The sequence below is a fragment of the Amycolatopsis mongoliensis genome, assembly GCF_030285665.1.
Lineage (GTDB): Bacteria > Actinomycetota > Actinomycetes > Mycobacteriales > Pseudonocardiaceae > Amycolatopsis > Amycolatopsis mongoliensis.
Map to the genome: position 1 here is coordinate 10083628 of NZ_CP127295.1, position 57050 is coordinate 10140677.

The 57050-nt window shown below is 71.6% G+C and carries 52 protein-coding genes and 1 pseudogene (2 of these 53 only partly in view); 20 read left to right on the top strand and 33 right to left on the bottom strand.

Translation table 11 applies throughout. The features are described 5' to 3' along the window. Positions 1-293, bottom strand: partial view of a hypothetical protein gene (locus QRX60_RS48300; protein WP_285998180.1) — the 5' portion only. It extends 58 nt beyond the left edge of the window; only the first 293 of its 351 coding nucleotides appear in the window; its start codon is at positions 291-293; its stop codon lies beyond the left edge, outside the window. A 306-nt stretch (positions 294-599) separates the two neighbouring features. Between QRX60_RS48300 and QRX60_RS48305 the strand changes: the two genes are divergently transcribed. The 3 genes from QRX60_RS48305 to QRX60_RS48315 all read left to right on the top strand — a co-directional run bounded on the left by QRX60_RS48305 (position 600) and on the right by QRX60_RS48315 (position 5588). Beyond that, positions 600-1670 carry an AAA family ATPase gene (locus QRX60_RS48305; RefSeq protein ID WP_285998181.1) on the top strand — a complete coding sequence of 357 codons (1071 nt, stop codon included), beginning with the start codon at positions 600-602 and terminating at the stop codon, positions 1668-1670. A gap of 26 nt (positions 1671-1696) precedes the next feature. Then, positions 1697-2971, top strand: a complete 1275-nt coding sequence (locus QRX60_RS48310) for a DUF58 domain-containing protein (protein WP_285998182.1) — start codon at positions 1697-1699, stop codon at positions 2969-2971. A 133-nt stretch (positions 2972-3104) separates the two neighbouring features. After that, on the top strand, positions 3105-5588 hold the full coding sequence (locus tag QRX60_RS48315; RefSeq protein WP_285998183.1) for a transglutaminase family protein: 2484 nt from the start codon (positions 3105-3107) through the stop codon (positions 5586-5588). A gap of 305 nt (positions 5589-5893) precedes the next feature. Here the strand turns inward: QRX60_RS48315 and QRX60_RS48320 are convergent, their stop codons facing one another. From QRX60_RS48320 to QRX60_RS48330, 3 genes are all read right to left on the bottom strand, one after another. Beyond that, entirely contained in the window at positions 5894-6298 is a 405-nt protein-coding gene (locus QRX60_RS48320; RefSeq protein ID WP_284744000.1) for a DUF3040 domain-containing protein, read from the bottom strand. 439 nt (positions 6299-6737) lie between these two features. Then, the gene (gene dinB, locus QRX60_RS48325; RefSeq protein ID WP_286003853.1) at positions 6738-7952 is read right to left on the bottom strand and encodes a DNA polymerase IV; all 1215 of its coding nucleotides are present in this window, start codon (positions 7950-7952) and stop codon (positions 6738-6740) included. A gap of 106 nt (positions 7953-8058) precedes the next feature. Then, positions 8059-8784, bottom strand: coding sequence for a methyltransferase domain-containing protein (locus tag QRX60_RS48330; protein WP_285998184.1), 726 nt, complete (start codon positions 8782-8784; stop codon positions 8059-8061). A gap of 106 nt (positions 8785-8890) precedes the next feature. Between QRX60_RS48330 and QRX60_RS48335 the strand changes: the two genes are divergently transcribed. The 4 genes from QRX60_RS48335 to QRX60_RS48350 all read left to right on the top strand — a co-directional run bounded on the left by QRX60_RS48335 (position 8891) and on the right by QRX60_RS48350 (position 12839). Continuing rightward, complete coding sequence (locus QRX60_RS48335) at positions 8891-9784, top strand: ParA family protein (protein ID WP_285998185.1); 894 nt, start codon at positions 8891-8893, stop codon at positions 9782-9784. A 3-nt stretch (positions 9785-9787) separates the two neighbouring features. Beyond that, positions 9788-10597, top strand: coding sequence for a DNA-formamidopyrimidine glycosylase family protein (locus QRX60_RS48340; protein WP_285998186.1), 810 nt, complete (start codon positions 9788-9790; stop codon positions 10595-10597). A 568-nt stretch (positions 10598-11165) separates the two neighbouring features. Beyond that, entirely contained in the window at positions 11166-11735 is a 570-nt protein-coding gene (locus QRX60_RS48345; protein ID WP_285998187.1) for a GNAT family N-acetyltransferase, read from the top strand. Positions 11736-11801: 66 nt separating this feature from the next. Then, the gene (locus QRX60_RS48350) at positions 11802-12839 is read left to right on the top strand and encodes a quinone-dependent dihydroorotate dehydrogenase (protein ID WP_285998188.1); all 1038 of its coding nucleotides are present in this window, start codon (positions 11802-11804) and stop codon (positions 12837-12839) included. Here the strand turns inward: QRX60_RS48350 and QRX60_RS48355 are convergent. The 7 genes from QRX60_RS48355 to rimO form a co-directional block, all read right to left on the bottom strand. After that, positions 12811-14250 carry an allophanate hydrolase-related protein gene (locus tag QRX60_RS48355; RefSeq protein ID WP_285998189.1) on the bottom strand — a complete coding sequence of 480 codons (1440 nt, stop codon included), beginning with the start codon at positions 14248-14250 and terminating at the stop codon, positions 12811-12813. The two genes, QRX60_RS48350 and QRX60_RS48355, sit on opposite strands and share 29 nt — an antisense overlap. Before the next feature lie 466 nt (positions 14251-14716). After that, positions 14717-15709, bottom strand: coding sequence for a phage shock envelope stress response protein PspM (gene pspM / locus QRX60_RS48360; protein ID WP_285998190.1), 993 nt, complete (start codon positions 15707-15709; stop codon positions 14717-14719). Positions 15710-15738: 29 nt separating this feature from the next. Further along, positions 15739-16581, bottom strand: a complete 843-nt coding sequence (locus QRX60_RS48365) for a PspA/IM30 family protein (protein WP_285998191.1) — start codon at positions 16579-16581, stop codon at positions 15739-15741. Between the two features lie 424 nt (positions 16582-17005). Further along, the gene (locus QRX60_RS48370) at positions 17006-17473 is read right to left on the bottom strand and encodes a helix-turn-helix domain-containing protein (protein ID WP_285998192.1); all 468 of its coding nucleotides are present in this window, start codon (positions 17471-17473) and stop codon (positions 17006-17008) included. 99 nt (positions 17474-17572) lie between these two features. Further along, a complete protein-coding gene (locus tag QRX60_RS48375; protein WP_408630297.1) occupies positions 17573-18049 on the bottom strand; it encodes a CinA family protein in 477 nt (158 codons plus the stop codon). Further along, positions 18046-18687, bottom strand: coding sequence for a CDP-diacylglycerol--glycerol-3-phosphate 3-phosphatidyltransferase (gene pgsA / locus QRX60_RS48380; protein WP_285998194.1), 642 nt, complete (start codon positions 18685-18687; stop codon positions 18046-18048). Before pgsA ends, QRX60_RS48375 begins: the two co-directional genes overlap by 4 nt. Continuing rightward, a complete protein-coding gene (gene rimO / locus QRX60_RS48385) occupies positions 18684-20120 on the bottom strand; it encodes a 30S ribosomal protein S12 methylthiotransferase RimO (protein ID WP_285998195.1) in 1437 nt (478 codons plus the stop codon). Before rimO ends, pgsA begins: the two co-directional genes overlap by 4 nt. 96 nt (positions 20121-20216) lie before the next feature. Here rimO and QRX60_RS48390 point away from each other — a divergent pair, with 96 nt between their 5' ends. Together QRX60_RS48390 and QRX60_RS48395 are read left to right on the top strand one after the other, a co-directional pair. Further along, positions 20217-20720 (top strand): amino-acid N-acetyltransferase, encoded by a 504-nt coding sequence (locus tag QRX60_RS48390; protein ID WP_286003854.1) that lies wholly within the window; start codon positions 20217-20219, stop codon positions 20718-20720. A gap of 102 nt (positions 20721-20822) precedes the next feature. Further along, positions 20823-21254, top strand: coding sequence for a phospholipase (locus QRX60_RS48395; RefSeq protein ID WP_285998196.1), 432 nt, complete (start codon positions 20823-20825; stop codon positions 21252-21254). Between the two features lie 10 nt (positions 21255-21264). On the opposite strand, the gene QRX60_RS48400 is transcribed toward QRX60_RS48395, so the two are convergent. After that, a complete protein-coding gene (locus QRX60_RS48400; protein ID WP_285998197.1) occupies positions 21265-21693 on the bottom strand; it encodes a hypothetical protein in 429 nt (142 codons plus the stop codon). Between the two features lie 36 nt (positions 21694-21729). Continuing rightward, positions 21730-24213 (bottom strand): DNA translocase FtsK, encoded by a 2484-nt coding sequence (locus tag QRX60_RS48405; protein WP_285998198.1) that lies wholly within the window; start codon positions 24211-24213, stop codon positions 21730-21732. A 239-nt stretch (positions 24214-24452) separates the two neighbouring features. On the opposite strand from QRX60_RS48405, the gene QRX60_RS48410 reads away from it, so the two are divergent. The 5 genes from QRX60_RS48410 (at position 24453) to QRX60_RS48430 (ending at position 29867) form a co-directional block, all read left to right on the top strand. After that, the gene (locus QRX60_RS48410) at positions 24453-25268 is read left to right on the top strand and encodes a lysophospholipid acyltransferase family protein (RefSeq protein WP_285998199.1); all 816 of its coding nucleotides are present in this window, start codon (positions 24453-24455) and stop codon (positions 25266-25268) included. A gap of 33 nt (positions 25269-25301) precedes the next feature. Continuing rightward, the gene (gene wrbA / locus QRX60_RS48415) at positions 25302-25916 is read left to right on the top strand and encodes an NAD(P)H:quinone oxidoreductase (RefSeq protein ID WP_285998200.1); all 615 of its coding nucleotides are present in this window, start codon (positions 25302-25304) and stop codon (positions 25914-25916) included. A 49-nt stretch (positions 25917-25965) separates the two neighbouring features. Further along, positions 25966-26913 carry an EamA family transporter gene (locus QRX60_RS48420; protein WP_285998201.1) on the top strand — a complete coding sequence of 316 codons (948 nt, stop codon included), beginning with the start codon at positions 25966-25968 and terminating at the stop codon, positions 26911-26913. Between the two features lie 134 nt (positions 26914-27047). Then, on the top strand, positions 27048-28373 hold the full coding sequence (locus QRX60_RS48425) for an amino acid permease (RefSeq protein ID WP_286003855.1): 1326 nt from the start codon (positions 27048-27050) through the stop codon (positions 28371-28373). 132 nt (positions 28374-28505) lie between these two features. Further along, complete coding sequence (locus QRX60_RS48430) at positions 28506-29867, top strand: deoxyguanosinetriphosphate triphosphohydrolase family protein (RefSeq protein WP_285998202.1); 1362 nt, start codon at positions 28506-28508, stop codon at positions 29865-29867. Here the strand turns inward: QRX60_RS48430 and QRX60_RS48435 are convergent. Further along, positions 29864-31507 carry a VWA domain-containing protein gene (locus QRX60_RS48435; RefSeq protein WP_286003856.1) on the bottom strand — a complete coding sequence of 548 codons (1644 nt, stop codon included), beginning with the start codon at positions 31505-31507 and terminating at the stop codon, positions 29864-29866. The genes QRX60_RS48430 and QRX60_RS48435 overlap by 4 nt on opposite strands. 512 nt (positions 31508-32019) lie before the next feature. Between QRX60_RS48435 and QRX60_RS48440 the strand changes: the two genes are divergently transcribed. After that, entirely contained in the window at positions 32020-33894 is a 1875-nt protein-coding gene (locus QRX60_RS48440; protein WP_285998203.1) for an LPXTG cell wall anchor domain-containing protein, read from the top strand. Positions 33895-34022: 128 nt separating this feature from the next. Here QRX60_RS48440 and QRX60_RS48445 read toward each other — a convergent pair whose 3' ends face one another. The 7 genes from QRX60_RS48445 to thyX all read right to left on the bottom strand — a co-directional run bounded on the left by QRX60_RS48445 (position 34023) and on the right by thyX (position 41431). After that, the gene (locus tag QRX60_RS48445) at positions 34023-35720 is read right to left on the bottom strand and encodes a ribonuclease J (RefSeq protein WP_285998204.1); all 1698 of its coding nucleotides are present in this window, start codon (positions 35718-35720) and stop codon (positions 34023-34025) included. Further along, a complete protein-coding gene (dapA, locus tag QRX60_RS48450) occupies positions 35717-36730 on the bottom strand; it encodes a 4-hydroxy-tetrahydrodipicolinate synthase (RefSeq protein ID WP_285998205.1) in 1014 nt (337 codons plus the stop codon). The genes QRX60_RS48445 and dapA overlap by 4 nt, the downstream gene beginning before the upstream one ends. Before the next feature lie 102 nt (positions 36731-36832). After that, a complete protein-coding gene (locus QRX60_RS48455) occupies positions 36833-38317 on the bottom strand; it encodes a serine/threonine-protein kinase (RefSeq protein WP_285998206.1) in 1485 nt (494 codons plus the stop codon). Between the two features lie 88 nt (positions 38318-38405). Further along, positions 38406-38852, bottom strand: coding sequence for a hypothetical protein (locus tag QRX60_RS48460; RefSeq protein ID WP_285998207.1), 447 nt, complete (start codon positions 38850-38852; stop codon positions 38406-38408). A gap of 25 nt (positions 38853-38877) precedes the next feature. After that, positions 38878-40119 carry an Nramp family divalent metal transporter gene (locus QRX60_RS48465; RefSeq protein ID WP_285998208.1) on the bottom strand — a complete coding sequence of 414 codons (1242 nt, stop codon included), beginning with the start codon at positions 40117-40119 and terminating at the stop codon, positions 38878-38880. 164 nt (positions 40120-40283) lie between these two features. After that, entirely contained in the window at positions 40284-40679 is a 396-nt protein-coding gene (locus QRX60_RS48470) for an ACT domain-containing protein (protein ID WP_285998209.1), read from the bottom strand. Further along, complete coding sequence (thyX, locus tag QRX60_RS48475; RefSeq protein ID WP_285998210.1) at positions 40679-41431, bottom strand: FAD-dependent thymidylate synthase; 753 nt, start codon at positions 41429-41431, stop codon at positions 40679-40681. The genes QRX60_RS48470 and thyX overlap by 1 nt, the downstream gene beginning before the upstream one ends. Positions 41432-41552: 121 nt before the next feature. Between thyX and QRX60_RS48480 the strand changes: the two genes are divergently transcribed. Further along, on the top strand, positions 41553-42065 hold the full coding sequence (locus tag QRX60_RS48480; RefSeq protein WP_285998211.1) for a toxin-antitoxin system HicB family antitoxin: 513 nt from the start codon (positions 41553-41555) through the stop codon (positions 42063-42065). Between the two features lie 11 nt (positions 42066-42076). Then, positions 42077-43045 (top strand): DUF4097 family beta strand repeat-containing protein, encoded by a 969-nt coding sequence (locus QRX60_RS48485; protein WP_285998212.1) that lies wholly within the window; start codon positions 42077-42079, stop codon positions 43043-43045. Positions 43046-43244: 199 nt separating this feature from the next. Here QRX60_RS48485 and QRX60_RS48490 read toward each other — a convergent pair whose 3' ends face one another. After that, entirely contained in the window at positions 43245-44459 is a 1215-nt protein-coding gene (locus QRX60_RS48490; RefSeq protein ID WP_285998213.1) for a winged helix-turn-helix domain-containing protein, read from the bottom strand. A gap of 59 nt (positions 44460-44518) precedes the next feature. On the opposite strand from QRX60_RS48490, the gene QRX60_RS48495 reads away from it, so the two are divergent. Further along, positions 44519-45076: a GNAT family N-acetyltransferase gene (locus tag QRX60_RS48495; RefSeq protein ID WP_285998214.1), complete on the top strand. Its 558-nt coding sequence runs from the start codon at positions 44519-44521 to the stop codon at positions 45074-45076. 18 nt (positions 45077-45094) lie between these two features. On the opposite strand, the pseudogene QRX60_RS48500 reads toward QRX60_RS48495, so the two are convergent. Beyond that, a pseudogene (locus tag QRX60_RS48500) lies at positions 45095-45613 on the bottom strand (GtrA family protein); the annotation flags it as partial. A gap of 77 nt (positions 45614-45690) precedes the next feature. On the opposite strand from QRX60_RS48500, the gene QRX60_RS48505 reads away from it, so the two are divergent. Next, the gene (locus QRX60_RS48505; protein WP_285998215.1) at positions 45691-46209 is read left to right on the top strand and encodes a YqaA family protein; all 519 of its coding nucleotides are present in this window, start codon (positions 45691-45693) and stop codon (positions 46207-46209) included. A 246-nt stretch (positions 46210-46455) separates the two neighbouring features. Here the strand turns inward: QRX60_RS48505 and QRX60_RS48510 are convergent, their stop codons facing one another. The 10 genes from QRX60_RS48510 to QRX60_RS48555 all read right to left on the bottom strand — a co-directional run bounded on the left by QRX60_RS48510 (position 46456) and on the right by QRX60_RS48555 (position 56358). Continuing rightward, positions 46456-46902: a tetratricopeptide repeat protein gene (locus tag QRX60_RS48510; RefSeq protein ID WP_285998216.1), complete on the bottom strand. Its 447-nt coding sequence runs from the start codon at positions 46900-46902 to the stop codon at positions 46456-46458. Next, a complete protein-coding gene (gene dapB, locus QRX60_RS48515; RefSeq protein WP_285998217.1) occupies positions 46899-47648 on the bottom strand; it encodes a 4-hydroxy-tetrahydrodipicolinate reductase in 750 nt (249 codons plus the stop codon). Before dapB ends, QRX60_RS48510 begins: the two co-directional genes overlap by 4 nt. Next, on the bottom strand, positions 47645-49009 hold the full coding sequence (locus QRX60_RS48520; protein ID WP_285998218.1) for a M16 family metallopeptidase: 1365 nt from the start codon (positions 49007-49009) through the stop codon (positions 47645-47647). The genes dapB and QRX60_RS48520 overlap by 4 nt, the downstream gene beginning before the upstream one ends. Before the next feature lie 85 nt (positions 49010-49094). Further along, a complete protein-coding gene (locus tag QRX60_RS48525; protein ID WP_285998219.1) occupies positions 49095-51347 on the bottom strand; it encodes a polyribonucleotide nucleotidyltransferase in 2253 nt (750 codons plus the stop codon). 227 nt (positions 51348-51574) lie between these two features. Next, positions 51575-51844, bottom strand: coding sequence for a 30S ribosomal protein S15 (gene rpsO / locus QRX60_RS48530; protein ID WP_003084034.1), 270 nt, complete (start codon positions 51842-51844; stop codon positions 51575-51577). 144 nt (positions 51845-51988) lie between these two features. Continuing rightward, complete coding sequence (thpR, locus tag QRX60_RS48535) at positions 51989-52501, bottom strand: RNA 2',3'-cyclic phosphodiesterase (RefSeq protein ID WP_285998220.1); 513 nt, start codon at positions 52499-52501, stop codon at positions 51989-51991. Next, positions 52501-52974 carry a helix-turn-helix domain-containing protein gene (locus QRX60_RS48540; RefSeq protein WP_284749483.1) on the bottom strand — a complete coding sequence of 158 codons (474 nt, stop codon included), beginning with the start codon at positions 52972-52974 and terminating at the stop codon, positions 52501-52503. The genes thpR and QRX60_RS48540 overlap by 1 nt, the downstream gene beginning before the upstream one ends. Positions 52975-53070: 96 nt before the next feature. Then, entirely contained in the window at positions 53071-54054 is a 984-nt protein-coding gene (locus tag QRX60_RS48545) for a bifunctional riboflavin kinase/FAD synthetase (RefSeq protein WP_285998221.1), read from the bottom strand. Positions 54055-54082: 28 nt separating this feature from the next. Then, complete coding sequence (gene truB, locus QRX60_RS48550; protein ID WP_285998222.1) at positions 54083-54988, bottom strand: tRNA pseudouridine(55) synthase TruB; 906 nt, start codon at positions 54986-54988, stop codon at positions 54083-54085. 44 nt (positions 54989-55032) lie between these two features. Further along, positions 55033-56358, bottom strand: coding sequence for an MFS transporter (locus QRX60_RS48555; protein ID WP_285998223.1), 1326 nt, complete (start codon positions 56356-56358; stop codon positions 55033-55035). Positions 56359-56515: 157 nt separating this feature from the next. Between QRX60_RS48555 and QRX60_RS48560 the strand changes: the two genes are divergently transcribed. Continuing rightward, positions 56516-57050, top strand: the 5' portion of a protein-coding gene (locus QRX60_RS48560) for an SDR family oxidoreductase (protein WP_285998224.1). 278 nt of this gene lie beyond the right edge of the window; 535 of the gene's 813 nt are visible here — the first part of the coding sequence; it begins with the start codon at positions 56516-56518; the stop codon falls past the right edge of the window.

Genomic DNA, 57050 nt, shown 5'->3' on the forward strand with positions numbered 1-57050 from the left:
GCCAGCGCCTGGCCGATCCGGTGCTTCAACGTCTCGAGCTCCTTGCCGAACGCCGTCAGCTGCTGGACGGCCGAGCCCCGCCCGCCGATGCCGTACTCGGCCATGAACTTGCCGATCTCCCCGGCGTACCCGCCGCCGAGCGGCACCGACCGGCCGAGCACCTTGGCCTCGCGCACCATCTCGCCGACGACGTCCTGCAGCTGGCCGAGCTTCGTGTAGGCGTCCGTGGCCAGCTCGGGCGCGACCGCGAACCCACGCAGGTCGAACGGTGGCTGCGTCCGCACCTCGCTCATGAGCGATCACGCCTCTCCGTAGCCGGGCGACCTCGAACCGCAGCATACGACAGTGCGGGGCGTCAGCGGGAGCACCCAGAATCGGGTGACAACACACCCGTTCGGGGTATCGTCCCTGCTTGCGCAGTGTCATCAACCGACGTGCCGGGCGTGATCCCCCGGGCTTCGCGGGGTTCCGCCCCCAGGTTCGCCCGGGTTTGACACACTGGATGGAAGGCTGGTCGCTGCGCGCGGACAGCAGCGAGGGGGCCGATCGGGCCCGGCGGTGCGCACAGTGCGCGCGGCCATGCGCCACCAGGAGGTCGAGTGACGTCGAGAATCCAGTCTGCGACGCCCGGATCGGGCGAGCAGGCATCCGGGCGACCGCCTTATCCGGCGGAGCCCTCGGGCAACGGCCGGGCCAACGGCCGCCCCGCCAGAGTGTCGCTGGACGAACTCCACGAGGCCGCGCGGCGGATCGCCGCGAACGTGGAGCGGGTGCTGGTCGGCAAGCCCGAAGTCATCCGGATCGCGCTGGTCACCCTGCTCGCCGAAGGCCACCTCCTGGTGGAGGACGTGCCCGGCGTCGGGAAGACGTCGCTGGCCAAGGCCCTCGCGAGGTCCATCGACTGCACGGTCAGCCGCATCCAGTTCACCCCGGACCTGCTGCCGAGCGACGTCACCGGCGTGTCCATCTACAACCGCCAGTCCGGCGAGTTCGAGTTCCGGCCCGGCCCGGTCTTCGCGAACATCGTGGTCGGCGACGAGATCAACCGCGCCTCGCCGAAGACGCAGTCGGCGCTGCTGGAGTGCATGGAAGAGCACCAGGTCACCGTCGACACCTCCACCTACCACCTCGACGAGCCGTTCATGGTGATCGCCACCCAGAACCCGATCGAGATGGAAGGCACGTACGCGCTGCCCGAAGCCCAGCGCGACCGGTTCACCGCGCGCGTCTCCATCGGCTACCCCGACCAGCAGGCCGAACTGGCCATGGTCGACGAGCACGCCGGCCACAACCCGATGGACGACCTGCAGCCGGTGTCCGACGGCGAGACCGTGCACCGCCTGATCGAGACGGTCCGCGGCGTGCACATCGCGCCGGAGGTCCGCCGGTACGCCGTCGAGCTCGTCGCCGCCACCCGCCAGGTCCCGGAGATCCGGCTCGGCGCGTCCCCGCGCGCGACGCTGCACCTCGTCCGCGCGGCGCGGGCGCAGGCGGCGCTGTCGGGCCGCGACTACGTCGTGCCCGACGACCTGCACACGGTCGCGGTGCCGGTGCTGGCGCACCGCCTGGTGCTGACCACCGAGGCCCACGCGGCACGCCGGTCGGCGACCGACGTCGTGCGGGCGGTGCTGCACCGGGTGCCGGTGCCGCAGGGCTCCCGGCCCCAGTAACGCACCGGCGAAGGGGAGAAAACGGCATGCTGCGTGCCCTGTCCGGCCTGACCACCCGCGGCCGCTGCCTGCTGGCCGCGGGGCTGGCGGCCGCGGTGTGCTCGTTCGTGCTCAACGAACGCGACCTGCTGCGGGTCGCCGTCTTCGTCGTGGCGCTGCCGCTGCTGGTCGCCGCCTTCATCTCGGCGACCCGGCTGCGCATCGGCGCCACCCGCGCGCTGCACCCCCAGCGGGTCGCAGTGGGCGGCAACGGCGAAGTGCAGCTGGAGCTGTGGCGCAGCGGGCGGCTGCCGGCCGGCGAGATCCTGCTCGAAGACGGCGTGCCGTACGCGCTGGGCTCGCGGCCGCGGTTCGTCGTCGAACGCCTCCCCCACGACCGGCGGGTCGCGCTGCGTTACCCCCTGCAGCCGGTGCTGCGCGGCATCCAGCAGGTCGGGCCGCTGCGCGCGACCATCACCGACCCGTTCGGGCTGTGCGAGTTCGAGCGCGAGCTGATCGGGCACTCGCGGCTGGTCGTCGTGCCCCGCGTGGTCCCGTTGTGGGGCCTGCCGAGCGGCGCGGGCATCGGCGTCGGCGACGACGGCACGGTCCGGCTGCACGCCGGGCAGGGCGAGGCCGACGTCATCGTCCGCCAGTACCGCCAGGGCGACGACCTGCGGAAGGTGCACTGGCGCTCGACCGCCCGCCGCGACGAGATCATGGTGCGCGTCGAGGAACGGCCGTGGCGCGGCGGCACCACGGTGCTGCTCGACCACCGCGCCGCCGCCCACCACGGCAGCGGCCCGGCCGCCAGCCTGGAGTGGGCGGTGTCCTTCGCCGCCTCGGCCGCGCTGCACCTGCGCCGGTCCGGGCACCGCGTCCGGCTGGTCAGCGAACACGGCGTCACGCTCGCCGACACCCCCGGCGACGGCGGCGACCACTACGACCACATCGTGCTCGACGCCCTGGCCGCGCTGCAGCCCGCGCACCAGCGGGACATCACGCTGGCCAGCGACCCGGCCGACGGCCAGGAGCTGATCGCCGTGCTCGGCACGGTCAGCACCGAGGCCGTCCACGAGCTGGCCCAGTTCCGCCCGCGCGGCATCCGCAGCCTCGCCGTCCTGCTCGACACGCCCACGTGGTCGGCCGGGGTGAGCGCGCCCGAGCAGCGGGCCGCCGCCACGGAGGACTCGGCCGCGCTGCTGCGCGCGTCCGGCTGGGGCGTGGTGATCGCCGGGCCCGGCTCGCCGATGCCGCAGGTGTGGGCCGAGCTGTGCCGCAGCGGCGCCCGCCGCGGCACGCTGATCGGCGGCCCGCGATGAGCACGCACGCCTGGCGCCGCCACCCCGCGAAGCAGGCGGCGATGAACACGACGGCGCCCGCCCGGCACCGCCACCCCGCATCCCGGCTCGCGCCGAGCCCGTCCGCCACCCCGGCCCCGATCGGCGGTTCCCGATGAGCACCGCCGCCCCGCCGCGCCCGGCGAAGCGCCCCTCCTCGCAGCACCCGCTTTCCGCCTGGCGCGGCAGCCTGCTCGCGCCGTCCGCCGCCGGGATCGCGACGCTCTGCGCGGCGACCTCGGTGACGAGCGTCGTGTCGGGCCTGGCCTGGTTCGGCTACCTGTTCGTCGCCGTGCTGCTGATCGCCGCGACCGGCCTGGCGCTGCGCTCGCTGCAGGTGCCCACCGTGCTGGTCGGCCTCGGCCAGCTCCTGGTGCTGCTCTTCCTGATCACCGGTGCGTTCACCACGCACGGGATCCTGCAGGTCATCCCCGGTCCGGAGGCGTTCGGCGAAATCGGGAGCACGCTCTCGGCGGCCGCCGAGCAGATCCGCGTCGGGCTGCCGCCGGTCGAGGGCACCCAGCCGATCCTGTGCCTGGTGACGATCCTGGTCGGCCTGGTCGCCGTCCTCGTCGACACGCTGACGGTGGCCGCCGCGGCCCCCGCCGCGACCGGGCTCGTGCTGCTCTGCGTCTACGCGGTGCCGGCCGCGTTGAGCGAGGAACTGCTGCCGTGGTGGACGTTCCTGCTCGGCGCGGCCGCGTTCGCCGGTCTGCTGGCGGTCGACGGCAACCACCGGCACCGGCGCTGGCGGACCCGCGAAGCGCCCGGGCGCAGCGGCAAGCCGGGCGTGCTGTCCGCGCCGGTCGCGGTCGTCTGCGCGGCGATCGTGCTCGGCCTGTTCGGCGGCGCGATCACCTGGGTCGGCACGGTCGGGCGGATCCCGTTCGGCAACGGCGGCGACGGCCCCGGCGCGGGCTCCGGAGGGTTCGGCATCCAGCCGTTCACCGAGCTGCGCGGCATGCTCGACCAGGGGGCCAACCGCGAGCTGTTCAAGGTGCGCGGCCTCGGCACCGACCGGCGGCTGCTGCGCGCGATGACGCTGGACACCTACTACCCCAACAAGGGCTGGGGCCTGCACGACGAAGGCCGTTCGCAGCAGGGCGTCCCGGTCGGGCCGCCGCTGCCGCCCGCGCCGGGTGACGACGGCCGCGGTGCCGCGCGCCGGATCGACGTCGAGCCGACGAGCTGGCGCGACAACTGGCTGCCGGTGTACGGCGCGCCGCGGGTGATCGACGGCGCGGCCAACGGCTACCTCTACGACCAGGTCAGCGGCACGGTGTTCACCACGCGCAGCGAAGTTCCGCCGTCCTACACCGAATACGCGTCGCTGAAGGAACCCACGGCCCAGGAGCTGCGCGTGACCCCGCGGGTCGACGACCTGCCGCCGCGCTACACCCAGATCGACCGCGTCGACGACCGCGTCCGCGCGAAGACTCAGCAGCTGACCGCCGGCGAGTCCAACGACTTCGACCGCGCGTCGGCCATCTGGCGGTACTTCACCGCGCAGAACGGGTTCGTCTACGACACGAAGACCGCGCCGGCGAACGACGCCGACGCGCTCGCGGACTTCATCCTCAACGGCAAGCGCGGCTTCTGCGAGCAGTTCGCTTCGGCGATGGCCGTGATGCTGCGGGTGGCGGGCATCCCGTCGCGGGTGGCCATCGGGTTCACGCCCGGTGTGCCGGTCAACGACTACCTTTCGATCAGCACGCAGGACGCGCACGCGTGGGTCGAGGCGTATTTCGGCGACAAGGGCTGGGTGACGTTCGATCCGACGCCGCTGTCCGACGGCCGCGGCATCACCCCTTCGTACCTGCAGGCCGGCACGCAGGACGGCAACCAGCCCGACGACACCCAGGTGGCGCCGAGCACGGTCCAGTCGAGCGCGGCGCCGACCGGCGCGCCCCGCGACACCGAGCAGAACCAGCAGGCGCAGGGTCCGCAGTCCACCGACGAGGGCACGGCGGCCTGGATCTGGGTGCTCGTGGCGGTGCTGGTCGCGCTCGCGGTGCTGGCGACGGTCCTGGTGGTCGCCGGTGGGTTCCGCAACCGGAGACGGCCGGACCGCGAACCCGCGTCCAGCGGGCTCGGGGCGACGCTCAAGAACTGGCTGCCGCTGATCGCCGCCGCGCTGTGGGTGGCGGTGCTGGGCGTGCTGACGTGGCTGGTGGCCTGGTGGTTCAGCCTGATCGTGGTGCTGCTGCTGGCCGGGCTGCTGGGCCCGTCGGCGGCGCGTGACGTCGGCCGTCGCCGGCGGCTGCAGGAGATCGTCGCGCAGCGGCCGGGCGCGGCGGACGCGGCGTGGTCCGAGCTGCGCGCCGAGTGCGCCGACCGCGGGCTGCCGATCCCGCCGAGCGACACGGTCCGCGTGGCCGGCCAGAAGCTCGCGGCGAAGCACCACTTGGACGACGAGGGCCGGGACGGCCTGCGCACGGTGATCGGCGTGGTGGAGAAGTCGTGGTACGGCGAGGACGGCCAGGCCGACCCGACACTCCCTCCGGCGTTCGACCACCTGCGGCGGAGCCTGAACCGGAACGCCCCGCTGTCCTGGAAGGGCCGCCTGTTCCCGAAGTCCCTCTTCCGCAACCGCGACTGAAGGGGCATCACGCGTGATCAGGAGGGCATCACGCGTGTCCGGAAGGGCATCACGCCGATGCCCCTCGGATCACGCGTGATGCCCCTTCAATCACGCGTGATGCCGTTCCGAGCACGCGAGATCCGTCTCTGATCACGCGAGATCCCGGTTCAGTCACCTGAGATCCGGGTTCGATCACGTGGGTTGCGGGGCTGGTCACGCGGGGCGCCACCCAGTGTCACCGCGGCCGCCGCGGACCGACTGAGCACACAAGAAGATCCGCGTCCACCGGGGTGGCGGACGCGGATCTCTGTGGTCTTGCGGCGCTACTGCTCCTCGAAGCGCTGGCGGAAGCGCTCTTCCATGCGCTGGGTGAAGGAGCTCCGGCGGCCCGACTGCTTGGCCCCGCGAGATCCCGATCCACCGCCCTTGCCGTCCGATTCGGCGCCGTGCCGGATCGATGTGACGGCCAACATGACCCCGAAGAACATCACGAGGAACCCGAGCACGCTGATCAGCGGGATGTCGGCCACCCTGAACTGCGGCACCACCACGCCCAGCACCAGCAGGGCCACGCCCACTACGAACAGGGCGATGCCCTGAATACGCCGTCGGCGAGCGGGGCGACGCAACCGGGTGCCGCGCACCGTGGATGCGAACTTGGGGTCCTCGGCATAGAGCTCGCGCTCGATCTGATCGAGCAGCCGCTGCTCATGCTCGGAGAGTGGCATCTTTCCTCCTCCGGCACAGCTGTCGCGGGCGCCGGGCCGCGCAACGTCCTGGACCCAACAGCCAACCCCAGGCGGGGTGGCACTGTCCAGGATACGAGGCCCGCGCCCGGACGACTACCCGATCCCGCATCCAGAAGGGATCGAATTGGGCTAAATCCCGCCCGAGCAGGGTTGCGGACGGTCACCGTCGCCTACGGTGACCGATTTACGGCTTCGACGGCCATGTGGGGAACGTCGGCCGGGCCGAAGATCACCGCCCGTGCACAGCGCTCGCGGCGCGGGAGCGGGGCATCGGTGGCCGCAGCTCGCGGTGGGGCTCGGACCGGCGCTTGCCCCGCCTGAGCGGGAGGCTGCGAGACGTCCATACAGCTCGGCTCGCTCGAGGTTCACGGGCGCGGTCCGAGGGCTGCGAAAGCACCGATCGGGGTCAGCCCGGCACTCACCCCTCCCGTGGCCCCAGCAACGACGCCGGCCGCACCGCCGCGGACCCGAACTTCGACCGCGCCACGTCGGCCGCCACCTCCGCGTCGCGCCAGCGGGGTGCCGGTGAGTCGAACACCAGCTGCTCCCCCGCCTCCCCCGTGTCGAGCCCCTCCACCCGGACCCCGATCAGCCGGACCGCTCCCGTCGGCGCGTGCTCCGTGAGCAACGCCACCGCCACCGCGTGGATCTCCCGCGCCACGTCGGTCGCCGAGACCAGCGTGCGGGCGCGGGTGATGGTCCGGAAGTCCGCGAAGCGCACCTTGATCGAGACCGTCCGGCCGCGCACCCCGCGCTCCCGCAGCGTGGCCCCCACGCGCGAGGCCAGGCGCAGCAGCTCCAGGCCCAGCTCGGCGCGATCGTGCCGGTCGACGTCGAACGTGTGCTCCGCGCCGATCGACTTCTCCGGTGAGTCGACGACCACCGACCGCTCGTCGACGCCGTGCGCGAGCCGGTACAGGTGCTCCCCCACCGCGACGCCCAGCGACTTCTTCAGCCGCTCCGGCGGGAACGCCGCGACGTCGGCGATCGTGCCCAGCCCCAGCCGCCGCAGGTGGTCCTCCGTGCGCGCGCCGACGCCCCACAGCGCCGACACCGGCAGCGGGTGCAGGAACGCCAGGGTCTCCGCCGCGGGCACCACGACCATGCCGTCCGGCTTCGCCATCCCCGATGCCAGTTTCGCGACGAACTTGACCTTCGCGACGCCGACCGAGCAGGTGATCCCGTGTTCGGCCTCGACCCGCGAGCGGATCTGCGCGCCCAGCGACGCCGGCGTCGCGCCCAGGCGCCGCAAAGCCCCGCTGACGTCCAGGAACGCCTCGTCCAGGCTCAGCGGTTCGACCAGCGGCGTCAGCTCGCGGAAGATCCCCATCACCCCGCGGGAGACCTCGCTGTAGAGCCCGCCGGTCGGCGGGATGTTGATCAGGTGCGGGCACAGCCGTTTCGCCGTCGAGAACGGCATCGCCGAGCGCACACCGAACTTCCTCGCCGGGTAGTTCGCCGCGGCGACGACGGCCCGCGGCCCGCCACCGGACACGACGACCGGCTTGTCCGCCAGCTCGGGCCGGGTGCGCAGCTCGACCGACACGAAGAAGGCGTCCATGTCGACGTGCAGCATCCCGCACCCGGTGTCGTCCGGCAACGGTTCCCCCGGCCGGACCCGGAACCGGCTCATCCCGCCCGGCAGCTCAGCATTTCGCCCCACGTCCGGGACGCTACCGGCCGCCACCGACAGTTTCGGGCCGGGCGCGAGCCCGACGGCCGAAACCCGCCGGAAGGAGTCAGGCGAGCCGGGCGACCGCGTGCAGCCGGCCCGCGATGTCCCGCAGGGCAGGCGACCCCGCCGCGACCCGCTCGAACTCCGCCAGCTCGTCGTCGCGGACGTCGCCGCCGACGAGGTCCGAAATCACCCGGTCGCCCTGCAGCAGCGTCACGTCCAGGCCCGCGGCCACGAGCTGGGCGCGCAGCCCCTCGGAGTCGAACCGGCGCAGCACCGTGTCGCCCGAGATGACCCCTTCCGCGCTTTCGAGCAGCTGCTGGGCCTCGCTGACGCGGCCCGAAAGCGCGCGGTGCAGCACCGCCGCGTGCCGGTTCGCGACCAGCACCGACACCGCTCCGCCCGGCGCGACCGCGGTCGCCAGCGCGGTGAGCACCGCGGCCGGGTCGTCGACGATCTCCAGCAGCCCGTGCGCCAGCACCAGGTCGGCCGAGCCGGTCTCGACGTAGCGGCCCAGCGCGTCCGAGTCGTCCGCGACGACCGTGATCAGCTCGGAGACGCCCTCTTCCTCGGCCCGCCGCTGCAGCGTCGCCAGGGCGTTCGGGCTGGGCTCGACGACGGTCACCCGGCAGCCCGCCGCCGCGAACGGCACCGCCCAGCCGCCGCTGCCGCCACCCACGTCGACGACGCGGGGGCGCTCGGCGCCCCGGGCGCGGGCAGCCTTCAGCTCGGCCTCGAGCACCCGGCGGACGGCGCCCGAACCCCGGGCGGCCACGGTCTCCGTCTTCATGCCGCACAGGGTAGTGCCCGCCCCGGCCTGCCTCCCCGGCTCCTCCCTTCGAGTGAACGCCCCTTGCCCGGCGGCACCTCTCGCGCACACCCGTAGGCTGGTCTTCGTGCACACGGTCGCCGTACTCAGCCTCAAGGGAGGCGTCGGCAAGACGACGGTCGCTCTCGGTATCGCGTCCGCCGCCCTGCGTAGGGGCACGCGGACGCTGGTGGTGGACCTCGACCCGCAGGGCAACGCCACGACCTCGCTCGACCCGCCGTACACCGACGCGACCCTCGCCGACGTGCTCGAGACCCCGACGCGGGAGATGCTGGAACGGGCCATCGCGCCGAGCGTCTGGAGCGAAGACGTCGACGTCCTCGTCGGCACCGAAGAGCTCGAGCTGCTCAACGACCCCGACGCCGACAGCGAGCGGCTCGCCAACTTCTCCCGTGCGCTGGACGAGCTGCACCGCACGCCGCTGCGCGAGACCCCGTACGAGCTGGTGATCCTCGACTGCCCGCCGTCGCTGGGCCGGCTGACGAAGTCGGCGCTGGTCGGCGCGGACAGCGCGCTGATCGTCACCGAGCCGACGATCTACGCCGTCGCCGGCGCGAACCGGGCCCTGGAAGCGATCGAGAAGATCCGCAAGGAGCTCAACCCGGACCTGCGCCCGATCGGTGTCCTGGTGAACAAGCTGCGGGTGCGTTCCTACGAGCACCAGTTCCGGATCGCCGAGCTGCGCGACAACTTCGGCTCGCTCGTGATGCCCACGGCGATCACCGACCGGCTGGCCGTGCAGCAGGCCCAGGGCGCGTGCAGCCCGATCCACGAGTGGCACTCGCCGGGCGCCCAGGAGATCGCACTGACGTTCAACATGGTGCTGGCGAAGATCCTGCGCTCCAACCGGGCGGGCCGCCACCGCATCGCCGGCGAAGAGCCCGAAGGCCCGGATTGGCCCGAGGGCCCGGCGCCGGAGACACCCGAGGCCCCGGCCGAGGTGTCCGAGTCCACGGGGTGAGCCGTGCCCGAAGGTGACACCGTGTACCTCGTCGGAAAGCGCTTCGACAAGGCGCTCGCGGGAAAGACGTTGCTGCGCGGCCAGTTCCGGGTGCCGCAACTGGCCACTGTGGACCTCGCCGGCCGCGAGGTGCTCGGTGTCGGCACGGTCGGCAAGCACCTGTTCACCCGCTTCTCCGGCGAGCTGACCCTGCATTCGCACCTGATGATGGACGGCATGTGGGACGTCTACCCGGCCGGCGCGAAGTGGCGCCGCCCCGGTCACCAAGCCCGGGTGGTCCTGACCGCGGCCGACGTCCAGGTGATCGGCTTCCGCGTCCACGACCTCAAGCTCGTGGCCACGCCGAAGGAGCACGACCTCGTCGCACACCTCGGCCCGGACCTGCTGGATCCACAGTGGACGGACGAGCACGCGGCGCACGCGACCGCCGCCCTGGCCGCCGATCCCGGGCGCGAGCTGGGGCTCGCCCTGCTCGACCAGCGCGTGATGGCGGGCGTCGGGAACCTCTACAAGTGCGAGATCTGCTTCCTGCTCGGCGTCACCCCGTGGACGCCGGTGTCCGAAGTGGACGCCGGGCGCACGGTCGCGCTCGCCCGCAAGCTGTTGCTGGCAAACGCCTCCGCCGGGCGCTTCGACCAGAGCACCACCGGCCACCTCGACCGCAACCGCAAGAACTGGGTCTACGAGCGCACCCGCCAGGGCTGCTTCCGCTGCGGCGGCCAGGTCCAGGTCCGCACGCAGGGTCACGACGTCCAGCGGCGGCCGACGTGGTTCTGCCCGAAGGACCAGCACGGCCCGGCACCCGCGAGCTGAGCCGAACCCGTGACGTCGCCGCCGTTCCCGGCGAAAGAGCACGGAAGCCGGGCAGGAAGACGCTCGTGTTCGCGCTCCGCGAACGCCCGGACGGCTTGGTGCCCTTCGGGCTCGGCACGCCGGCGAAACCACCGGCCGGTCCCGCGAAAATGACGTTGCCGGATCCCGGGATCTTCGCCTAGCGTGGCAGTACACGAGAAAGGAGGTGGTCCTAAGTTGTATTCCAACAGGACTCGTGAGGTGGCTGTCCGCTAGCGGATGGCACGTGGAGGACTTTGAGCAGCGTTACAACTGAGCCACCTTCGGCTCATCGCCTGCTTCACGTGATGCCTGATAGCGAATACCAGGCAGTCACCGTGCCCCCGGGGTTCCCGAGCACCAGTCCGGCTCGGGCTCGAACGTTTGACGGCGTTCGAGAGGCACCCCGGGGGTTCCTTCATGCGCTCATTTGTGCAGGTCACGCCGCCTGTCGGCGCCGAACGACCGCCCGGCGATCCGACCCCGTGGTTCGCCGAACGCGTTACGCCGTTCCGTCCCCCGGACGGCTGAAGGTCGCTAGCCTGGAAGCATGCTCAGGCCCGATTACCCGATCACCACGGCCCGGCTGCTCCTGCGCCCGTTCACGCCCGACGACCTCGACGCGCTGAACTCGTTCCAGTCCCGCGCCGACGTCGCCCGCTACCTGTACTGGGGCCCCCGCAGCCGCGCCGAATCGGCCGCGGCACTGGCGAAACGGGTGCACAGCTCGACCCTGACGAAGGAAGGGCAGTTCCTGGCGGTGGCGGTCGAGCTCGCCGCTACCGGGCAGCTGATCGGCGACCTGAACCTGGAGTGGCTCAGCAGCGAGCACCGGCAGGGCGAGATCGGGTTCGTCTTCCACCCGGACCACCACGGCAAGGGCCTGGCCGCCGAGGCGACCACGGAACTGCTGCGGCTGGGCTTCGAGGACCTGGGGCTGCACCGGATCATCGGCCGGTGCGACGGCCGGAACACCGCGTCGGCGGCGCTGATGGAGCGGCTCGGGATGCGCCAGGAAGCGCACCTGAGGGAGAACGAGATCGTCAAGGGCGAGTGGACCGACGAACTCGTCTACGCGATGCTCGAAGACGAGTGGAAGGCGCGCGAAGCCACCGGCTGAGTGGCCGCGTTCACGCCCAGGTGACGCTCCGGGCGCGCCGCCGGGGTCGTTTGGCAGCATGGGGACGTGTTCTTCGACAAGATCGTCCGCCCGGCGCTGTACCGGGTCTCCTACCACGACCCCGAGCTGGTGCACGAGCGCACGATCGCCGTCCTGGCCCGGCTCGGCAAGGTCGCGCCGGCGATCGGCGGCGCCCTGCGGGTCGACGACCCCGTGACCGTGCTGGGCCTGCGGTTCCCCAACCGCGTCGGCCTGGCCGCCGGGATGGACAAGAACGGCCGCGCGCTGCCCGCGTGGGCCGCGCTGGGCTTCGGCTTCGTCGAGGTCGGCACGGTGACGCGGCTGGCCCAGCCCGGCAACCCGAAGCCGCGGCTGTTCAGCCTCCCCGCCAGCGATGCGGTGATCAACCGCATGGGCTTCAACAACGACGGCGCGGAAGCACTTGCGGCGAAGCTCGCGCGCGACGGGAAACCCGGCGTGCCGCTCGGGATCAGCATCGGCAAGTCGAAGGTCACGCCCCTCGAAGACGCCGTCGAGGACTACCGCTTTTCCCTGCGCGCGCTCTACCCGTACGCCGACTACTTCGCCGTCAACGTCAGCTCGCCGAACACGCCGGGGCTGCGTCAGCTGCAGGACCGCACCGCCCTCGCCGAGCTGCTCGGCGAGCTGCGCACGACGTCCCAGGAGCTCGCCGGAGCGGGCACGCCCACGCCGGTGCTGGTGAAGGTCGCGCCGGACCTGACCGACGACGCGCTGGCCGAGCTCCTGGAGGTCGCGCTCGAGCACGGCGTCGCCGGGATCATCGCCACGAACACGACGCTCGCCCGCGACGGCATCGTGCCCGCGGAGCGCAGCCTGGCCGGACAGGCGGGAGGACTGTCCGGCCGGCCGCTGACCGCCCGCGCGGCGGAGGTCGTGCGGTTCGTGCACGACCACACCGGCGGGAACCTGCCGATCATCGGCGTCGGCGGCGTCATGGGCCCGGACGACGCCGTCCGGCTGGTGGACGCGGGGGCGTCGCTCGTGCAGCTCTACACCGGGTTCGCACTGCACGGGCCGGGCCTGGTGAGGCGGGTCAGCCGGGGTCTCGCAGCCCGGCGGTAGAGGTGAACCGGACGTAGCCCCGCCACGATTCGTAGCGGTCCAGCGCGATCCCGCTCGCCGTCGGGGCGCACCGGACCGCCAGGGGCCGGGAGCCGTCGTCGAGCTCGACGCGGTCCAGCACGAAGGGTTCTTTCAGCGTGGTGACGAACTGCTCGAACGCGGCCGGGGACAGCCGCCAGCTTTCGCCGTCGAGACTGCTGCCCTCGGCGTGCTCCAGCACGCCCGGCTGCGGCGGTTCGGTGTCCAGCAGCACCATCCGGTAGCTCTCGGTGGTCCGGACCGGCCGGGTGAAGCGGGCGCCGAGCTCGGTGAGCCGGGCGTTGAGCGGCTGGCCGCGCAGGTGCGCGCCGAACACGACGAGGTCTTCGCCCGGTTCCGGGTAGGGCGTCATGGGCTCGTCCGTGCAGACCGTCGCGAGGTCCAGACCGATCTGGTCCTCGAACGCCCGCGTCAGGAAGGTCACGCCGAACGGGCGCTTGTCGCCCGGCAGCACCGGGACGGTGACCGCCGCGAGGTCGAGCAGGTTCGCGAAGGCGGTGCAGCTCGCCAGGCGGTGGTGCACGGCGGCCGGGTCGGCCAGGGCCTCGACGAGCTCCGGGTGGTCCGGCACGGTGGGCAGCAGGAGCGCGTCTTCGAAGCGGTACTCACCCCCGGAGATCGGTTTCAGCACGGCGCCGGCCGCCACCAGCCGCTTCACGACGCCGTCGAACGCCATGGCCGCGGCGGGGCTCAGCGGCAGGTTCGTCGGGTAGGCGACGCGCGGGTGCTCGCCGGCACCGAGGCGGACGTCGGCGGGCCAGGTGCGGGTCGCGGAGACGCCGTCCGGTCCGGTCATCAGGGCGAGCGCGCGACGGCCGGCGACCAGGCCGTTCACGTACACGGAGACGGCTTCGGAGGCGCGGACGCCGGTCATCGGCAGCAGGCCGCGGGTCGGCTTCAGCGCGACGACGGCGTTCAGGGCCGCCGGGACCGCGCCTGCCGTGCTCAGCGCCAGGTCGACGATGCCCAGCGCGACGGCGACGGCCGCGCCGCGGCCACCGACCTTCGTGCGGTCCCAGGCCGAGGCCACCGTGGCGGCACCGGTCTTGCCGAGCACGACGGCACCGGCCGCGGTCAGCCGGGAGACGATCGTGGCGCTGGTTTCCGGGACCGAGCGGCCGGACGGCTGCCCGGCGACGTCGATCAGTTCCGGTACGGCGAAGACCGTGCCCGCCAGCGGCAGGTTCTCCCCGGCCTGGACGCGTTCTTCCACGGCCTTGGCGTCGACGAGCACGTCTTCGACGGCGCGGAGGGTGGACCAGAGCTCGGGACGGTTGGCTTCGGTGATGCGCTCGAAGGCCGCGATGACGCGCTGCGAGGCGGTGGGCGGGGTCGGCGGCACGGGATCCGGGTCCGGCGGGAGCGTGTTCACGGGGCGTCCTTTCCTCGGCGGTCGAGAAAGTCCACTGTGTACGGTCGGCGCCGGCGATCCTCAAAGCACGGCGGGCCTCCCGGCTAGTGACACCTCTGCATACATGACAGAAACGTTAGGTGGTCGACGTTTCCGTAGCCAGCTGTTTCCGATTACGCGCGGGTTTCGGCACCAAGAGGTGAACAGGGCGCGACGCCGGGGTGAAACGCACGATCACGCACGCCGGGTGACGAAGAGCCGGTACGGCCGGATGCAGCACTCGAACGGCCGAGTTTGAAATCCCGACGGCGCAGTGCCGCCCCGAATCGCGTGATCAGGGGATCGACACGCGTGATTGAACAGTCGACACGCGTGATGGGGAGGTCGACACGCCCCGGCTGAGCCCGCCTTGCCGTGTCGACCCGTCAATCACGCGTGTCGGCTCCCCGATCACGCGTGTCGGCTCCCCGATCACACCGGGTTGGGGTCAGGAGAGTTCGCGCAGGGCCATGGCCAGGCCGGCCAGGCGGTCGGTGGCGTCGGTGAGGGCCTGTTTGGACGTCACCAGGCCGTCGCTCGACGCCGCGACCGTGTGACCGGCCGCGGCGACCAGGCCGCGGTAGCCCTCGAGGCCGTCGTCGAGCTGTTCGCGAAGCTTGCCGACCGCCGCGTCCAGGGCCGCCTGCTCGCGGGCCGGGGCGGAGTTGCGGCCGCGTTCGATCGCCTGGATGCGGCCTGCCAGGCCGCGAAGGGCACCTGCGGCTTCGGCGGCGGTCTGCTGCGCGTCGGCAACGGACACTTCGGACACCGGCGTCGTGCCCACCGAGGACGGTACGGAGAGCTGGCGCAGCAGCTCACCCAAGGAGGCCTCGCACTCCGCCAGCCGTTCCATCGGCTCGCGCGCGGCGGACCCCGCGGGCGGCAGCGGCGGCGGGCCGGCCGGTGCGGCAGGGAGCGGGGTGCGCTTCAGTTCACGCAGCTTGAGCCCGCTTCGGACGCCGAACGTGCCGAAGACGACGGCTCCGGCGAACGCCATGATCGCCTGCGGCATCATCGCGGCGCCGGTGGCACTCATCCAGCCCAGCCCGGCCGCCACGGCGAGAACGCCGCACAGGATCGTCAGCAGGAGCCACAGTGTCATCGCGCGCGACGTCCGGCGCTTGCGGCGCTCGAGCTTCGCGGCCGGGTGGTTCCAGCGGTCCCACTTGGCCCGGGCCTCGGCGAACGCCGGGACCTGGTTCGCCATCGTCGAGAAGGTCGCCGACATGTCGGGCCGCCGCACCGGCGGCCGTTGCAGCGGGTTCGGCCGCGGCCGCGGGGGTGCGGGCTTCCCGCCGGCCTGGTCGGCCGGCGGGAAGTACTTCTGCACCTTCTGGAGCTTTTCCTGGGCGCGCACGGCGTAGTCGGGCAGCTTCTCGATGTGCTTCTCCAGCTTCGCGCTGAACTCGCTGAAGTCGCGTCGCCTGCCCTGCTGCCCCATGCTCGCCCCCTTCGAACTCGCTGCCCGCGTCAGGCCGGGTTCTTGCCCTGCTCGGCCTGCACGCGCGCCTGGATCTCGCGCTGGATGTCGGCCGAGCTGCTCGCCGGCGCCTGGGCCGCCTTGCCGCCGTCGGTCACCTGGGCGACCGAGTCACCGTGCATCGACGCGCGGATCTGCTGCAGCCGCGACTGGCCGGCCAGCTGCGTGGTGGAGGCCTGGACCTCCATCATCCGCCCCTGGACCGAGTTCTGCGCCAGCTCCGCCGAGCCCAGCGCCGTGGTGTAGCGCTTCTCGATCTTGTCGCGGACCTCTTCCAGCGACGGCGTGTTGCCCGGCGCGGCCAGCTGGCTCATCTGGTTCAGCGAAGCGGAGACCTGCTCCTGCATCTTCGCCTGCTCCAGCTGCGAGAGCAGCTTGGTGCGCTCGGCCAGCTTCTGCTGCAGCATCTGCGAGTTGCGCTCCACGGCCTTCTTGGCCTGGGCCGCGGCCTGCAGCGACTGGTCGTGCAGCGTCTTCAGGTCCTCGATGTTCTGCTCGGCCGTGACGAGCTGCGTCGCGAAGCTCTCCGCGGCGTTCTCGAACTCGACGGCCTTCTGCTCGTCACCCTTCGACCGCGCCTCGTCCGCGAGGACGAGCGCCTGCCGGGTGGAGGCCTGCAGCTTCTCGACGTCGCCGAGCTGCCGGTTGAGCTTCATCTCCAGCTGCCGCTGGTTGCCGATCACGGAGGCGGCCTGCTGCGTCAGCGCCTGGTGGTTGCGCTGCGCCTCCTCGATGGCCTGCTGGATCTGTACCTTCGGGTCGGCGTGTTCGTCGATCTTCGACGAGAACGCCGCCATCATGTACTTCCAGAACTTCACGAACGGGTTGGCCATCTCCTCCGCCTGCCTTCTTGCGTCCCACGGGCCTAGGTACTCGGGGTGGGGCGTCGCTCCCCTGCACATGCAACGCACCGACCCCGGCGTTGGGTTCCATCGTGTCAGGTCGGCCACGTCCGTTCCAGGCGACCCCGGGGGATTTCAGGGTTCGCCCCTGATCACCCCTGGAGGTAACGCCACCGGCCCCGGGCGGGTTGCCCGGTGCCCGGGGGTGAAACCAGGGCCTGGCGGGGCGGGTTCATGGGCCGACCCGGCCTGCATCCGGGCCCGCCGCGCCATCCTCGCAGCGAGAACGGCCGGAGGACCACACCAACCGACCGGGGCCGAGGGCTCGGCCGCCGGAACGGCCAGCTCAGGGCCGGACCCGACGCGAACGGCCCCGGGCGGGGTGCCCGGGGCCGTCGGTGTCGTGCGCTGGGTTCTACGCGGCGATCGTCGAGGCCAGCTTCGGCTGCCCGATCGTCGTGCGCAGCGTGGTGTTCATCCGCGGTGCCGGGGAAACCCGCAGGTCGGCGAGGTCGTTGCCGATCAGCTCCGACATCAGGCGACCGCCTTCGATGCCGGCCGCGGAGGCCTCGGCGCCGCGGTCGGGCACCTTCTCCCGGGGCGCGCCTTCCACGATCCGCTCGTCGACCGGTGCGACCTCGACGTTGTCGAGGGCCGAAACGTCCGCCGCCACCTTGTGCAGCAGCTCGCCGAGCGGAAGGTCCAGGGCCTGGCAGATCGACGCGAGCAGTTCGCTCGACGCCTCCTTCTGGCCTCGCTCCACCTCGGAGAGGTAGCCGAGGCTGACCCTGGCGGCGCGGGAGATATCGCGCAGCGTACGACGCTGGTTGGTGCGGGCATGACGGAGCCGATCACCGATCGCCTCACGCAACAGCACGGTCATCACGCGCCTCCCTTCCGAACAAGTACCCCCTACGTTACCCAGAGCGGCGCCCCGAGCGCAGGAGTTGGTGTGTCCGTACGCCAAGGGCGAACGCCCGTTTCACGCCAGATGTTCCCCGAGCAGGGCAAACGCCGCCCGGACCGATTCGGTCCTGATCATGTCGCGGTCGCCGCTGAGGGCCAGGGTACGGACTGTGCGTGTTCCCGGCCCGGCGAGCCCGACGTGCACGGTGCCCGGCGCGACCCCGCCCTGGGCGGCCGGCCCGGCCACGCCGGTGAGCCCGAGACCCCAGGTGGCACCGCACCGCTCGCGGGCGCCCGCGGCCAGCTGGCGGGCCACCTCGGGGTGCACGGCGCCGTGGTCGGCGAGCAGGGCGGTGTCGACGCCGGCCAGGCTGGCCTTCAGCTCGGTGGCGTAGACCACCAGTCCCCCGCGCAGGGCGGCGCTCGCCCCCGGGACCTGGGCCAGGGTGGCGCAGACGAGCCCGGCGGTCAGCGACTCGGCGGCCGCGACGGTCTCGCCCCGCGCCGTCAGCGCGGCGACCAGCGCCGTGGCCTGCTCGTCGGCCACCCTCAGCTCCCGGTGGCCCGGCGCCCGGCCGCGCGCAGCCGCACGGCCCGGATCAGGTAGTCGACGCCGGTCACCACGGTCAGCACCAGGGCCAGGCCCATCAGGGCCCAGCGGACCGGGTCGGCGCCGGCGGGCAGTGGCAGCAGGTAGGCGGTGATCGCGGCGATCTGGGCCATCGTCTTGGCCTTGCCGCCGCGGCTGGCCGGGATCACGCCGTGGCGGATCACCCAGAACCGCAGCAGCGTCACGCCGACCTCGCGGACGGCGATCACGATGGTGACCCACCAGCCGAGCTCGCCGAGGACGCTCAGCCCGACCAGCGCGGCGCCGGTCAGCGCCTTGTCCGCGATCGGGTCGGCGATCTTGCCGAAGTCGGTGATCAGGCCGTACTTGCGGGCCACCCACCCGTCCAGCTGGTCGGTGGCCGAGGCGACGGCGAACAGCCCGGTCGCGATGGCCCGCCAGGTGGTGTCGTGGCCGTCGACGACGAACAGCGCGACGACGAACAGCGGGACCAGGACCAGCCGCGACAGCGTCAGCAGGTTGGCGAGGTTGAGCGTCGGGACCGGGGTCGGCGCGGGGACCTGCGCGGGGACGCTCTCGTGACCCGTGCCTTCGTCGGCGTCGCTGGGGAGCGCACTCACCGGTCGGCGTCCGGTACCGCGCGGACGACCAGGTCCACGCCCGCCGAGTCGACGACCTCGCAGCGCAGGAAGTCACCGACCTGCGTCTTCTCCGGCGCGTCGAGGATGACGCACTCGCCGTCGACCTCGGGGGCCTGGTGCGCGGCGCGGCCGGTCAGCTCGCCGTCGTCGTCCAGTTCGACGAGGACGTCGACGAAGGTACCGATCCGGTCTTCGGCGCGCTGCGCGGTGAGCTCCTCGACCAGCGCGGAGATCCGCGTGACGCGCGCGGCGACCTCCTCGGGGTCGAGCTTGCCGTCGAAGGTCTCGGCCTCGGTGCCGTCCTCGTCGGAGTAGCCGAAGACGCCGACCGCGTCGGGGCGCGCGCCGGTGAGGAAGCGCTCCAGCTCGGCCAGGTCGTGCTCGGTCTCGCCGGGGAAGCCGACGATCACGTTGGTGCGGATGCCCGCCTCGGGCGCGTACTCGCGGATCTGCTCGGTCAGCGCCAGGAACGAGTCCGTCGAGCCGAACCGGCGCATCCGGCGCAGCACCTGCTCGCTGGAGTGCTGGAACGACAGGTCGAAGTACTCGGCGACGCCCGGCGTGGTCGCGATGGCCTTGACCAGCTGCGGGCGCGTCTCGGCCGGCTGCAGGTAGGAGACGCGGACGCGCTCGATGCCGTCGATCTCCGCCAGCCTCGGCAGCAGCCGCTCCAGCGCGGTGGCGCCGTCGCGGCCGAAGTCCTTGCCGTAGGACGTCGAGTTCTCGCTGACCAGGAACAGTTCCTTGACGCCGTGCTCGGCCAGCCACATCGCCTCGGCGACGATCTCGTCCGGCTGCCGCGAGACGAAGGAGCCGCGGAACGACGGGATCGCGCAGAAGGAGCAGCGCCGGTCGCAGCCGGAGGCGATCTTCAGCGCGGCCACCGGCGAGTCGTCGAGGCGGGTGCGCAGCACCCGCGGGCCCCAGCCGTGCTGCCCGTGGCCCGGGACCTCGACGGCCTCGGCCGCGGCGGGCCGCTGGACGGGGCTGATCGGCAGCAGCTTGCGGCGGTCGCCCGGCGTGTGCGAGGCGACCTTGCGGCCCGCGACGACGTCGTCGAGCCGGTCGGAAAGGTCGGCGTAGTGGTCGAAGCCCAGCACCGCGTCGGCCTCGGGGAGGCTGTCGGCGAGCTCGTGGCCGTAGCGCTCGGCCATGCAGCCGACTGCGACGACCTTCTTGCCGGTGTCGGACGCCGCGAGCAGCGTGTCGACCGAGTCCTTCTTGGCCGACTCGACGAAGCCGCAGGTGTTGACCACCACGACGTCGGAGTCCTCCGGATCGGCCGCCAGCTCCCAGCCGCCGGCCGCCAGCCGGCCCGCCAGCTCCTCCGAGTCGACCTCGTTGCGGGCGCAGCCCAGGGTCAGCAGGGAGACGCGTCGGGTGGCGGCGGGGTCAGTGGCAGGAGAAGGCACGACGTTCAGGGTAGCCGCCGGTCCCGGGCGGGCCGACGACGGCGTGGCCCGGTCGTGTCGGCGCCGGCGCCGGGCGATGTGGCAGTCTTGACGATCGTGCCGTCCGCCTCCCCCGTCGTCCGCCGCGCGCGGATCGCCGACGTCCGCAAGATCAAGGCCCTGGTCGACTCGGACGCCGGCCGCGTCCTGCTGGAGAAGGACCTGGTCACGCTGTACGAAGCGGTCCAGGAGTTCTGGGTCGCGGAGGTGGACGGCGAGGTCGCCGGGTCGGCCGCGCTGCACGTGCTCTGGGAGGACATCGCCGAGCTGCGCACCGTCGTGGTCGACAAGGCCGTCCGCGGCCAGGGGGTCGGGCGGGTCCTGGTGAGCCGGCTGATCGACGAGGCCCGTGAGCTGGGTCTCAAGCGGCTGTTCGTGCTGACGTTCGAGACCGGCTTCTTCACCGGGCACGGCTTCGTGGAGATCGAGGGGACGCCGGTGTCGCACGAGGTCTACGAGGAGATGCGGCGCTCGCACGACACCGGTGTCGCCGAGTTCCTCGACCTGCCGTACGTCAAGCCGAACACGCTCGGTAATTCACGGATGTTGCTCGAACTCTGAAAGTTTCCCGACAACATTCTTTCGGGCGGTGACGCGCGCCACCCGAAGCCCGATGCTGATCACGCACATCCATCCTCTGATCAGCAAGGAAACAACACAAAAATGCGCACACTGCGGAACCTGGGGGCCACCATCGCGGTGGCCGCGACCGTCGGCGGGGGTGCCCTGCTGGGCGCCGGCACGGCGGCGGCGGTCGACATCCCGACCGTCACCGACCAGTACCTCTTCAGCACCTCGCTCTCGAACTTCGAGTCGATCCGGGCGCAGGCGCCCTACAACGGCCAGCTCGACTGGTCGTCGGACGGCTGCTCGTGGGCGCCGGACAACCCGTTCGGCTGGAAGTTCCTGCCCGGCTGCCACCGGCACGACTTCGGGTACCGCAACTACAAGAAGCAGGGCCGGTTCACCGAGGCGAACCGCCTGAAGATCGACGACAACCTGTACTCGGACCTGAAGGGCGTCTGCGGCTCCAACGTGGCGTGCAAGGCCGCGGCCTGGACGTACTACCAGGCCGTGCGCAAGTTCGGCAGCTGAGCCACCGGCCTCAGCCGACCCGGATCGTCGCCTCCTGGCCGTCCTCGCCGACCGACACCAGCTCGACGCGGCTGGCGGCGAACGAGGTCGTCTGGGGGCCGGTCCGCGGACCGCTGTGCAGCTCGGCCGTGGTGCTTTCACCGCGGCCGGGCTCGCTCAGCAGGAAGGCAAGGGTCGCTTCGCCCTGCCAAATGCAGGTCATGTCCGGGCGGCACCGCGAGTCGGAGACGACACGCAGGTACCGGACCGCCAGGTCCTTCCCCTGGATCGCGGCCTCCTGCCCCAGGCGCAGGGTGACCTCACCCCGCGGAACGGCGCTGACGGTCGACGGCGCCGACGGCCGGGCCGGAACCGGCTGCCCGGAAGCCACCGAGCTCCCGGCGCCCACCGCGACGACGGCGAAGGCGAACAGTCCGGCTGCGAATCGCTGCAGGTCCATGTGGTCAGGACGGAACGACCCCGCCGGCGGGTTGCACTACTCGTCGTCCGGGTCGGCCGGGACCGGGTCGCCGCCGCGGATCATGAACAGCACCGACTCCAGCTCCTCCGGCTTGATCAGCACGTCGCGGGCCTTCGAGCCCTCCGACGGGCCGACGATCCCCCGGCTCTCCAGCAGGTCCATCAGGCGCCCTGCCTTGGCGAACCCGACCCGCAGCTTGCGCTGCAGCATCGACGTCGAGCCGAACTGGGACGTCACGATCAGCTCCGCCGCCTGCAGCAGGACGTCCAGGTCGTCCCCGATGTCCGGGTCGATCTCCTTCTTCTCGCCGGCCTTCTGCGCGGTGACGCCGTCCTGGTAGTCCGGCTGCGCCTGCTCCTTGGCGTAGTTGACGACCGAGGAGATCTCCTCGTCGCCGACGAACGCGCCCTGGATGCGGACCGGCTTGCCGGCGCCCATCGGCAGGTAGAGCGCGTCGCCCATGCCGATCAGCTTCTCCGCGCCCGGCTGGTCGAGGATGACCCGGGAGTCGGTCAGCGACGACGTCGCGAAGGCCAGCCGTGACGGCACGTTCGTCTTGATCAGGCCGGTCACGACGTCGACCGACGGCCGCTGCGTGGCCAGGACCAGGTGGATGCCGGCGGCGCGGGCCTTCTGGGTGATCCGGACGATCGCGTCCTCGACGTCGCGCGGGGCGGTCATCATCAGGTCGGCGAGCTCGTCGACGATCGCCATGATGTACGGGTACGGCCGGTACTCGCGCTCGGACCCGGGCGGCGCGGTGATCTCGCCGGAGCGGACCTTCTTGTTGTAGTCGTCGATGTGCCGGACCTTGTTGACCTGCATGTCCTGGTAGCGCTGCTCCATCTCCTCCACCAGCCAGGCCAGCGCGGCGGCGGCCTTCTTCGGCTGGGTGATGATGGGCGTGATCAGGTGCGGGATGCCCTCGTACGGCGTCAGCTCGACCATCTTCGGGTCGATCAGGATCATCCGGCACTCGTCCGGCGTCGCCCGCGCGAGCAGCGACACCAGCATCGAGTTGACGAAGCTCGACTTACCGGAACCGGTGGACCCCGCAACCAGCAGGTGGGGCATCTTCGTCAGGTTCGCCGTGACGAAGTGGCCTTCGATGTCCTTCCCGAGGCCGATCACCATCGGGTGGTTGTCCTTGACCGTGGACGGCGCGCGCAGGACGTCGCCGAGGCGGACCATCTCGCGGTCGGAGTTCGGCACCTCGATGCCGACGGCCGACTTGCCCGGGATCGGCGCCAGCAGCCGGACGTTGTCGGTCGCCACCGCGTAGGCGATGTTCTTGGTCAGCGCGGTGATCTTCTCGACCTTCACGCCCGGGCCGAGCTCGACCTCGTACCGGGTGACCGTCGGGCCGCGGGTGAAGCCGGTGACCTGCGCGTCGACGTTGAACTGCTCCAGCACGCCGGTGATCGCCTCGATCATGGCGTCGTTGGCCTTGCTGCGGGACTTCGGCGCGTCGCCGAGCTTCAGCAGGTCGGGGGGCGGGAGCTGGTAGTCGCCTTCGACGGTCCGCGTGACGGCGAGCGGCGGTTCCGGGGCCTTCTTCGGCTTCTTCTCGGGCACCTCGACCGGTTTGGGCACGGCCTTGGGGGGCTTGATCGGCGTCGGCACCTCGGCCAGCGCGGCGTCGAGGTCGAGCTGCTCGGGGTTCGCGTCGGCGGCCTGGCGGCGGCGCGACGGCTTGCGCAGGCGCGCGGACTTCGGGTCGGCCTCGGTGACGGCGTCCTCGTCGGTGGCGAACCCGGACTTCTGCTCCGCCTCGGCGATCTCTTCCTCGTCGAGGCCCCAGTTGCGCAGCCGGTGCGGGATCTCGCGGACCGGGGTGCCGGTGAACACGAGCACGCCGAAGACCAGCGCGAGGATAAGGATCGGCACGGCGACCCAGGTGGTGACGCCCATGGTCAGCAGGCCGCCGGAGAAGGCGCCGATGATGCCGCCGGCGTACATCCGGCCGTCGTTCGTGTCCGGGAGCGCGGTGAAGATGTGCAGCATCCCGAGCACGGACAGCACGACCATGATCGTGCCGATCACCATCCGCGGCCGCGTCTCGGGGTGCGGCTCGGACCGCATCAGCGCGACGCCCACGACGACGAGGACCAGGGGAAGCGTCACGGCCCCGGCACCGAGGACGGACCGCGTGGCGATCTCGACGCCGGCTCCGATCGGCCCGGCGGCCCGCCACCAGACCCCGACGGCCGCGACGATGGCCAGGGCGATCAGCCCGAGCGCGACCCCGTCGCGGCGGTGTTCGGGCTCGAGCTCGCGGGTGCGGCCGACGGTCCTGGCCAGTGTGCCGATGCCCTTGGCCAGCAGGTTCCAGGTGCCGCGCACGCCCTTCCCGAAGATCCCGGGCGTCTTGCGGCGCGAGCGGGGGGCCGGCTTGCGAGCGGAGGACGTACGTGGCTTCGCGGGTGTACGCGGCTTGCGCGCCGCTGCCCCCTTCGCGCCGCTGCCCGTGCTTCGCTTCCTTGTCGCCGACCCAGCCATGCCTTCAACGGTAACCGGCCGTGGCCGTTCGTCCCATGCGCCACTCTCAGCGCAGGGTGAACTTCTGCCTCACACGCCGGCGCGAGAGGCCATCCGGGTGAACGCCCCAAGGCGGCCTTGGGTGCGTTCAACGCACCGAAGGCCGGCTTGGGTGCGTTGAACGCACCGAAGGCCACATTGGGGCGCCGGCGGTGACCATGCACGTCCGGGTGAATCCGGCGTCTGCCATGCTCTGCCCCATGGTCGCGCTGCACTCCGACAACACCGCTCGCCGGGCCCCCGCCATCTGGCGGACCATGCTGAACCTCGACCGGGGGCTGGTGAACCTCGTCGGACGGCTGACCATCAGCGGGCGGATCCCGGCCCAGCTGCGCGGCAAGCCGCTGTTGATGGCCGCCAACCACATCGGCGTGTTCGACGCGTTCGTGCTGATGGCGGCGTGCAAGCGGATCGGCATCAACCCGCGGTTCATGCTGGCCGGCGGCATCCTGGACGCCCCGGTCATCGGGCCGGCGCTGCGGGTCAGCGGCCACCTGCGGATCGACCGGAAGGTCGCCGCGACCGCCGTCGGGCAGTTCACCGAGGCCGTCGAAGCGCTCAAGACCACGCGCGAGCCGATCATCGTCTACCCGGAGGGCCGGATCAGCCACGACCCGGGCCTGTGGCCGGAGCGCGGCAAGACCGGCGCGGCGCGGCTGGCGCTGGCGGCGGGCGTGCCGGTGATCCCGATCAGCCAGTGGGGCGCGCACGAGGCCGTGTACTGGGGCACCGAGACCGTCTCGGGCCCGGCCGACCTGGTCCCGCTCGCCCGCTCCGGGCTCAGCGCTCCTCTGCGCCGGCCGAGGTTCCGGGTGCACTTCGGCGACCCCGTCGACCTGTCGGACATCGAGGCCGAGCGCCCGGGCGCCGGCGTGCGCGCGCACGCGAAGATCATGCAGGCGATCACCGACGGCCTCGTCCCGCTGCGCGCGGGCGAGCTCGACCGGCCGCGCTTCCACGACCCGACGCGGCCGACCGACACCGTCAGCCCGTGGAAGCCCCAGTCCGGATTCTGAGACGCCGCCAAGGGTGGCCCTAGAGTCGGCGAAGTGAGCACACGGATACTCGTCGTCTACTACAGCTCGACCGGGAACACCGCTGCCCTCGCCGAGTCCCTCGCCGCGGGGGCCCGTGAGACCGGTGCCGAGGTGCGGGTCCGGACCGTGCGGGAAACCGTGCCCGCCGAGGCCATCGCGCAGAACCCGCGCTGGCAGGCGTGGATCGACTCGGGCCCGCACCACGCACTGGCCACGCTCGAGGACCTCGGGTGGGCCGACGGCCTCGCCGTCGGCAGCCCGACCCGGTTCGGCGGCCCCGCGGCGCAGCTGAAGTCCTATTTGGACAGCACGGGTGGGTTGTGGGCGCAGGGGAAGCTGGCCGACAAGGTCGCGACGTCGTTCACGACGGCGTCCACCCGGCACGGCGGCCTGGAGTCGACGCTGCTGGCGATCAACAACGTCTTCTACCACTGGGGCGCGATCGTGGTCCCGCTCGGCTACACCGACCCGCACCTGATGGAGTCCGGCAACCCGTACGGCGGCTCGTTCGTGTCCCGCAAGTCGGCGGCACCGGACGAGCTCGCCCTCGGCGCCCTGCGCATCCAGGGACGGCGGCTCGCGACGATCACGACGCACGTCGCGACCGGCTTGAAGCGGACCGAGTAACCGGAAAAACCGTTTCGGCAGTGACGCGGCGGGCCCTACAGTCGCGGTGGTGACCACCGAGCTGCCCGTCCTCGCACCTCCCCGGGTCGCCCACCGCGGCCGCGGGACCACGCTCGTCCTGCTCGCCGCGCTGTTCTTCAGCACGTCGGGCACGCTGGGCAAGTCCGCGATGTCCGCCGGCTTCAGCCCGGAGCAGGTGGCCGCGATGCGGATCGGGCTGGCCGGGACCGTGCTGCTCGCCGGGGTGGCGCTGGTCGCGCCGCGGAAGCTGCGGGTGCGCCGGGCCGAGCTCCCGGTGCTGGCCGGCTACGGCCTGCTCGGCGTCGCCGGCGTGCAGCTGCTGTACTTCGTCGCCGCGGGCCGGATCCCCGTCGGCATCGCGATCCTGCTGGAGTTCATCTCGCCGGTGCTGATCGCGCTGTGGGTGCGGTTCGTGCGGCGGCACCGGCTGCCGCGGTCGGTGTGGGGCGGCATCGCGCTGGCCATGGTCGGGCTGTCGCTGGTCGCCCAGGTCTGGCAGGGCGTCACGCTGAACGGCCTCGGGCTGCTGGCCGGCCTCGGCGCGGCGCTGTGCTCGGCCGGGTACTTCCTGCTCGGTGAGCGCGCGGTGGCCGACATCGACCCGCTGGGCCTGGTCACCTGGGGCATGGTGATCGGCGCGGTGCTGATCAGCCTCGTCGCGCCGCCGTGGACGTGGCCGGTCGGCCTGCTTTCCGTGGACGTCGAGTTCGGCGCCTGGCACCCGCCGGTGTGGCTGCTGATGGTCCTGCTGGTCCTGGTCGCGACGGTGCTCGCCTACGTCTGCGGGATCTCGTCGCTGCGGCACCTGCCCGCGTCGGTCGCGAGCGTGCTCGGGCTGGTCGAGCCGGTGATCACCACCGTCGCGGCGTGGGCACTGATCGGCGAGGAGCTGACCTGGCCGCAGCTGCTCGGCTCGGCCATCCTGCTGGCCGGCGCGTACCTGGTGCAGCGGAAGTCGGCGATCCTGACGAGCTGAGCTTGCGCAAATTCTTCACCGGACGGCTCTCGGGTGCGAGAATCCCGCGATCCGCGCTCATCCGGGGAGGAAGCACCGTGACGACCGCCAAGACCCAGGGGCTGCGGCCCGAACTACGCCAGCGGCACGTCCGGATGATCGCCCTCGGCGGCATCATCGGCGCGAGCCTGTTCATCGGCAGTGGTGCGGTGATCCACACCGTGGGCCCCGCGGCCGTGCTCTCGTACGCGCTGGGCGGGCTGCTCGTCGTGCTCGTCATGCGGATGCTCGGCGAGATGGCGACGGCGGCGCCGTCGCTCGGCTCGTTCATGGAATACGCGCGGGAGTCGCTCGGCGGCTGGGCGGGCTTCACGATCGGCTGGCTGTACTGGTACTTCTGGGTCGGCGTGGTCGCGTTCGAAGCCGTGGCCGGCGCGAAGATCCTGCAGGGCTGGATTCCCGGCGTGCCGCAGTGGGTGTTCTCGCTGGCGCTGATGCTGCTGCTGACGGCGACGAACCTGGCGTCGGCGCGGTCGTTCGGCGAGACGGAGTTCTGGCTGGCGTCGATCAAGGTCGCCACCATCGTCGTGTTCCTGGTGCTGGGCCTGCTGTTCGTGCTCGGGCTCTGGCCGGGCGCGCACTTCTCGGTGGGCAACGCCGGCCTCGACGGCTTCGTCGCGAACGGCGGCTTCTCGGTCGTCCACGGCGTGGTGATCGTGATCTTCTCCTACTTCGGCGCGGAGATCGTCACGATCGCGGCGGCGGAGTCGAGCGAGCCGGAGACGGCGGTCCGCAAGGCGACGTCGACGATCGTCTGGCGCGTGATCGTGTTCTACGTCGGCTCGGTCGCGCTGCTGGTGATGATCACCCCGTGGCGCGAGGTCCCGAGCGAGACGAGCCCGTTCGCGGCGGCGTTCGGCCGCTTCGGCGTCCCGGCGGCGACGACGATCGTGTCGGCGGTGGTGCTGACGGCGGCGCTGTCGGTGCTGAATTCGGGGCTGTACACGGCATCCCGGATGTTGTTCGCGCTGCGCCGCCACGGCTGGGCCCCGGCGTGGGTGGCGGACACGAACCGGCGCGGCGTGCCGTGGAAGGCGATCCTGGTGTCCACTTCGGTCGGTTACGTGGCGGTGGTGATGAGCTACGTGTCCCCCGACAAGATCTTCTACTTCATCATCAACTCGGCGGGCGCGGTGGCGTTGTTCGTGTACGCCATCATCTGCGGCTCGCAGCTGCGGATGCGGCGGCGGCTGGAGTCCGAGGCGCCGGAGACGCTGAAGCTGCGGATGTGGGGCTACCCGTGGCTGAGCTGGCTGACTTTGGCTTTGACGCTGGTCGTGGTGGCGTCGATGCTGTTCGTGGACGAAGACACGCGGGCGCAGCTGTACCTGAGCCTGATCAGCCTGGCCGTGATCTTGGCGGTCTACGCCCTCATCCGCCGGCGATCCGGCCACGCACCGGTGGAACCCACGAACCACTGACCCGAGTGTCGCGCCCTGCTTTCGAATCCGACACGACACGGCAACTTCGGCGTTCAACGCGGCTCCATTCAGTAACAGGCCACCGCCCTCGACGTTGGTAGACGGCAACTGCGAGCTGACGAGGGGCCGACCATGGAGAAACCGCGAAGACCGAATCGAAGACACGTCAAAGTCGAGAATGATCCTTTCCGTTCGCCCTACCAGCGAGACCGCGACCGGGTGCTGTATTCGTCGGCGTTCCGCCGGCTGTCCGGCGTGGCCCAGGTAGCCGCGGTGAACGAACAGCGAGTTCTGCACAACCGCCTCACACACAGCCTGAAAGTGGCCCAGCTCGGCCGCCGGCTGGTCCAGCAACTGAAACACGACGAACCCGCGGAAGCCCGGGAAATCCGGAAGCTGGCGGGAATCAAAGCCGATGTCGTGGAGACGGCGGGACTCATCCACGACATCGGGCATCCGCCGTTCGGTCACATCGCCGAACCGGTCCTCGACGCATGTCTGCGCCGCGTCGACGGATTGGAAGGATTCGAAGGCAACGCCCAGTCGTTCCGGATCGTCACGAAGCTCGCCAGGCGGAGAACCGAACATCCGGGCTTGGACCTCACCCGGGCGACCCTCGACGCGATGCTCAAGTACCCCCGCCCGAGACCGATGTCCGTCGACGATCCCTTCGCCGCCCCGCCGTGGACGGACCGCGGATTCGGCAGCAAGTGGGGAACGTATGCGAGCGAGCTGACAGATTTCCGGTGGGCGAGGACGGGAGCACGTGCCGGGCTCAGGTCGGCCAACGCCATCCTCATGGACTGGGCCGACGACATCACCTACGCGACCCATGACATCGAGGACTACTTCCGAGCCGGGCTGATCCCCCTGCACGACCTGCGGCGGGACCGCGCTCGGATCGCCAAGCACGCCCACCGCCGGCTGGACGGAATGGCGGACTTCGAACCGGCCGAGTTCGACGCCGCGCTGAGCAACGTCATCACCAAGTTCACGCAGGGAATCACCTCATCGTGCTGGGATACGCGACAGAACCGTTCCGCGATGAACGCGATAACGACGAGGAATCTCACCGAGTGCGTCGGCGCGGTCTCCTTGGTGACCGAGCCCCCGTACGTGACAGTGGATCCACACTGCCAGTACCTGGTCGAAGCGCTGAAGGAGCTCACCTGGTTCTACGTCATCGACAGACCGTCGTTGGCAGTGATGCAGAAAGGGCAGAAGCACATCGTCCAATCCCTCTACGACCGGCTCCGCGATTGCCTGGCCGATTCACCGAAGAGCCCTCGGTTGCCGATCCAGCTTCGCTCGATCTACCAAGGCCTGGGACAAGACGCGGACTTCATGTCCACTTACCCGCGGTCTTCGGAAGCACGGGAAGCAAAGGCCGTTGTCGACTACATCTGCGTGCTGACCGAGGCGCAGGCCATCGACCTGGACGAGAGGTTGGGCGGCCGTTCCCATGGTTCGATGTTCGGGGCATGGTTCAGCTAGCCGCCGGCGATCCGGCTCAGCGCCCCGAAGAACACGTCCGTGATCTTCGCCGGGTCCGGGGCCACGAACGCTTGACCACCCGTCGCCGCGGTCAGCTGGTCCAGTTCCGGCTTGTCCGCGTCCGGGCCGATGCCCACCCCGATCAGCGGGATCGGGCGGCGGGGGTCCTGCAGCTTCGCCAGCTCCGTCAGCAGGTCCGCGCGGGAAATCCCGTGCGGGTCCTCGTTCCTGCCGTCGGTCAGGACGATCACCAGGTTGAGCCGGCCCGGCTCCCACTCGCGGCGCGCGGTGCGGTACGTGTCCAGCACGCTGTCGTACAGCCCCGTTCCGCCGTTCGGCGTCGCCGTCACCTGGGCGAGCTTGTCGAGCGCGCCGCTCGCCAGGTGCTGCGCCACCGGGGCCATCGGCAGCAGCTCGCGGTAGTCCTTGTCGCCGTCCAGCCGGGTCGAAAACGCCAGCATCCGCAGCTGGGTCGTGGGCTTGAACAGGTGCAGTGCCTTCGCCGTCGCCTGCATCGAGAGCTGCATCCGGTTCAGCCCGGTCCCCGGCACCTGCGCGTTCATCGACCCCGAGACGTCGACGAGCACCTGCACCCGCGCACTCAGGTTGATCCCGGCCCACTGGTTGAGCAGGTCGTCGACGGCCGTGGCGGGCGGCAGGTTCGCGGCCCGGAACCCGGACGCCGACACCCGCGGGTCGTCGGCGTGCTCGCGCAGCGCCTGGCCGCCCGCCGCGCGCAGGCCGGTCTTCGCGATGGCGTCCGCGCCCGCGTCGCCGAGCACCGCGTCCCGCAGCGCGTCGACGATCGGCCGCTGCTGCGGCGTGATCCCGCCCAGCTCCGCGAACGGGTAGTCCAATGTGGGCACCGCGGCGGAGTAGACGGCGACGAGCGGCGACGTCGCGTCCTCGATGTTGTGGCGCAGCAAGGAGTTCTCCGACGCGGGGAACGCTGTCACCGCGGCCGTGCCGCCGGTGCCGCTCGATCCCGGCAGCCGCGCGATCAGGTCCGTCTCCGCGCCGAGCGTGTTGGCCGAGAACCGCCGCAACAGCGCGACGTACGCGGCTGCGGGCTCGGCAGCCGCCTTGACGCTCTCCTTCAACCCGAGCAACGCCACCGCGCCGACCGAGTCACGCGCCGGGTCGGGCATCCCCGGGACGGCACCCTGCGCGCCCAGGACCTCGGCCCAGGTGGGCGCGTGCTCGGGCCAGCCGATGCCCTTCGCGACGTCCTCGGCGACGGCCAGCACGACCGGCGAGCTGGCCATCGACGCCCCGGACTCGGGGACGTCGGCCGCGCCGAACTGGTGGGCGCGGCGCAGCGCGAGGGTCGAGTCCGGCACCCACACCTGCGGCCGGGGGCTGCCGTCGGACATGGCGAGCTCCTCGGCCGCGGCCGTCGCGTCCCTGGTCTGGACCTCGATGCTGCCGCACCGGAGGTCGAGACCACGCGCGACGAGCGAGAGCGCGGGCGCGATGTCGGCGGACGCGGTGACGAGAACTTTCGCCGGCTGCTCGCACGTGGGGCGGGACTTCACCACCGAGACGGTGATCCACGCCGCGGCCCCGAGGACGACCACGAGAGAAGTCGCGAGGGCGGGCACGAGCAGCCGGCGTCGTCCGTCCGGCGAGTGACGTCCCATCGGCACGGCCTCTCTTCCCGAGGCGGGATCGGATCAAGGTTAGTCCCCGGCGAAGCGGCAGTTCGTGGTCCAGACGGCGTAACAGGCGACTCATCCCCGGGAGGGATGCGGACCGTCCCGGAGTGGGATGTCCGCGGCCGCTTCGCGCGCGACACTGGGAACCTGACCGCTTGGGGGTACGCATGACACCGACACGAGCCGACCAGCGCCGGGCGCGCCGGGCCCTGCTCCGCCAGACCGTCACCGTGGCGACAGCGCTCGTCCTCGCCAAGATGACCCGCTGAAAGCCGTGAAGGCCACCTCGACCGAGGTGGCCTTCACCGGCCGACGCGAATCGATTTCCCGTCGGCGTTCCGCAAAACGCCGTGAATCGCCGCCCGCGCTGCGGAATTCGAATGCTTCCGGCCCGGGTAATCCGTTCGGATACATCTTGCGCAACGGAGCCTTTCGGCTCTTTTCGCGGCCGCGACCACGCGCCATCGTCGGGACCCCCGACCAAGGAGGCTGGTTGCATGGAACGCTTGTCCCGGACGGCCACCGCTTTCGCGCTGGCCGTCGCGTTGTCGCTCGCGGGCTCGGCAGGCCCGGCGTTCGCGGAGGAAGCCGGACCCGAGACTTCGCCCTCGACATCGGCCGATTCCGCACCGGCCGCGGACCGGCCCCCGGTTCCGGCCCCGGCCGGAGCCGCGAAACCCACCGAATCCCCGAAGGTCACCGAATCCCGGAAACCGGCCGAATCGACGGAGCCCGCCGAATCCCGGAAACCGACCGGATCGGCAAGACCCGGCGCGACGTCGAGCTCCGCCGAGCCTTCGTCGCGGCCCCACCCCACACCGACGACGGACTCGGCACAGTCTTCGTCCGCCACCCCGCCCGAAACGACGCCGACGGCGCCGGCCCAGCCCGACCTCCGGCTCACCGTGGTGCTCGACCGGCCGTCCTACGGGCCGGAAGACCTCGTGGTCGCCCGGGCGACGATCGTCAACGCGGGCACCGGCGCCGCGACCGGCGTGAACCTGACTTCGGTCGACAACCTGAGCTACCACCTGTGGGACGGCTTCACCGGCGGGAGCGTTTCGCTCGCGCCGGGCGAGTCGATCGAGAGCGTCACCGGGGCGTACGTGGCGGACGTGACCGGGGACGCGGTGCGGCTGGCGGTCGAGGTGACTTCCGCCGAACCGGACGCGAACCCCGCCGACAACGCGGTCACGGTCACCGCGCCCCTCACGGTGGTGCGCGGCGGATTCACCGGCATCGCTTACGGCGACCGGAACTGGAACCACGTGCCCGACCCCGGCGAAGCGCTCGCCGGGCTCCGCGTCTACGCCTCCGGCGGCACCCCGAACGGCTTCGTCGAAACGGTGACCGACGCCGAGGGCCGATTCGCCTTCCACGACCTGCTCGCCGGTTCCTGGCAGGTGTACGGGGACTCACCCGACTGGACCTTCACCGGCAGCCCGGTGGAGGTGGACGGCACGCAGGAGCCCGAGGTCGCGGTGCGGGGCCAGTACGACGTCACCGGGTGGCTGTCGGGCTCCGCCCGGTTCGCCGCGCCGACCTACGCCGTCGGTGACACGGCCCGGATGACCATCACGCTGGCCAACGCGGGCCGCGGCCCGCTGCCCGGCTTGACCGCGACGTCCTGCTCGACCAGTTCGAACGGGACCGTCGCGACGGGCGAGCTGGATCCGTCGGGCCCCGGCGTCACCGTCCCGGCCGGAGCCTCGCGGTCGGTCGAGGTCACGGTCCCGGTCGACGCCGCGGCGGCGAACGCCGGCTACCTGGAGGCCCGCTGCTGGATCGGATCGTCGGAGCCCTACACGGGGATCCAGGTGACCGCGACGACCCGGATCCCCGGCGCCCGCGCGGCCAAGTCGGTCGGGATCCTGCTCACCCGGCTGCCCTCGTGCTCCTGCCGGCCGCTGTACCGGGCGGTGCCCGACGTCACGGTGTACCTGCGCAACCAGGTGACCGGGGCGATCGTGGCCAGGGCCGTGACGGACGCGAACGGGTACTTCGCCTTCTTCGACGTTCCCGCGGACCGCTACGACCTCGGGCTCGTCGGCCCTTGGCGGGGACTCGGCGGCTCGACGCCGGTCTTCCCGGTGCGCGGCGGGGACGACGGATCCGGGTCGGCTTACACCGTCGTGGTGGAGCCCGGCCCGGACCAGCCCGACCCGGACGCTGTGCCGGCCCCGCCGGCTGGGGGCAACGGAGCCGTGCCGGCCCCACCGGCCTCAGCGGCCGGGTCCGCGCATCCCGTGCTCGCGCAGGCGCACACGCTGGCGTCGACCGGCACGAACGTCGGCTGGCTGGCGCTGGGCGGCTTCGCGACCTTCCTCGTCGGCGCGGCGCTGGTGCTCGGCACCCGGCGGCGATCGGTGTGAGGAATCCGCCGGACCGGCCGCGGCGGCCGGTCCGGCGGGACAGCGCCCGCTCGCGCCGAGATGACCGCTGAACGCCGTGAAGGCCACCTTGACGAACTCAAGGTGGCCTTCACGAACTCGGGACGAGACTAGACCGGGATGACCGTCGGGACGATCATCGGGCGGCGGCGGTACGTGTCGGCCACCCAGCGGCCGACCACCCGGCGGACCGCCTGCGCGATCCGGTGGGTGTCGGTGATGCCTTCGGACTCCGTGCGCGCCAGCTCCATCTCCACCAGCGGCACGACGGCGTCGAGGGCCTTCGGGTCGTCGGAGAAGCCGCGCCCGGACACCGTGGGGCTGCTGACCGGGCGGCCCGTGCTGGAGTCCACCGCGACGCTGATCGAGATGAACCCGCCCTCACCGAGGACCAGCCGGTCCGACAGGGTCGACTCGCCGACGTCGCCGACCGAGAGGCCGTCGACGTAGACGTGCCCGACCTCGACGCGGCCGGTGCGGGACGCCTTGCCGTCGACCAGGTCGACGACCACGCCGTCCTCGGCGATCACCACGTTGTCCGGCGCGACGCCGGTGCGGATCGCCAGCTCGCCGTTCGCGCGCAGGTGCTTCCACTCGCCGTGGACCGGCATGACGTTGCTCGGCCGCACCGCGTTGTACAGGTAGAGCAGTTCCCCCGCCGACGCGTGGCCGGAGACGTGCACCTTGGCGTTGCCCTGGTGGACGACGTTCGCGCCGAGCCGGGTCAGGCCGTTGACCACGCCGAACACCGCGGTCTCGTTGCCCGGGATCATCGAGCTGGCCAGCACGACCGTGTCACCCGCGCGGATCGAGATCTGCCGGTGCTCGCCGCGCGCCATCCGCGACAGCGCCGAGAGCGGCTCGCCCTGGGAGCCCGTCGAGACGAACAGGACCTTGCTCTCCGGCAGGGTGCTCGCCTGGTCGAGGTCGACCAGCAGGCCGTCCGGCACGTTGAGCAGGCCCAGCTCGGCCGCGATGCCCATGTTGCGGACCATCGACCGGCCGACGAACGCGATCCGGCGGCCGTGCCGCTGCGCGGCGTCCAGCACCTGCTGCACGCGGTGCACGTGGCTGGCGAAGCAGGCCACGATCACGCGCTGGTCGACGCGGCGGATGACGTCGTCGAGGACCGGGCCGATGTCGCGCTCCGGCATGACGAACCCGGGCACCTCGGCGTTGGTCGAGTCGACGCAGAACAGGTCGACGCCCTCGTCGCCGAGCCGGGAGAAGCCGGCCAGGTCGGTGAGGCGCCCGTCCAGCGGGAGCTGGTCGAGCTTGATGTCGCCGGTGTGCAGCACGACGCCCGCCGGGGTGCGGATGGCGACGGCCAGCGCGTCCGGGATGGAGTGGTTGACCGCGAAGAACTCGAGGTTGAACACGCCGACGTCACGGCGCTCGCCCTCGCGGACCTGGATCAGCTTGGGCCGCTGCCGGTGCTCCTTGGCCTTCGCCGCGAGCAGGGCGTTGGTGAACTTCGAGCCGTAGATCGGCAGGTCCGGCCGCAGGCGCAGGAGGAACGGGACGGCACCGATGTGGTCCTCATGCCCATGGGTGAGCACCAGGCCTTCGATGTCGTCGAGGCGGTCCTCGATCGCGCGGAAGTCGGGCAGGATCAGGTCGACGCCGGGCTGGTCGTCCTCGGGGAAGAGCACCCCGCAGTCGACGATGAGCAGCCGGCCGGCGTACTCGAAGACGGTCATGTTGCGCCCGACCTCGCCGATACCGCCCAGCGCGACTACGCGCAGGGCCCCGGCGGGCAGTTCGGGCGGGGCGTTGGTGGGGCCTGGACCTGGGGGAAGTGAGCTCACCGAGGCAGGGTCCCAACGCTGGTGTGCGAGGTCGGCGCCACGTAGGCGGCCCTCGAATCTGCTTGTGCCACCCGCTCACCATGCCAGTCCTGGGCCGCCGTGTCGCCCAGCGGCACGCCGCCCTGGCCCAGATCACCGGCGATCAGGGCGATCTGCTCGGCGGTCGGCGCGACGATCGGCAGCCGCGGCTCGCCGGCGTCGAAGCCGCGCAGCCGCAGCGCCGCCTTGCTGAACGCCACCCCGCCGACCCGCGACATCGCGCGCAGCACCGGCAGCATGCCGCGGTGGTTGGTGCGCGCGGTGGACGTGTCGCCGTTCTCGTAGGCGTCGATCATCGCGCGGATCCGGCCGGCGACGACGTGACCGATCACACTCACCACACCGGTGCCGCCGACGGAGATCCAGGGCAGGTTCAGCCCGTCGTCCCCGGAGTAGTAGGCGAGGTGGGTGTTGGCGATGACCTCGGAGCCGGCGATCAGGTCGCCCTTGGCGTCCTTGACCGCGACGATCCGCGGGTGCTCGGCCAGCCGCAGCAGCGTGTCGACCTCGATCGGCACGACCGAGCGCGGCGGGATGTCGTAGAGCATCACCGGCAGCCCGGTGCTGTCGGCGACCGCCGTGAAGTGCGCGTACAGGCCGGCTTGGCTCGGCCGCGAGTAGTACGGGGTGACGACCAGCAGGCCGTGCGCACCGGCCGCTTCGGCCTGCTTCGCCTGCTCGATGCTGTGTGCCGTGTTGTTGGTGCCCGCGCCGGACACGACGGTCGCGCGGTCGCCGACGGCCTCGACCACGGCGCGGATGAGCTCCTGCTTCTCCGCGTCGCTCGTGGTCGGGCTCTCGCCGGTGGTGCCGTTGATGACGAGGCCGTCGTTCCCCAGCTCCACGAGGTGCTCGGCCAGCTCCTGCGCCCGCTTCAGGTCCAGCGCGCCCGCGGCGTCGAAGGGGGTGACCATCGCGGTGAGCACGCGCCCGAAGGGCCTTCCGGGCGCGGCGGTAGGTGGGTTGGACATGCTGAGACGGTACCCCGTCACGCGTGCGAAAACCGCGCCGACCTGGTCACGTCCGGCGAAGTGCGGAGGATTTCCGGGACCCGGCCGCTCGTCGCGGAACTTCTACTTGACCTTGGTCACGATCGGGGCGGAGATCGGGCCGCCGTCGGCCTTGGCCAGCACGCAGTAGAACTCGCGCGTCGGATACTCGCCGCTCTCGGCCGGGACGCTCTGCCACTGCGCCTGCGTCGGCACGAGCGCCCGGTAGGTGAGGCCGTCGCGCCTGGTCTCGGGGACGATCGACGAGCGGAACGAAGCCGCGCAGCGGGCTTCGGCGGCGGCGGTGACGGCGGGCAGGCCCGGGTAGGCGGCGACCGTCGCGTCGCTGTCGGACCAGTTCGTGGTGCCGATGACGTCCCCGCTGTCGTAGATCTCGAGGGTGTGGCTTTCCTTGCAGTCGCCGTCGTTCGCGTCGCTGATGACGCCGCCGTCCTGGACCGGGGCGTTGTAGCAGAGGTAGCTCGAACTGGCGTCGACCTGCATCTGCCCGCCGACGCCGAAGGTCATCGTCGGCAGCTTCTGCTCGTCGGCGGCCGGGGCCTCGAACGCCTTGCCCGCGAAGAACCCGCCGACCAGGGCGGCCACGACCAGGACCGCGGCGGCCGAGAGCCGCAGAGCGCGGTGGTCCTTCTTCGGCGGCTGGGGCGCGACCCGCGTCATCGGGTTGACCATGGCGGTGCCGCCCGGCGGGGTGGGCCGCATGCCCTGCGCCGTGGTCAGCAGGTTCTGCGCCTGGGCGGCGGTGAGGCGCGCGTCGGGGTTGGCGACGAGCAGGCCGAGGATGGCCGCGGCGATCGGGCCCTGGCCGCGGGTCAGGTACGGGATCTCGGTCATGATCGCGTGCAGCGTCGCGGCGGTGGTCGCGCGCTCGAACGGGATCGAGCCTTCGACGGCGAAGAACAGCGTCGCGCCGAGGGACCACAGGTCGGACGCGGGCAGCGCTTCCCGGCCTTCGACGCGCTCCGGCGCCATGAACGCGGGCGAGCCGACGATCATGCCGCTGGTGGTCAGCCGCGGGTCGTCGACGGCGTGGGCGATGCCGAAGTCGGTGAGCTTCACGCGGCCGTCCGGCGCGACGAGGATGTTCGCCGGCTTGACGTCCCGGTGCACGATCCCGGCGGCGTGCGCGGCCTGCAGCGCGGCCAGCACCCGCTCCCCCAGTTGCGCCGCCTGCGCGGAGGGCATCGGGCCACGCTGCCGGACGAGGTCGGCGAGGCTCGGGGCTTCGACGAGCTCCATCACGATGAAGGTGGTGCCGCCGTCGGTGACGACGTCGTAGACGGTGACGACGGCGGGGTCGTTGAGCCGCCCGCCGGTGCGCACCTCGCGCAGCGCGCGTTCGGAGAAGACGGCGGCGGACTCGGCGTCGGGCAGCCGCAGCTCCTTGACGGCGACCTGGCGGCCGATGACCTGGTCCTGCGCCCGCCAGACGACACCCATGCCACCCCGGCCGAGCTCACCGAGCAGGGCGTAACGGCCGGCGACAACCCGCTGACCAGGCGTGACGGGCGCCTGTGGTGGGTACGGCCGGGTCTGTTCGTCGGTCACGGTGCTCCTTCAAGCGGCGGTCGCGCAGATGCTAGTCGGACCGTCGCGAGCCGCCGGAGGTTCCGCGGATTTCGTGACTCGGCGGGGTTCAGCGGGACGAGCCGTAGGCCTCGCCGCGGTACGGGATCCACCGGTAGCCGGGAGCGAAGTCGCTGAACGCGGCGCGCTTGCCGGTCGCGGTCCAGATGTCTTCGCTGACCACCAGGCCCGGGAACTTCGTCAGGTCGCTCTCGGCCATCAGCTCGTCGTACGTGCGGAACGCGCCGGTCTCGGCCCCGGCCCGCGCGTAGCGGTAGACCGGCGGTGCCGTGCGGAGCAGCCAGTAGAGCCGGCGGGCGGCGGCCGTCACGGCCGTCGCGTCCTCGGCGGACTCGATCCTCTTCTCGCCGAGTTCCTCGGGCGCGATTCCGCACCACCAGCAGCCGCCGCCGTCGGAGAAGATGCGGGACGGGAAACCCCGGAAGTGGCGTGCGAGGTCCCGGGCGTGGGTCTCCCGCCCACCGCATTCGGCGTTGAGGGCGAAGATCCAGGCCATGGCCGAGGCCTCTCTGCTCGTGGGCTCAGCCCGTGAAGGTGAGGTAGATCAGCACCAGGTTGAGCGCGATGATCACCACCGCGATCAGTGACGCCGCGATGGTCGTCAGCCTGCGGTTGGCGTCCGCCCCCATCAGATCACGGTCGGCCGTCAGCCGGATCAGGGGCACCAGCGCGAACGGGATCCCGAACGACAGGACCACCTGCGAGACGACCAGGGCGGTACTCGGATCGGCGCCGAGGGCGAGCACCACGATCGCCGGGGCGAGCGTCACGAGACGGCGTACGACCAGCGGAATCCGCTTGTGCAGCAACCCCTGCATGATCATCGCGCCCGCGTACGCGCCCACCGACGTCGACGCCAGGCCCGAGGCCAGCAGGCCGATCGCGAACATCAGCGCGATCCCCGGGCCGAGGGCCGCCGCGACCGCGCTGTGCGCGCCCTCGATGCTGTCGACGCCGTCCTGGCCCTGGAGGTTCGTCGCGGCGAGCAGCAGCATCCCGAGGTTCACCGCGCCGGCCAGCAGCATCGCGAGGCCGACGTCGGCGCGGGTGACGCGCAGCAGCCGACGGCGGGTCGTGACGTCCGGGCGGCCGTGCCGGTCGCGGACCAGGCCGGAGTGCAGGTAGACGGCGTGCGGCATGACCGTCGCGCCCAGCATCGCGGCGGCGATGAGGATGCTGCCGGAGCCGTCGAACTTCGGCACGAGCCCGCCGAGCGTGCCCGACGCCGACGGCGGCTCGACGAACAGGCTGGCCAGGAAGCCGACCGCGATGACCAGCAGCAGGCCGGTGACGACGCGCTCGAACGTCCGCTGGCCGCCGCGGTCCTGGACCGCCAGCAGCGTCAGCGAAACCGCGCCGGTGATCAGGCCGCCGACGACGAGCGGCAGGTCGAACAGCAGGTACAGGGCGATGGCGCCGCCGACGACCTCGGCGAGGTCGGTGGCGATGGCGACGACCTCGGCCTGCAGCCAGTAGGCCAGCCGCGCGGGCCGCGACAGCCGGGCGCGCAGGGCCTCCGGCAGCGACATCCCGCTGACCAGGCCGAGCTTCGCCGACAGGTACTGCACGAGCACGGCCATCAGGTTCGCCGCGACGATCACCCACACCAGCAGGTAGCCGTAGCGGGCGCCGGCACTGATGTTGGACGCGACGTTCCCCGGGTCGACGTAGGCGATCGCGGCGACGAACGCCGGGCCCAGCAGGGCCGACCCGGTGCGCAGGCGCGACGCGAGTCTCGGCCGGACAGCCTCGGTGACCGCCATGGCGCCTGCCTCTCGAACCGGATATCGGGGACCCAAACACGAAGTTTAGGCACGCCGAACTTTCCTTGACAAGAGTGACGGCTCCCACCCCCAGCCCCCGGAAAGCCGTGAAGGCCTCCTTACCGGCTCTTATGGCCGGCAAGGAGGCCTTCACGGCTTTGGAGTCAGGGGTGCGCGACTTCGTGGCCGGACTCGCGCAGCGCCTTCACCGCGTGGCCGAGGTCGGTGGCGCGGACCAGGATGTGGTCGGTGTCGAAGGTGGACATCGAGAACAGCGCGACCCCGGCCGCGGCCAGCTCCGATGCCAGCGCGGCGATGATGCCGGTGAGCGTGAACTCCAGCGGCCCGCGGACCGAGAGCAGCCGCCAGCCGTCCTCCGCCGTGCCGCCGGACGGTTCTCGCCCGGCCGGGCAGATCACGGACAGCTCCTCGGGCGTCCGGGTCACCGAGACGAACGCGGGCTCGCCGGGAGCGAGCAGCTCGGCGGGCACCGGGGCGTCCGCGGGCAGCCGCACGACGGCGTACTCACCGGGCCGGACATCGATCGCAAGACGCTTCATCAGCCTTCGAACACCTTCGGGCTCGTAGCGATCTCGGTGCCGTCCGGCAGCGTCGAGATGGTGAAGTCGGCGAACACGTTCGCCGCGGCCTTCTGCAGGTGCCGCAGGCACTCCACGGCCAGTTCGCGGATCTCGACGTCGGCGTGCTCGGTGGCGCGCATCGCGACGAAGTGGCGCCACGCCCGGTAGTTCCCGGTGACGACGATGCGGGTCTCGGTCGCGTTCGGCAGCACGGCCCGTGCGGCCTGGCGAGCCTGCTTCCGGCGCAGGGTCGCGCTCGGGACGTCGGCGAACTTCTCTTCGAGGCCGGCCAGGAGCTCGGTGTAGGCGTCGACGCTCGCCTGGGCCGCGGCGAGGAACTTCTCGTGCAGCACGGGGTCGTTCGCGATGACGTCCGGCTCGACGATCTCGGCGTCGCGCTCGGGCACGTACCGCTGGGAGAGCTGCGAGTACGAGAAGTGGCGGTGCCGGATCAGCTCGTGGGTCAGGGAGCGTGAGATGCCGGTGATGTAGAAGGTCACCGAACCGTGCTCCAGCACCGAAAGGTGGCCGACGTCGATGATGTGCTCGAGGTAGCCGGCGTTGGTCGCGGTGGCGGGGTTCGGCTTCTTCCAGGACTGGTAGCAGGCGCGGCCGGCGAACTCGGCGAGCGCCTCGCCGCCTTCCGCGTCGGTCGTCCACGGGACGTCCGCGGGCGGGAAGAACTCCGTCTTCGCGATCAGCTGCACCCTCGGTGACACGGTTTCGGCCACGTCCGCACTTCCTTCCGCAGGCTCACCCGGAAGCCTAACCGCGTGAGGGCGCCCACTCCCGGGGGACACGTGACGGCATGGCCTCCTTGACTGACGCCACTAATGACGTCATAGTGGTGTCATGGACCTGACGCCGTACATCGCCAACCTTCGCGAGGACCTCGCGAACACGGCTGCCGCCGGGGACGAGCAGACCCGGCGGGCGGCCGCACTGCTGTCCTCCGCGCTCGAACCCGCCGTCCGCCTGACGCTGATGAACGCCCTCGCCGACCTCGCTGCCGAGGTCACAGCCGCTTTGCCCGGCCAGGTGGTCGACGTGCGACTGGACGGCCGGGACGTTCGCGTGGTCGTGACGGGGGCGGCCGAAGAGGCGCCGCCACGCGCGACACCACGTGACACCACGCCGCCGCCACCGATCGACGGCGGTGACATCTCGCGCATCACGCTGCGCCTGGTCGAGCAGATCAAGGGCCAGGCGGAGCGGGCGGCGCAGGCGCAGGGCGTCTCGCTGAACACGTTCGTCTCCCAGGCCGTCCAGGGAGCGCTGGGGCACGGCTCGCTCGGCGGGGGCCCCAAGCACCACGGCAAGGGCGAACGGCCCGGGTCGCACCTGCACGGCTGGGTAGAAGGCTGAGGGGATCGAAGATGAGTGACGAAGAGACGACACCGGCCGAAGAAACGGCCACTCCCGCCGAAGAACCCGCTGCTCAGGCCGAGGAGACGGACAACGAGCTGGTGCGGATCGACGAGTTCGAGACCGACGTCCCGCTGGAGCTCGACATCGGCGTGACGATCGGCCGCGTCGAGGTCGTCCTGGAAGGCGACTCCGGTGCCCGCGTCGAGCTGCGGCACGACCAGGGCGAACAGCAGCCGTGGGTCGCGGGGGTCAACAGCCTGCTGTCCTGGGTCGGCGAGCGCTTCGGCGACCAGCTCGGCGTCGACCCGTCGGGGGCGAACCCCGCCGAGGCGGTGCGGCAGAGCCGGATCGAGAAGCTGGGCAACCGCCTGGTCGTCCAGGCGCCGAAGGCGTGGCAGCTGCGCAACGTCGCGCTCGCGGTGACCGTGCGCGCCCCGGCGGGCTCGCACGTCGAGGTGCGGGCCGGCGCGGCGGACGTCACCGTGACCGGCTCGGCCGGGCGGGTGGACCTGCTGACCGGCTCCGGCGAGGTCAAGCTCGACCGCGCCGACGGCTCGGCGACGATCCGCACCGGCAGCGGCGGCATCAAGCTCGGCCCGACGCTCGGCGGGCTGCAGCTGCGCAGCGGCAGCGGCCACGTCGAGGCGTCGTCGATCGCGGGCTCCGCGACGCTGGCCACCGGCACCGGCGACGTCTGGCTGGGCGCGGTGTCGGGCGAGGTGATGGCCCGCACGGGCAGCGGCGACCTGTCGGTGGCCGACGCGGCGTCGGGCACGCTCGACCTGATCACCGGCTCCGGCGAGGTCCGCGTCGGCATCCGCGGCGGCACGGCCGCCGAGGTCGACCTGACCTCCAGCGGCGGCAAGGTGTCCAGCGAGCTGGACGTCGCCGACAGCGCCCCCGAGGGTGGCGTGAAGCTGAAGGTGCGGGCCCGCACGGGCTCCGGCAACGCCGTGGTGACGCGCGCGGCCGGCTGATGAAAAGGGGGGTGACGGGCCGTTCCCGGTGGGGGTTTTTCGGGAACGGCCCGTTTCTTCGCGTTCGCCCGGTCCGGCGGAGGTTTCCGACCGGGGCCGGCTCAGGCGCCCCAGGCACCCAATGTGGCGTTCGGTGCGCCCCACGCACCCAATGCGGCGTTCGGTGCGCCCCACGCACCCAACGCCGCATTGGGGCGCTTCAGCGCACCAGCTTCTTCAGGGCCGGAGCCAGGTCTCCGCGGGTACCCACCGCCACGCCGGACAAGCCCAGCCACTCCGCCATGTGCCGCAGCTCCGCCGCCAGCTCCGGGAGCACCAGCGCCACGTCCACGCCCTCCTCGGCGAACGCTCCCTGGACCCGCAGCACCCCCGCCGCGCGGTCGGACTTCAGGTCCACTCGCGCGACCAGCGAACCGTCGAGCAGGAACGGGAACACGTAGTACCCGTACACGCGCTTCGGCTCCGGGACGTAGATCTCGATGCGGTAGCGGAATCCGAACAGCCGCTCCGTGCGGGCGCGTTCCCAGATCAGCGGGTCGAACGGGCACAGCAGCGCCCTCCCCGTCACCGCGCGGGGGGTGCGAGCCTCCACGTGGCGGTAGGCCGCCGCCTTCCAGCCGCGGACCGCCACCGGCTCCAGGACGCCCGACTCCACCAGCTCCGCCACCGCCCGGCGCGCCGGGGCCGGGCCGAGGCGGTAGTAGTCGCGCAGGTCCGTCTCCGTCGCCACGCCGAGCGCCCGCGCCGAACGCTCGATCAGGCCCCGCGCGCCTTCCTCCGCAGAGACCGACCGGGACAGGATCTCCGGCGGGACCACTCGCTCGGTGAGGTCGTAGAGCCGTTCGAACGAGCGGCGCGTGCCGGTGGTCAGCTGGCCGATGCCGAACAGGTACTCGCAGACGCGCTTGACCTCCGAGCGCTCCCACCACGAGCCCGGGCCGCGCCGCTGCGCGTCCGCCTCGACCTCGCGCTCGATGCCGCCCGCGCCGATCGGGCCCAGCTCCTTGACGACCGACAGGATCTCCTCGACCAGCCCCGGCGACTTCTCGATCAGCGGCCCGTAGTGCTTCCACCAGCCGTCGCGCTTCGCGCCGGAGCGGATCAGCGGCCAGTCCTCGATCGGGAGCAGGCTGGCCTCGTGCGCCCACGTCTCGACCATCATCCGGGGCCGCTTCGCCGAGTGCGACCACGCCGCGTCGTCCACCAGCGCGGGCTCGTACGCGCCGAGCCGCGAGAACACCGGCATGTAGTGCGCCCGGACGGCGACGTTCACCGAGTCCAGCTGCAGCAGCTGGACTCTCGAGAGCACGCGTTTCAGGTGCCGCCGGGACGGTTCGCCGGAGGGACGCGGGTCGCTGAAGCCCTGCGCGGCCAGGAAGGTCTTCCGGGCCGTCGCCACACTGATCGTTTGCATGGTGCTGTCATGGTGCCACCCACCACCGACAAAAACGCGCACCGCTATCTTCAGCACCTATGAGCGACGCCGCCGTCCGCCCCGCCGACCTGTCCGACGCCGCGGAGATCGCCCGCCTCCAGCGCGACACCTGGCACGCCGCCTACGAGGACCTCCTCGGCAAGAACGCCCTGGCCGAGCTGGACGCCGCCGACCTCGTCGGCACCTGGACCGAGACGATCGACTACCCGGGCAGCCAGGTCTACGTCGCCACCGAAGGCGAGTTCACCGTCGGGTTCTGCGTGGCGGGCCGCGCCCCCGAAGGCGAGGTCGCCGCCGCCGACGGCAGCCTGCCCGACGACGCCGTCGCCACCGGCCTGATCGCCACCCTGCTCGTCGAGCCGCGGTGGGGACGGCGCGGGCACGCCGGACGGCTACTCGCGACGGCCGCCGCGGGCCTGCGGGCCGATGGCGCCGGCCGCGGTATCGCCTGGGTCGCCCAGGGCGACCACGCCTCCCTCGGCTTCTACCGCCGGGCCGGCTGGAACCCCGACGGCACGGTCCGCACCCTCGACACCGGCGACCGCATGGTCCGCGAGGTCCGCCTCACCGGCACCCTCGACCTCGCGCTCGCCTGAGTCGCGGAAGATCACCCACCGCATCACGGCGTACATGAACACGCCCTCGCACGCGCCCGCGAGCACCCGCGACAGGTGGTATTCGACGCCCAGCGCCGTCAACCCGGCGCCCACACCCAGCAGGAACGCCGCGTAATTGACAGCAATCGCACCGATGTAAAGCACCAGCTGGCTTCCGACCGCGGCGTGGGAATGGAAGTTGAACGTCCGGTTCAGCACGAAGCTCAATCCGAACGCGCAGACGTAAGACGTCGTTATCGAGAGCCAGACCGGCCAGCCGGCCAGGCCGTGGAAAACGGTCAGCAGCCCCAGGTCGACGCCGAACGTGAACCCGTTGATGAGGCAGAAGCCGAGAAACGTCGGTGCCACGATCCGCGGCAAGCCCAGCGGCAGGACGCGCACGATCGCCCGGCAGAGGGCGCCGAATCGGTCAGCGGGCGTTCGGGAAGGGTCGGCGGCCACCCCGTCAGCGTTCCAGCGGGAGGTGACCGGAAGCCGTCCTGCAGGTGATCTTCTGGTGCGGCCCCTCCGCAGCATTGGGGGGTTAACCCCAGTGACTCCAGATTTCGAACTGATAACTTGGAGGAACACGAACGAGTGCGGGAGGTGACACGATGAGCTGGATCCTGCTGACCCTGGGGGTCGCGTTCGGTTCGGCCATCGTGCCGCTGATCAACGCCGAGGTGTTCCTGCTCGGGCTGTGCGCGAGCCAGCCCGGGCTGCACTGGCTGTGGCTCGGCGCGGCCGTGGCCGTGGGGCAGATCGCCGGGAAGCTGCTGTATTTCCTCGCCGCGCGCGGCACGATCAAGCTGCCGAAGGCGCTGCACGAGCGGCTCCACCGCGAGCGGCCGATGACGCCCCGGCGCGTGCGCTGGGAACTGCGGACCAAGCGGATGCGCGGCTGGATCGACCGGTTGCGCGAGCGCTGCCACCGGCACCCGCACTGGATGGCGGGCACCTACGGGGTGAGCTCGCTGGTGGGCCTGCCGCCGTTCATGGCGACGAGCGTGCTCGCCGGCGTGGTCCGGATGCGGCTCGCGACGTTCCTGACGGCGGGCCTGGCCGGAAGGTGGATCCGCTTCAGTTTGATAGCCGCTTCACCCGCGGTGTTCGCGGGTTGGCTGCACCACTGAGCAGAGCGGTCCATGCGGCGCGCGAGACGGTGAGCCGGCCGAGCTCAAGAGCTTTCCCGGAGCAGTGCTTGTGAGGCGTCTTCGGACAATGCCTTGCCCGAGGATCCGCGCCCCCTTCCTCGAACGGCGGCACCCGGGAAATGCTACGAAGACCCGGCATTTCCCGAATGAACGGCAACTGTAAGCGCATTGCCACACCGAAGCGCCGCAGACCCGGACGCGCTCCCGCCGATCGGCTCGCCGGGCTCAGCGGTCGGCGGCTTCCAGCTCCACGGCCTTCTTCATCGTCTCGCGGGCCCGCCGCCGGTCGCCTGCGATGTCGTACGCGTACGCCAGCTTGTACCAGGCGCGCCAGTTCTCCTGGTCCGCCTCGACCTCCGCGCGGCGGTCCTGGAACCACGCGTCGGCCGCGTCGCGGTCGACGCGGCCGGAGGGGCGGCGCGGCAGGTCCGAGACGTCCGGGAGCGCGCCCTCCTCGTCGAGCCGGCGGGACAGCCGCTGGATCTGCACGCCGTTGCGCCAGGTCACGACGACGATCCAGATGCCCAGCAGCGGCAGCAGCAGCACGCCGACCCCGAGCGCGATGCCCGCTCCGCTCCCCGACCGGAACAACGCGAACGCCCGGTCGGCGAGCAGGACCAGGTAGACGACCAGCGCCGCCGTCATCAGCAGCGCGATGTTGCGGGCCTTCACAGGTCGAGGACGTTTTCCAGCCCGACCGTCAGGCCGGGCCGCGCCACCACCGTGCGCACGCCGAGCAGCACGCCGGGCATGAACGACGTCCGGTCGAGCGAGTCGTGGCGGATGGTCAGGGTCTCCCCCTCGCCGCCGAACAGGATCTCCTCGTGCGCGACCAGGCCGGGCAGCCGGACCGAGTGCACCCGGACGTCCTCGACCGAAGCACCGCGGGCGCCGTCCAGCTCGGACGTCGTCGCGTCCGGCCCCGGCGCCACTCCGGCCTCCGCGCGCGCCGCGGCGATCATCCGGGCGGTGTGCGCGGCGGTGCCCGAAGGCGCGTCCGCCTTGCGGTTGTGGTGCAGTTCGATGATCTCCGCCGACGCGTAGAACTTCGCCGCCTGGGCCGCGAACCGCATGGCCAGAACCGCGCCGAGGGCGAAGTTCGGCGCGATCAGCACCCCCAACGACGGCTTCGGCTCCAGCAGGGCACGCAGCGAAGCCAGCCGCTCCTCGCTGAAGCCCGTCGTGCCGACGACCGCGTGGATGTCGTGCTCCACCAGGTACTTCAGGTTGTCCATGACGGCGTCGGGGTGGGTGAAGTCGACGACGACCTGGGCCTCGGCCAGCGCCGCGAAGTCGTCACCCGCGTCGAGCGCGGCGACGACCTTCATGTCCGCGGCACCTTCGACGGCGTTCACCACCGTCGCACCCATCCGGCCCCGGGCGCCCAGGACGCCGACGCGAATCGGAGTTTCGGTCATGACGCGATCACCTCGTGCAGGTCGTCGGGCAGGTCGTCGGCGTGAGCGTACGGCCCGACGACCGCCGCCGCCGAGACCCCGCCCGGCCGCGCGAACAAAGTGCGAGCGAGCGCACACACCTCGTCGGTGGTGACGGCGTCGATGCGGGCGATCGTGTCGTCGACGCCCAGGTAGTGGCCGTAGTTGAGCTCGCTCTTGCCGATCCGCGACATCCGCGACGACGTGTCCTCGAGCCCCAGCACGAGCCCGCCGCGCAGCTGGCCCTTGGCGCGGGCCACCTCGGCGTCGGTCAGGCCGTCGACGCCGACCTTGTCGAGGATCTCGCGGATGACCCCGGCGACGTCGCCGAGCTTCTCCGGCTGGCAGCCCGCGTACACGGCCATGTGCCCGGTGTCGGCGTAGCTCGCGACCGACGAGTACACCTGGTAGGCCAGCCCGCGCTGCTCGCGGATCTCCTGGAACAGCCGAGAGGACATGCCGCCGCCGAGCGCCGCGTTGAGCACCGACAGCGCGAAACGGCGCTCGTCGTGGCGCGACAGCGACCGCAGGCCGAGCATCACGTGCGCCTGCTCGGTGTCGTCGGTGTGCAGGGCGAGCTTCGGAACGGTCTTGATCCGGGCGCGGCCCTCACGCGGCGCGACCGGCGTCGCCGAGCCGTCGAGCTTGCCGCGCAACGCCTTGCGCACCAGGCGGAGCACCTGGCCGTGGTCGACGTTCCCGGCCACCGCCAGCACCATCCGCGGCAGCGCGTAGCGGCGCTTGTAGAAGGTGCGCAACGCCGACGGCGACATCCCGATGATCGACTTCTCGGTGCCCAGCACCGGGCGGCCCAGCGGGTGGTCGCCGAGGATGGCGGTCACGAACGTTTCGTGCAGCAGGTCCTCGGGGTCGTCGTCGCGCATCGAAATCTCTTCGAGGACGACGCTGCGTTCCATGTCCATGTCGCGGTCGGTGCAGAGCGCCTCGAACACGACGTCGGTGACCAGGTCCACGGCGAGCGGGAGGTCGGCGTCGAGCACCTGCGCGTAGTAGCAGGTGTGCTCCTTCGCTGTGAAGGCGTTGAACTCGCCGCCGACGGCGTCGATCTCTTCGGCGATCTGCGTGGCGTCGCGGTTCTTCGTGCCCTTGAACAGCAGGTGCTCGAGGTAGTGCGCGGCGCCGGCCACGGCGGCCGGCTCGTCGCGGGAGCCGATGCCGACCCACAGCCCGACCGTGGCCGAGCGGGACGCCGGGACGTGCTCGGTGATCACGCGCAGCCCGCCGGGCAGGACACTGCGCTTGACGACCGCACCGTCCGGGGTGGACTCGAGCGTGCGGGTGGTGCCGACGGGCTGCTCGTGCCCGGAAACCTGCCGTGCCATGGGTTCCTTACTCACGAATGCCGTGAAGGCCTCCTTACCGGCCATAGACGCCGGTAAGGAGGCCTTCACGGACCAACGAGCTGTCTTACTTGGCGTCGGCCTTCTCGGCGTCGGCGGCAGGAGCGTCACCCTCGGCAGCCGGGGCCTCGTCCTCCTTGACGACGATCAGGCTGATCTTGCCGCGGTTGTCGATGTCGGCGATCTCGACGCGGAGCTTGTCGCCCACGTTGACGACGTCCTCGACCTTGGCGATCCGCTTGCCGTTGCCCAGCTTCGAGATGTGCACCAGGCCGTCCTTGCCCGGCAGCAGCGAGACGAACGCGCCGAACGCGGCCGTCTTCACCACGGTGCCGAGGAAGCGCTCGCCGACCTTGGGCAGCTGCGGGTTGGCGATGGCGTTGATCAGGTCGATCGCCGCCTCCGCCGACGGGCCGTCGGCCGCGCCCACGTAGATCGTGCCGTCGTCCTCGATGGAGATGTCGGCACCGGTCTGCTCGGTGATCGAGTTGATCATCTTGCCCTTCGGGCCGATGACCTCGCCGATCTTGTCCACCGGGATCTTCACGCTGGTGACGCGCGGCGAGTACGGGCTCATCTCGTCCGGGCCGTCGATCGCCTCGGCGATGACCTCCAGGATGGTGAGACGGGCGTCCTTCGCCTGCTTCAGCGCGGCGGCGAGCACCTCGGAGGGGATGCCGTCGAGCTTCGTGTCCAGCTGCAGGGCGGTGATGATGTCCTTGGTGCCGGCGACCTTGAAGTCCATGTCGCCCATGGCGTCCTCGGCACCGAGGATGTCGGTCAGCGCGACGTAGCGGGTCTCGCCGTCGACCTCGTCGGAGATGAGGCCCATCGCGATGCCCGCGACCGGCGCCTTCAGCGGCACGCCGGCGTTGTACAGGCCCATCGTGGACGCGCAGACCGAGCCCATCGAGGTCGAGCCGTTGGAGCCCAGCGCCTCGGAGACCTGGCGGATCGCGTACGGGAACTCGTCGCGCTTCGGCAGCACCGGCACGAGGGCGCGCTCGGCGAGCATGCCGTGGCCGATCTCGCGCCGCTTCGGCGAACCGACGCGGCCGGTCTCGCCGGTGGAGAACGGCGGGAAGTTGTAGTGGTGCATGTAGCGCTTGTGCGTCTCCGGGGACAGCGAGTCGATCTGCTGCTCCAGGCGAAGCATGTTCAGCGTGGTGACGCCCAGGATCTGGGTTTCGCCGCGCTCGAACAGCGCCGAACCGTGCGCCCGCGGGATCACGGCGACCTCGGCCGCGAGCGACCGGATGTCGGTGAGGCCACGGCCGTCCATGCGGATCTTGTCCGTGAGGACGCGCTTGCGCATGACCTTCTTGGACAGCGCCTTGAACGCGGCGCCGATCTCCTTCTCGCGGCCCTCGAAGGCTTCGCCCTCGCCGATGCCGACCTTCTCCAGGACGGCGGCCTTGACCTGGTCGGTCGCGGCGTCGCGGTCCTGCTTGCCGGCGATCTGCAGCGCGTTCGCCAGGTCGTCGGTCGCGATCGCGGCGACGGCGTCGTAGGCGTCCTGCTCGTAGGGCAGGAAGACCGGGAACTCGCCGGTCGGCTTGGCGGCCACGTCGGCCAGCTTCTGCTGGGCCTCGCACAGCACCTTGATGAACGGCTTGGCGGCCTCGAGGCCCTCGGCGACCGAGACCTCGTCCGGCGCCTTGGCGCCTTCGGCGATCAGGTCGAGCGTGTGCTCGGTGCCCTCGGCCTCGACCATCATGATCGCGACGTCGTCACCGACGATACGACCGGCGACGACCATGTTGAAGGTGGCCTTCTCGAGCTGCGACCAGGTCGGGAACGCGACCCACTGGTCCTCGATCAGGGCGACGCGCACGCCGCCGACCGGGCCCGAGAACGGCAGGCCGGCGATCTGGGTCGACGCCGACGCGGCGTTGATCGCCAGCACGTCGTACGGGTCGTCCGGGTTGAGGCTCTGGACGGTGATGACGACCTGGATCTCGTTGCGGAGACCGTCGGTGAACGACGGGCGCAGCGGCCGGTCGATCAGGCGGCAGGTCAGGATCGCGTCGGTCGAGGGACGGCCCTCGCGGCGGAAGAACGCGCCGGGGATGCGGCCGGCCGCGTACATGCGCTCCTCGACGTCCACCGTCAGGGGGAAGAAGTCGAAGTGGTCCTTCGGGTGCTTCGACGCCGTGGTCGCCGAGAGCAGCATGGTCTCTTCGTCGAGGTAAGCCACGACGGCGCCGGCGGCCTGTTTGGCCAGGCGGCCCGTCTCGAAGCGGACGGTGCGGGTGCCGAACCGGCCGTTGTCGATGACGGCTTCGGTCTCGTGCACGGTGACTCCGGTGGAGTCGGTCATAGGGTGTTTCTCCTCTTTAGTTCCTTCTATACGGCGCGAGTCTCCCACCCTGGGACCCGTTTCGCTGAGGACGCTCGAGGAGTGATGCCGGTCTTCGATCGAAGCCCCCGGGACTCTTCCCGGAAGCCACTACCGAGGACCGGCGGACGGTCCCTCGTGCGCGCTCGCGCCGCTCTTCTCTTAAACCGAAGGGGAGCGACCGGCGGCCACTCCCCTTCGGGTTCAAGCTATCGACGCAGGCCGAGGCGCTGGATCAGCGCACGGTAACGCTCGATGTCCACCTTCATCACGTAGTTCAGCAGCCGGCGGCGACGGCCGACCAGCAGCAGGAGCCCGCGACGCGAGTGGTGGTCGTGCTTGTGAGCCTTGAGGTGCTCGGTGAGGCCGACGATCCGCTTGGTCAGCAGCGCGACCTGGGCCTCGGGGGATCCCGTGTCCGAGTCGTGCACGCCGTACTCGGCCAGGATCGACTTCTTCTCTTCGGTGGACAGCGCCACTTGTGTTGCTCCTCGAAATAATCAGTGCCGTGCGGCCCCGGACGCGGAATGAACGCCGGGAAGACGGTCACGGCCGCCACGGACTGCAGCCGGACCCGACTCTGACGTTACCATTCTGGTCACGTGCGCCTCTGAGCAGGGCCTTCAGGCCCGGCCCAGCTCGAACGCCCGGGCCACCCGGTAACAACGCCCGCCCGGTTCGCGCTCGCTGGTCATCAGCACCACCCGCGTGGCCGTCCACCTGCGGCTGCGAAACCCCGACAACGCCTTGGTCCAACGCCCGGCGAGCCCCGGTTCTTCCCGGGGGAACCGCGCCAGCGTCAGGTGGGGCACGTACGGCCTCGCCTCGGCGCCGGCCCCCGCGGCGTGCGCGAGCGGCGTCAGCTCTCTTCCGGCGGCAGTCAACCACAGCACCCCGGGGAACGTCGCGGCCTTTTCCAGCCGGACGTCGGCGCCCGCCCGCCCGGCCAGCCGCTCCGCCAGCCAGGCGGCCCGGGTGTCCAGGTCGTCCGCCCCGTAGTAGGCGAGGGTGACATGCCAGCGCTCCGGCGGCTCCCAGCGCAGGCCGTCCCCTGGCTCACCGAGAGCGCCCAGGGCTCCGGTGACCGCTTCGACGACGTCGTCCGGCGGGACCAGCGCGCTGAACAGGACCGGCATCAGGCGCCGTTGCCCGCCCGGCGCAGCAGGTCGGCGATGGCCGGGAACTCGTCGTCGAGCCGCTTGGCGGCTTCGCCCAGGTCCTCGTCCTCGGCCAGGTCGCGCAGGTAGGCGAGGACCTTCTGGTCTTCGTTGACGACCGGGATGTTGTCGCGGCCGACGGTGGGCCGGGAGTCGCGGACGTCCTCCATCGCGGCCAGCATCGCGTCGCGGTTGCCGGCGGCGACCTCGGGCACCAGGATCTTGCGCTCGAGCATGATCATCCTGGCCAGCACGACCGGGTTGCCGATCTTCGCCCGCCGCCCGCTCATCACCTGGCTGAGCATGGGGGCACTGATCCCGAGGACCTCGGCCAAGAACGCCTGCGAAACGTCGAACGCCACGACGAGGCGGCGCACCCGGTCACCGAGCGGCTCCCCGTACCACTCGCGCTGCAACGCGATGTTCCGCTGGACGATCTTGTGGTCCTCCACCAGTTCCGCTCCCCTAAACCGCTTCGCGTGCTGCCTGCGCGCACACCGTCCGTGAGCATCTTGCCATCGCTGCCACGTGCGTGAACGCGAAATCGCCTATTCGTCCCCGGTCGGGGCGTCCGGGGGCACCGCCAGTGCCTTTCTCGTCTCGACGACGTCGTCGTCGATCTGCGCGACCAGCCCGGCCGAGTCGGCGAACCGCACCTGGGCACGCAGCCGCGTCACGAAGTCGATCGCCACGTGCTGGCCGTAGAAGTCCTCGTCGACGTCGAGGACGAACGCCTCGACGGTCCGCTCGCGGCCGGAGAAGGTCGGGTTCGTGCCCACCGAGACCGCGGCCCGCAACCGGCGCGCCGGGTCGGCCGAGCGGGTGAACCACGCGCTGTAGACGCCGTCGGCCGGGACGGCGGCGAAGCGCGGCGTCGACAGGTTCGCCGTCGGGTAGCCGAGCTCGTGGCCCCGGCCGTCGCCGCGGACGACGATGCCCTCCAGGCGGTGCGGGCGGCCGAGCGCCTCGGCCGCGGCGACGACGTCCCCGGCGTCGATGCACGACCGGACGTACGTGCTCGAGAACGTGATCGCCGACTGGTCCTCTTCGGACAGTTCCTTGCCCTGCAGTTCGGCGCCGTAGGCGGCGAAGCCGAACCGGCGGCCGAGGGTGCGCAGCAGCGCGACGTCACCGGCGGCCTTGGCGCCGAAGGTGAAGTTGTCGCCGACGATCACCGCGGCCGCGTGCAGCCGGTCGACGAGCACCTCGTGCACGAACTCCTCCGGCAGCAGCCGGGACAGCTCCAGGGTGAAGGGCAGCACGCAGAAGACGTCGACGCCGAGGCCCTCGACGATCTCCGCCTTGCGCCGCAACGTGGTCAGCTGCGCCGGGTGGCTGCCGGGACGCAGCACCTCCGACGGGTGCGGGTCGAACGTCAGCATGACGCTCGGCAGCCCGCGTTCGGCCGCCGCGGCCACGGTCCGGCTGACCAGCTCCTGGTGCCCGCGGTGCACACCGTCGAACACGCCGATGGTGACCACGCACCGGCCCCAGCCGCCGGGGAGGTCCCCCAGCCCACGCCACCGCAGCACGTCCGACTCCCGTCTCTCATCCGCCACCCTAGGCGGGCAGCAACACGACCACTGCGCGGGACACGCCTTCTTCGTCGGCGGCCAGGGCGAGCACCCGGCCGTCGGGTCCGAAGAGCCCGTAGGTGCCCTCGAGTCCGGCGGCCGGGATGCGCTGGCCGTGCCGGACCGCTTTCGCCGACGCGGCGTCGAGGTCGCGCCGCGGGAAGGCCGCGGCGACCGCGGCGTCGAGGTCCAGGCTCAGCTCGGGCTGCTCCTCGAGCCGGTCGAGGGTTTTCGCCTTCGCCAGTGTGAACGGGCCGACCGTGGTGCGCCGGAGGGCCTTGAGGTGCCCGCCGACGCCGAGGTCCGCGCCGAGGTCGCGGGCCAGCGCGCGGACGTAGGTGCCGGACGAGCACTCCACGACGGCGTCGACCTCGACGTGGTCCTCCTCGTGGCGGACGGCGAGGACGTCGAAGCGGTAGACGGTGACCGGGCGCGGCGGGAGGACGACGTCCTCGCCGGCGCGGACGCGGGCGTACGCGCGCTTGCCGTCGATCTTGACGGCGCTCACCGCGCTGGGCACCTGCTGGATGTCGCCGGTCAGCTTGGCCACGCCCCGGGCGATGGCGTCGTCGGTGACCCCTCGGGTGGCCGCCGTCGCGAGGACCTCGCCCTCGGCGTCGTCGGTCGTGGTGCTGCTGCCGAGGCTCAGGGTGGCCAGGTAGGTCTTGCGGTCCAGCGCCAGGTGGCCGAGCAGCTTGGTGGCGCGCTCGATGCCGAGCACCAGCACGCCGGTCGCCATCGGGTCGAGCGTGCCGGCGTGCCCGACCTTGCGGGTGCCCATGATCCGGCGGGCACGGGCGACGACGTCGTGCGACGTCATGCCGGCGGGCTTGTCGACGATCACGAGACCGGGCGGCGGGGCGGGACGGCGGGGCGGTTTGGGGCTCGACACGCGGCAAACCCTAGCGGCCGCCGGTCGTGGTTCGATCAGGCCGCTCAGGCGGCGACGATCGGCGTCTCGGGTAAGGCGGCGTCCCAGCGGCGGCGCGTGATGCGCACCGGCAGTTCCTCGCCGCGGGCTTCGGCGAGGAACAGCTGGGCGCGCGTCCGGCGCCACCACACGAGCATCCGGGACGTGCCCAGCGCCAGGATCGCGACGATCGCCAGCAGCGAGATCCGGAAGCTCCCGCCGGTCCACTGCAGCAGCACGCCGACGGCGAGCGCGGCGATGGTCGTCGCGACGAAGCCACCGACGTTGACCACGCCGGTCGCCGTGCCGACGCGGCTGAGCGGGTTGTAGTCGCGGGCGAGGGCGAAGCCGATCATCGACGCCGGGCCGCCGAGGGCGAGGAAGGCGAACGCGGGCACCAGCACCGCCACCGGCACCTGCCCTGGCCAGCTCAGCAGCACCGCCCAGATCAGCGCGGCGCCGCCGATGTACCCGCCGACCAGCGGCATCCGCAGCGACGGGTGCCGGCCGATCACGCCGCCCAGCAGCGGGCCGCCGGCCATCGAGCCGAAGACGAAGACGGTGAGCAGTGCGCTCGCGGTGGCCATCGACTGTCCCTGGCCCTGCACCAGCCAGGGCACGCCCCACAGCAGCGTCAGGGCGTTGGGGGCGAACATCGTGCTGAAGTGGACCCAGAAGCCCAGGCGCGTCCCCGGCGTCCGCCACGCCTCGGCGACCTGGTGGGCGAGTTCGCGCGGGCGAACGGCTTCGCGGACCGGCGGCTGCTCTCCGGCGGGGACGTCGCGGACCCGGAGCGTCACGACCAGGGTGTAGAGCACCGTGATGGCGCCGACCGCGAGGAAGGTGGGGGTCCAGCCGGCGCTGCGGAGCACCAGCGAGAGCGGGACGGTCGCGGCGAGGTTGCCGATGTAGCCGACGGCCGCGGTGAACGACGTCAGCAGCGCGTACTGGCGGCCCGGGAAGTGGGCCGCGACCAGGCGCAGCACGCTGACGAAGGTGAGCGCGTCGCCGAGGCCGAGCACGCCGCGGGCGAGCAGGCCGAGGCCGTAGGAGTGGGCGACGCCGAGGAGGAGCTGGCCGGCGCCGAGCACCAGCACCGCGACGGTGAGGACGCGGCGGGGGCCGTAGCGGTCGACCAGGACGCCGGTCGGGATCTGCATCGCGGCGTAGACGCCGACCTGGAGCACGGTGAACGTCCCGAGCGCGGCCGCGCCGACGCCGAAGCGCTCGGCCGCCTGCAGCCCGGCGACGCCGAAGGAGGTGCGGTGGAAGACCGCGAGGAGGTAGACGGTGACGGCGGCGAGCCAGACGAGCCAGGACCGGGCGGTGGCGCGGCCGGTGGCGGGCGGCACAAGTTCCTCCAGGGATTCGGCGTTCGGGGCGTGCGGACGCCTGCGCTGCCGTCCTTACTACTTGTAGCGCCTAAGCAACGACGAAACATAGCTGTTATCCCGGTGGCGTTCACCACATGGTTGTATCTGAATGTTCTTCACATTCGGGGGTGGTTTCGTGACCGGACTGCACGGGGCGCACGCGGTGATCACGGGCGGATCCAGCGGGATCGGCCTGGCGACGGCGGCCGCGCTGGCCGCGCGCGGCGCCTCGGTGTCCCTGGTGGCGCGGGACGAATCGCGGCTCCGGAAGGCCTCGGTGTCGCTGAAGTCACGCGGTGCCTCGGTCCGGACCGCCGTCGCCGACGTCTCGTCGCAGGCCGAAGTCGAAGAAGCGTTCTCGGCGCTGGAGGCGTCCGCGGGGCCGTGCGACGTGCTGGTGACCTGCGCCGGCCAGGCGCGTCCGGGCGAATTCCTGGAGCTGGACGACGAGGTCTTCCGGCGGATGGTGGAGGTTGACTACTTCGGGACGCTGCACGCGGTGCGGGCGGTGGCGCCGTCGATGGTCCGGCGGCGGAGCGGCTCGATCGTCGCGATCTCGTCGGCGGCCGCGGTGCTGGGGATCTACGGGTACACGGCGTACGCGCCGGCGAAGTTCGCGGTGCGGGGGCTGATGGAGGCGTTGCGGGACGAGCTGAACCCGGCCGGGGTGC

What these genes read in the sequence shown, in the direction of transcription:
- QRX60_RS48310 (WP_285998182.1), top strand. Translation starts at nt 1,697, where the DNA reads ATGCTGCGTGCCCTGTCCGGCCTGACCACCCGCGGCCGCTGCCTGCTG.
- QRX60_RS48315 (WP_285998183.1), top strand. Translation starts at nt 3,105, where the DNA reads ATGAGCACCGCCGCCCCGCCGCGCCCGGCGAAGCGCCCCTCCTCGCAG.
- QRX60_RS48320 (WP_284744000.1), bottom strand. Translation starts at nt 6,298, where the DNA reads ATGCCACTCTCCGAGCATGAGCAGCGGCTGCTCGATCAGATCGAGCGC.
- dinB (WP_286003853.1), bottom strand. Translation starts at nt 7,952, where the DNA reads ATGAGCCGGTTCCGGGTCCGGCCGGGGGAACCGTTGCCGGACGACACC.
- QRX60_RS48330 (WP_285998184.1), bottom strand. Translation starts at nt 8,784, where the DNA reads ATGAAGACGGAGACCGTGGCCGCCCGGGGTTCGGGCGCCGTCCGCCGG.
- QRX60_RS48345 (WP_285998187.1), top strand. Translation starts at nt 11,166, where the DNA reads ATGCTCAGGCCCGATTACCCGATCACCACGGCCCGGCTGCTCCTGCGC.
- pspM (WP_285998190.1), bottom strand. Translation starts at nt 15,709, where the DNA reads ATGGGGCAGCAGGGCAGGCGACGCGACTTCAGCGAGTTCAGCGCGAAG.
- QRX60_RS48365 (WP_285998191.1), bottom strand. Translation starts at nt 16,581, where the DNA reads ATGGCCAACCCGTTCGTGAAGTTCTGGAAGTACATGATGGCGGCGTTC.
- QRX60_RS48370 (WP_285998192.1), bottom strand. Translation starts at nt 17,473, where the DNA reads ATGACCGTGCTGTTGCGTGAGGCGATCGGTGATCGGCTCCGTCATGCC.
- QRX60_RS48395 (WP_285998196.1), top strand. Translation starts at nt 20,823, where the DNA reads ATGCGCACACTGCGGAACCTGGGGGCCACCATCGCGGTGGCCGCGACC.
- QRX60_RS48400 (WP_285998197.1), bottom strand. Translation starts at nt 21,693, where the DNA reads ATGGACCTGCAGCGATTCGCAGCCGGACTGTTCGCCTTCGCCGTCGTC.
- QRX60_RS48405 (WP_285998198.1), bottom strand. Translation starts at nt 24,213, where the DNA reads ATGGCTGGGTCGGCGACAAGGAAGCGAAGCACGGGCAGCGGCGCGAAG.
- QRX60_RS48410 (WP_285998199.1), top strand. Translation starts at nt 24,453, where the DNA reads ATGGTCGCGCTGCACTCCGACAACACCGCTCGCCGGGCCCCCGCCATC.
- QRX60_RS48425 (WP_286003855.1), top strand. Translation starts at nt 27,048, where the DNA reads ATGATCGCCCTCGGCGGCATCATCGGCGCGAGCCTGTTCATCGGCAGT.
- QRX60_RS48430 (WP_285998202.1), top strand. Translation starts at nt 28,506, where the DNA reads ATGGAGAAACCGCGAAGACCGAATCGAAGACACGTCAAAGTCGAGAAT.
- QRX60_RS48435 (WP_286003856.1), bottom strand. Translation starts at nt 31,507, where the DNA reads ATGGGACGTCACTCGCCGGACGGACGACGCCGGCTGCTCGTGCCCGCC.
- QRX60_RS48440 (WP_285998203.1), top strand. Translation starts at nt 32,020, where the DNA reads ATGGAACGCTTGTCCCGGACGGCCACCGCTTTCGCGCTGGCCGTCGCG.
- dapA (WP_285998205.1), bottom strand. Translation starts at nt 36,730, where the DNA reads ATGTCCAACCCACCTACCGCCGCGCCCGGAAGGCCCTTCGGGCGCGTG.
- QRX60_RS48460 (WP_285998207.1), bottom strand. Translation starts at nt 38,852, where the DNA reads ATGGCCTGGATCTTCGCCCTCAACGCCGAATGCGGTGGGCGGGAGACC.
- QRX60_RS48465 (WP_285998208.1), bottom strand. Translation starts at nt 40,119, where the DNA reads ATGGCGGTCACCGAGGCTGTCCGGCCGAGACTCGCGTCGCGCCTGCGC.
- QRX60_RS48470 (WP_285998209.1), bottom strand. Translation starts at nt 40,679, where the DNA reads ATGAAGCGTCTTGCGATCGATGTCCGGCCCGGTGAGTACGCCGTCGTG.
- QRX60_RS48480 (WP_285998211.1), top strand. Translation starts at nt 41,553, where the DNA reads ATGGACCTGACGCCGTACATCGCCAACCTTCGCGAGGACCTCGCGAAC.
- QRX60_RS48485 (WP_285998212.1), top strand. Translation starts at nt 42,077, where the DNA reads ATGAGTGACGAAGAGACGACACCGGCCGAAGAAACGGCCACTCCCGCC.
- QRX60_RS48490 (WP_285998213.1), bottom strand. Translation starts at nt 44,459, where the DNA reads ATGCAAACGATCAGTGTGGCGACGGCCCGGAAGACCTTCCTGGCCGCG.
- QRX60_RS48495 (WP_285998214.1), top strand. Translation starts at nt 44,519, where the DNA reads ATGAGCGACGCCGCCGTCCGCCCCGCCGACCTGTCCGACGCCGCGGAG.
- QRX60_RS48505 (WP_285998215.1), top strand. Translation starts at nt 45,691, where the DNA reads ATGAGCTGGATCCTGCTGACCCTGGGGGTCGCGTTCGGTTCGGCCATC.
- dapB (WP_285998217.1), bottom strand. Translation starts at nt 47,648, where the DNA reads ATGACCGAAACTCCGATTCGCGTCGGCGTCCTGGGCGCCCGGGGCCGG.
- QRX60_RS48520 (WP_285998218.1), bottom strand. Translation starts at nt 49,009, where the DNA reads ATGGCACGGCAGGTTTCCGGGCACGAGCAGCCCGTCGGCACCACCCGC.
- QRX60_RS48525 (WP_285998219.1), bottom strand. Translation starts at nt 51,347, where the DNA reads ATGACCGACTCCACCGGAGTCACCGTGCACGAGACCGAAGCCGTCATC.
- thpR (WP_285998220.1), bottom strand. Translation starts at nt 52,501, where the DNA reads ATGCCGGTCCTGTTCAGCGCGCTGGTCCCGCCGGACGACGTCGTCGAA.